Origin of the sequence: uncultured Martelella sp. (assembly GCF_963677965.2) — a bacterium.
In the GTDB taxonomy this organism is placed as follows: Bacteria; Pseudomonadota; Alphaproteobacteria; order Rhizobiales; family Rhizobiaceae; genus Martelella; species Martelella mangrovi.
In genome coordinates this window covers 1,205,143-1,261,299 of the sequence record NZ_CAXXFM010000001.1, presented here as the reverse complement: position 1 = coordinate 1,261,299, position 56,157 = coordinate 1,205,143, and the positions used below count along the sequence as shown (strand labels likewise).

Here is a 56,157-nt window from a genome sequence, read left to right as displayed (position 1 = left end):
TGCCCGCGCCGTGGCGAAGGGCATGATCGCGCCGGTGTCCTTCCGCATCAATCCGGATGTGGATGCCAAGACCCATGCGAAGATTTCGACCGGCAAGAAGGAAAACAAGTTCGGCATCGCCTTTACCCGTGCCGAGGCCGTTTATGCCCGCGCGGCAGAGCTGCCCGGCATCCGCGTGACCGGGATCGACATGCATATCGGCAGCCAGATCACCGAGCTTGTGCCCTTCCGCGATGCCTTTCGGCTGATGAAGGCGCTGGTCCTGAAACTCAGGGAACAGGGGCACGCGATCGATCATGTCGATGTCGGCGGCGGCCTCGGCATTCCCTATCATTTCGACAATGATCCGCCACCGGAACCGACGGCCTATGCCGCGATCATCCGCGAAGAACTGGCCGGTCTCGACTGCCGGATTGTCGCCGAGCCGGGCCGGATGATTGCCGGCAATGCCGGTATTTTCGTCACCGAAGTGCTTTACGTGAAGGATGCGGAAGCCAAAAGCTTCGTGATTGTCGACGGTGCGATGAACGACCTCATTCGCCCGACACTTTATGAAGCCCATCACGAAATCCGTCCTGTGGTGCCAAACCCGAAGGCTGAGCGGATGACGGCCGATGTCGTTGGCCCGGTCTGCGAGACCGGCGATTATCTGGCGCTCTCGCGTGAAATGGGCCGGCCGGAACCGGGCGATCTTCTGGCGGTTTCGACAGCCGGCGCCTATGGCGCGGTGCAGGCGGGCACATACAATACCCGCCTTCTGGTGCCGGAAGTGCTGGTCGATGGCGACCGCTATCACGTCATCCGTCCGCGCGGCAGTTATGAAGACCTGATCGGCCTGGATTCGCTGCCGGACTGGATGTGATCCCGCTCGCTAAGTTTTGAAGGCGGATTTTTACGAATTTGGCGCGGCCTCCTCGCTATCGTCATAAAGCGTGCTATGTTTTTTGAAACGTTCACGCTCACGCCGCCGCCTTCGGGCGCGACAGACAGGGCCTATGACCGCTGGTATGCACGACACCGGAACACAAGCGCCTGACCGGGGCCGGGAAGGCGAAGCACTGATGCGGCGTATCGCCCGCAAACGTGCTGTTGCCCGCTTCAATCTTGCTGTCGAACGGCTGTTGCCGGGCTTGCTCTGGCCCGCCTGCTTTGTGGCGCTTTATCTCGCGCTGTCATGGCTCGGCCTGTTTCATGCCGTGCCGTTTGCGCTCAGGATCGTTCTTCTTCTGCTGCTGGCCGGCGGTTTCGTTGCCGGTTTCTGGCCGTTGCGCCGTTTCAGAAACCCCACGCGCGCCGAGGCCGAACGGCGGCTTGAGGGCGAGAATGGGCTCGCGCATCAGGTGATTTCGGTTGCCGGCGACAGGCCCGCGCGTGAAACGCCCGAGGCGATGGCGCTCTGGCAGGCGCATCAGCGGCGCATGGCCGAAAAACTCGGCGCGATCGACAGCGGGCTTGCCCGTCCCGACCTTTCCGCCGTTGATCCGTATGGCTTGCGCGCCGTTCCCGTGCTTCTTCTGTTCGTGGCGTTCTTCTATGCAGGCGCGACGGGGTCCGGCAGGCTTGCCGATGCCTTCCTGCCGCCGGCCGAGGAGGGCGCGGCCGTGCTGGCATTGCGGTTCGATGCCTGGATTTCGCCGCCGCCCTATACCCGCAAGGCCCCGGTCTATCTTCAGTCCGAAGGGGCCGATCAGATCGACGCAATCCCCGAAGGCTCCATGCTGACGGTCCGTCTTTCGGGCGAGGGAGCCGATGCGCCGATATCCTTCACGCCGGATGAGGCGGATCAGGCGCAGGCGCCGGACGAGGCGGAAGACGGCGAACTGATGCGCAGCGCGAGTTTCACGCTTTCTGCAAGCGGCGTTCTGGACGCAGCCGGCCGGCAATGGACGATCGGCGTCGTGCCGGATGCAATGCCGGTGATCGCCTTCAAGGGAGAGCCGAAAGCAGCGGCAAACGGCGCGCTGGAGCTCGAATACACCGTTTCCGACGATTACGGGGTAACGGCCGCCCGTGCCGAAATCGCTCCGGCGGGCGATGTCGATGAGGACGCGAAACCGCTTTATCCGCAGCCGGAATTTCCGCTGAACATGCCGTCGCGTTCCAGCGAGGATCATTCCGCCTTTACCAGTCGCAACCTGACCGAACACCCGCTTTCCGGCAAGCCGGTCACGATCACGCTGATTGCGGAAGATGCGGCCGGCCATGTTGCCCGCAGCGCGCCGTTCGAAACGGTGCTGCCCGCGCGCCCGTTCTACAATCTTCTGGCCGGTTCGGTTGCCGAACAGCGGCAGATTTTCGCGCTCGACACCCGCGCCATGCCCGAGGCGCTGCAATACAGCGCGGCAATCACGCTGCGTCCGGAAGAAACCATCCCCGATCTCACGCAATATCTGCTGATCAAATCGGCGCAGACGCGCATGCTTCTGGCCCGTGATGAGGAAAGTTACCGCGATACCGCGGATTACCTCTGGGAGATTGCGACCGGCATCGAGGACGGCGAATTGTCGGAGGCCGAGCGGCGGCTGCGCGAGGCACAGGATGCGCTGAGCGAAGCCCTGCGCGACGGTGCTTCGGATGCGGAAATTGCTCAGCTGATGGAAGAACTGCGCCAGGCGATGCAGGAATACCTCTCGGAAATGGCCGAGCGGATGCAGCCGTCCGACATGCAGCAGGGCCAGCAGCAGGCATTGCGCCAGCGCGATCTCGATAACCTGCTCAACCAGCTGGAAAACCTTGCCCGGTCCGGTGACCGGGCTGCCGCCCAGCAGCTTTTGTCGGAACTGCAGCGGATGATGAACAACATCCAGCCGCCGTCTTCCATGGCACAGCAGGGCGGGCAGCAGAATTCCGAAATGCGCGAACAGGTGGACAGGCTCGGCGAGTTGATCCAGGAACAGCAGCGGCTGATGAACGAGACCTTCGAACTCGACCAGCAACTGCGCGACCGGGAGCAGTGGGGCGATCCGCCGCCTGACCAGAACGGCGAACAGCAGGGTGAGGCCGGCGGAGAGCGTTCGCCGCAGGAAATGACGGCGGAGGAACTGCGCGAGGCGCTGCGTCAGCTTCAGGAACAGCAACAGGCGCTTTCGGAACAGCTGGGCGAAATGCAGCAGAAGCTGTCCGAACTCGGCATGCCGCCGGCCGAAGGCTTCGACCGCGCCGGCGAGGCGATGGATGGTGCCGCCGAATCGCTTGGCGAGGGCGAGGGCTCGGGCGCGCTCGAGGGCCAGGGCAATGCGCTGGAAGCGCTGCGCCAGGGCGCCCAGCAGATGATGAATGCGATGATGGCGCAAGGCCAGGGGCAGGGCCAGCAGGGACCTAACGGCCAGACCGGCTGGGGCAATCAGACCGGCCGCGACCCGCTCGGCCGCAATCCCGGTGCCGACGGGTTTGATTTCGGCAATGATGTTCAGGTGCCGGATGAGTTTACCGTCGAACGCGCCCGTGAAATCCTCGATGCCATCCGCGAACGCCTCAATGAACAGGCCCCGCTGCCCTCCGAACCGCCCTATCTGGAGCGGTTGCTGGAACCTCGGTCGCAGAACTGATTTTCTGTCGATATGCCTTTAAAAAGCGGGCTTTCGTGCCCACCTCATTTGTAGGCGCCCATATGGGCGCTTCGGTATTGAGGAGTATCGTTATGTCCAGGAGATTTGAAAACAAGACCATCATCGTAACCGGGGGCGCATCCGGCATTGGCGAGGCCTGCGTACACCTTCTGGCGGGCGAGGGCGCCAATGTGGTTGTCGCGGACCTTAACGAGGACCATGCCAAGAAAACCGTCGTCGACGTCGAGAAATCCGGCGGCAAGGCCGCGGTCTTCGCCGTTGACGTGGGTGATGCCGGGGCCGTGGAAGCGATGGTGCGTTTCGCGGTGGATAGCTATGGCGGCCTTTACGGCGCGGTCAACAATGCCGGCATCGGCGGCCCTTCCGAGCCGATCGGCGATTACGATATCGAGGCATGGCACAAGGTGCTCGATGTTGACCTGCATGCGGTGTTCTACTGCATGAAGTATGAGCTTGCAGCCATCGAGGCATCCGGCGGCGGCTCGATCGTCAACATGTCATCGATTCTCGGAACCAACGGTTTTTCGACGGCCCCCGCCTATGTCGCGTCGAAACATGCGGTGATCGGGATGACGAAGTCCGCGGCGCTTGAATATTCCAAACGCGGCATCCGCATCAATGCGGTCGGCCCCGGCTTTATCCGCACCCCGCTGCTTGACGACAATCTGGAGCCTGACGAGATCGAAGGTCTGGTTGCGCTGCACCCGATCGGGAGACTTGGCACGGCGGATGAAGTCGCCAGCCTCACGGCCTTCCTGCTGTCGGAAGACGCCTCCTTCGTCACCGGCAGCTACCATCTGGTGGATGGCGGTTACGCCGCGCAGTGAAACGAGCGGATGAAACGAGAAGGTCGCAGTTCGTTTTTTTGGGGCTGCGGCTCGGATTGGCATCAAAGCCGGAGGCGGGCAGATTGAAACCCGCCACGGATCCTCCCCGACAGGTGTCATGCTCGGGCTTGACCCGAGCATCCATTTTGCTCAAGTCCTTGAGTATGAAGAGTTTTCGTGAACTCGGGTCGTGTGGCCCTGGATCCTCGGGTCAAGCCCGAGGATGACCCGGAGGCAGAAGACAGGTTCGTCGACAAACAGGCTGCGGCTCTGATGATGCTCAGGCCGCCAGCGCCCGGGCCACGGCCTTGCGGATATCCGGCAGGGCGAAAGGCTTGGGCACGACATCGACGATCTTTTCCATCAGGTCGTCGGCGCGTTCGCGCTGTTCGGCAAAACCGGTCATCAGCAGGATCTTCATCCCCGGATGGGTGCTGGCTGCCTGATGGGCCAGCGCAATGCCGTCCATGATCGGCATGCGTACATCCGAGAGCAGCAGGTCGTAGTCACTTGCAGACAGCAACTCCAGCCCTTCCGCGCCATCGCCGGCCTCGACCGTTTCATGGCCGTCGAGCCTGAGCGCACGGGCGACAAATGCCCTCAGAGATTCTTCGTCTTCCGTGATCAAAATCCTCGCCATGGCGCTGTCCAGTTCTTTCTGTCTTGTCATAACCCTGTTGGCATGCCCATTGTTCCGGGCTTTGTTGCCATAGAGATCACCAGAACTTTCCTAGCGAGAAGTAAACATCGAAAAATGGCGATTTATGTAGTTAACAAGGTATGTTACCGCGATTTAATCTTGGTTAAGCATCACCGGTAATAACGCCGACAAAGGGAAGCTCGCGGAAGGCATAGGCGACATCCATGCCATAGCCGACGACAAAGCGGTCCGGGCAGTGGAAACCGGCGTAATCGGCTTCCAGAACCTCTTCGCGTTTGTTCTGCTTGTCGAGCAGGACGGCGATCGAGACATTGGCCGCACCGCGTTCCAGCATCAGGTTGCGGGCAAATCTGAGGGTCCGGCCGGATTCGAGGATATCGTCGATCAGCAGAACGTCGCGGCCCTCCACCACGCTGTCGATATCCTTGACGAGGCGCACACCGCGGCTGACCGTGCCGGTACCGTAGCTTGAAAGCGTCATGAACTCGACTTCGGGCGCAAGGCCGATCTTGTGCAGCGCGCGGATCAGATCCGCGGCAAAGACGAAGGAGCCCTTGAGAATGGCGATGACGAGCAGGTCCTCTGCCGGTCCCTTGGCAATTTCAAGCGCCAGCTCTTCATTGCGCCTGGCGATTTCCTCGGTGGAAAACAGGACCTCGATATTCTTTCCGCGAACGACGTGCATGGGTGCTCCTCTTGTCTGCACGCCGCCGGTTCGGTCTGCCGGGGCGCCGCTGTCATTGCCTGTCGGGAGTATCCGGTTTTAGTGGGTTTGCACGCGGGCGGCAATCGCAACACCGGAAAGCGCCTGCCACAGCCTGCATTTCTCCGTGGATAATCCCCGAACCATATGCACCTTTGCGGGTCTGTTCACCTCCTGTTATTCATAATCACGTAAAAATGGCGCTGATCGAGAAGACGAGGCTGCCTGCTCACCATGGCATTGATCCAGTTTGAAAATGTTGGTCTCCGGTACGGAATGGGGCCGGAAGTCCTCAGGGACCTGACATTCGATGTCCCGAAACATTCCTTCCAGTTCCTCACCGGTCCGTCGGGCGCCGGCAAGACGACGCTGCTTAGGCTGATGCTGATGGCATTGCAGCCGACGCGCGGTCTTATCCGCCTGTTCGGCCGCGATGTCGCCGTCATTCCCCACAAGGAACTGCCGATGCTGCGTCGCCGCGTCGGCATCGTGTTTCAGGATTTTCGCCTGCTCGACCACATGACGACCTATGAAAATGTGGCCCTGCCGCTGCGGGTGCGCGGCAAGGAGGAAGTGACCTATCGCAATGACGTGATCGAGCTGTTGAAATGGGTCGGGCTCGGCGAGCGGCTGCATGTGCGCCCGCCGGTGCTGTCCGGCGGGGAAAAGCAGCGCGCGGCAATCGCGCGCGCCCTGATCGACCAGCCGGAAGTGCTTTTGGCCGACGAGCCGACCGGCAATGTCGATCCGCCGATGGCGCGGCGGATTCTCAGCCTGCTTGTCGAACTCAACCGGCTGGGCACGGCGGTGGTGATCGCGACCCACGATATCGCACTGATGGATCGTTACGCTGCACGGCGGATGATCCTGTCGGAGGGAAGGCTCGATATCTATGACTAGGCCGCCCCGCTCGATCCGCGATCCCCGTCTGGAGGAAGAGCGTCTTCAGCGCCAGCGCGAGGAAGAACGCCGCCGTGCCGAAGCACGTGCGCGCGAGGAACGCCTGCTTGAGGCGCGGATCCTCGAGGAGCGCCGCCGCGAGGAAATCCGCGTGCACGAGGCCGAAGCTGCGCGAAAACGTCAGATGCAGCAGGAAGCCGCCTCCCGCCAGAAAGAGCAGGAACAGCAAAGGGCCACAGAGGCAAAGGCTGCACGGGAAAAGGCCGAAGCAGAGCGCGCCGAAAGGCAGGCCAGGATGCAGCGGCCGCCAACGCCGCCGGCTGACGACCGACCGCCGCTGCCGCGCGCCGAAGCCCGTGAAACACCCTTAGATGACAAACCCGCGTCAACGCAACGCACGCCGCAGGCGCGCCCGGCAACAGCCAAAGCGGGCGATGCTGTGTCCGCCGCGAGACGCAACATCAAAAAGCCGCCGATCGCCGGCTCGGGAAGCCGCAAGCCGACGCCGATCGTCCCGCCCTCCAATGTTCAGTCGCGCGCGCTGATGGCGGTCATCGCGATCATGGCGTTTCTGGCATGTCTGACCCTTGGCGGCGTTTCCATGGTGCGGGCCACGGCGGCAAGCTGGCAGGGCGGTATTTCCCGCGAGGTCACCATCCAGATCAAGCCCGCCGAGGGCCGCGACATGAACCAGGCGCTTCTCAACGCCCGGGATGTGGCGCTGCAGTTCGTCGGCACGATTGACGGTCAGGTGGTGGATGAGGCGGCGACCGAAAGGCTGCTTGAACCCTGGCTTGGCACCGGGCTTGATTTCGATGAACTGCCGGTGCCGCGTCTGGTGATCGTCACCATCGATGAAAACAATCCGCCGGATTTCGCGGCGATGGCCGATGCGCTGCAAAGTGCCGTGCCCGGCGCCTATCTCGACGATCACCGTGCATGGGTGGACCGGCTCTCCGCGATGGCGGATGCGACGACCACAATCGGCGCTTCGGTCATGGCGCTGGTGTTCTCGGCCATGGTGCTGACCGTGGTGTTTGCCACCCGCGGCGCGCTTTCAGGCAGCCGCGATATTGTCGAGGTGCTGCATTTCGTCGGTGCCGAAGGCAGTTTCGTGGCGCGCCAGTTCCAGAACCATTTCCTCAATGTCGCGCTGAAGGGGGCGTTTCTCGGCGGTGCTTTGGCCTGCCTGTTCTTCGTGATTGCGCGGTTCTGGCAGGCGCGTTTCCTGGCCACCCCCGGAGCCGATCAGGCAACGGCGCTGTTCGGCTCGATCTCGATCGGCTGGGGCGCCTATGCGGGTATCTTGCTGACCATTGTCATCATCGCCGCGCTGACCACGCTGACCGCCCGGCTGACGGTGATCCGCACGATCCGGGAAATCGATCATATCCGTTCGGACCCGGAGCGCACAGACAGCCTGTAGACCGGTCCGATTTGCAACCTATCCGGTGTCGCCCTGCCGCCTGAATTTCAGCTATATCGTCTGTCATGTATAGAGAACCGGCGGCCGGTTGATTCGGACAGTCGCTGAAATGTTGTCCTGCCGGAAACAACCGGCAACTGCGGCTGGAAAACGGCTGGAATGGAAGGGATATGGCGGAGCGGGTGTGCAAGTCGCCTGGAACAAGCGGGCACGGGGACGGTGTGCGGAGCGGTGAGACTTCGCGTGGGTGTTTTCTGCTGCGCGCCTTGCTGACCGCCGTTGTTGCTGTCGTCATCGCCTTTGGCGGCGGGTTCCTGTGGTTTTCGGTCAGTGTGATGACGACCAGGCCGCCTGCGCTTTACGAGACCGATGCCATTGTCGTGCTGACCGGCGGATCGCGCCGTATCGACGAGGCGCTCTTGCTTCTGGCCGAAGGTGCGGGCGAGCGTCTGCTGATCTCGGGCGTCAATCCCGCCACCACACCGGAAAGCATCCGCGTGCTGACCGGCGGCGACAGCCAGTTGTTCGAATGCTGTGTCGATGTCGGCTACGAGGCGCTGGATACCCATGGCAATGCGGTGGAAACCCGCAAATGGATCGAGGAACACGACTATCGGCGCGTGCTGGTCGTCACCAGCGCCTACCACCTGCCGCGCAGTCTGTTCGAATTGCGGCATATCGATCCGGATACGATATTCGTCGGCTATCCTGTGCAGATGGGCGAGGGCGACGGCCCCTGGTATGGCAATCTGCGTTATGTGAAGGTATTGGCGTCGGAATATCTCAAATTCATCGGGGCGCATGTGCGCGCGGTGACCGGGCTCAGGGTGCTGAGCCCCGCAGGGCAGGAAAAATAGAGACATGGGCGTTCTTCGTTCTCTTGCGTTCAATACCGCCTTTTACGTCGGCACGGCGCTCAGGATGATCGTCCAGTCGCCCTATTATTTTTCCGCCTCGCGCAAGAATGCCTATCGTGTGGTGGTTCAGGGCTGGGGCCGTTTCGTCAATCGCCAGATGCGCTTCTGGGTCGGGACCACCTTTGAGATCGAGGGGCTGGAAAACCTGCCCGACGGTCCCTGCATCATCGCGCCGAAGCATCAGTCGGCCTGGGACACGATCATGCTTTTGCCGTGGGTGCCGGATTCGGTCTTCATGCTGAAGAGCGAATTGATCCAGATGCCGCTTTTCGGCTGGTATCTGAAAAAACAACGTCAGATTGCCGTCGACCGCGCGGCAAGCGGGCGGGCCATGGCCGATGCGATCAAACGCACCAAGGCTGAGGTCGAGACCGGGCGGCAGCTGATCATCTTTCCGGAAGGAACCCGGCGTCCGCCGGGGGCTGAACCGGATTACAAACGCGGCATTCAGCTCATCTACAGCGGACTTGCGGTTCCCGTGGTGCCGGTGGTCATGCATCCGGGGCTGTTCTGGCCGCGCGGCAATTTCCGCCGCCAGAAAGGCCATTTCAAGGTGAGGGTCCTGCCGGCCATTGCGCCGGGCAAACCGCCCAAGGCGTTTTTTGCCGAGCTTGTCGAGACCATGGAGCGGGAAAGCGACCGCCTGCTTGTCGAAACCGTTGCCGAAAACCCGCATCTCGACCTTCCTGCGGTGACGCAGGAGCGCGTTGCGGCACTGACATCCGGCGGGTCTTAGGACAGCTCCGGCGTTTCAGGGGCCGTCGCCGAATTTCGGGCGCGGCTGTTCATTGCGCAGCAGTCGGGCGATTGATTCCAGTGCCGCGTCGCCGATCTGCAACTGGCGCAGATGATCGACCGTGTTGAGAACGTAATCGCGGTTCGCGCCCGACTGGCCATGTCCGTTGCGCACCAGTTCGGCGGCGTGTTCGGGCGCCACCTTGCCCGCATACTGCGTATGGGAATGATCGACGACATAGGCAACCGCCGGGACCGTGGAGCCGTTTTCAAGCCGGACCGGCAAAACCAGTTCGCGGTAGACCCGGGTAACAAGTTCGCGGGCGCGCAGATAATCCATCACCGCCTCTTCATCGTCGCTTTTGGCGGCGAAGGCGACGCCCTCGCAAAAACCGCCGCGGTCGAGACCCAGCACAAGGCCGGGCATCTCCGCAGTGCCGCGATGAACATGGGAATAGACGCACAGGCTGCGATGATAGCCTGAAAGGCGTGCATTCACGCGCTTGTGGTTCGGGAAACCGGGGTTCCACATCAACGAGCCGTAGCCAAATACCCAGAATTCGTCCATATGCTATGCCTGACGTCGTTTGGAACGAAGGACAGAATGGGAAGCTTTCATGGCAAGTTCAACCCGCACGCGAAAATTTCTCAAGTGGTCACTCATCGTGCTGGTCATCCTCCTGGCTGTCTATGCACTGGGCTGGTTGTTCATTGCCCGCACCGTCAAGGCCCGGATGTTCGAGCTTCTGGAAGGTCAGGACGGGCGCAACACGGTCGTGAGCTGTGAGGATATCGGTTATCAGGGCTTCCCCGCAAGGTTCGGTTTCTTCTGCGATGGTCTTCATGTCCGCGATCGTAAAACCGACGCCGTGTTCGATACGCCGCAGCTTCTGGCCGAAGCGCCGGTTTATGCGCCCTGGTCCGTGATGGCAACGGTAACCGGACCCGCCACACTCGACAACGACGCCGGCATGCTGCTGCGGACGGAATGGGAACACCTTGGCGGCAAGCTGATCTACGGGCGTTCGGCGCCGCGTCTGATTTCCTACGATCTTGAGGGGCTGACGGCCCGTTTTGCCGGGCCGGCCGGTCAGCAGGGAACGCTGACGGCCGAATATGCCGAGGGGCTGGTCCGCAATGATGACGGTGATCTCGATCTTGCCCTCACGGTGACCAACGGGGTTCTGCGGCCGCAAAACGATGCCGAGGCCCTGCCGGCGGTATCGGTCAATCTGCTCGCCACGGTTGACGACGGCGGATCGCTGCTGGCCACGAAAATCCGGCCCAGCGCCCTTCGCGGCAAGAGCGGTATTTTGAACCAGGCAACGCTTGCGATTGGCGAACAGGAATCGCATTTCGCCGTCTCCGGCCGGTTTTCCTTCGATCAGGACGGCTATCTGGACGGCCGATTCAGCGTCGAGCTGACCGGTATCGACGGTATCTCGCAGGTTATTCAGCTGGCGTTCCCGCAGGCCGCCAATCCCGTTGCGACGGTGACCGGGCTGATCAAGTCGTTTACCGGCGGTCAGCGCACCATGTCGCTCGATGTCCGCGTTGACCATGGCCGGGCCCGGATCGGTTTCATTCCGCTTGGCCAGATCCCGCCGGTCTGACGGGGCGCAGAAGGGGGCTCAGTCCTTCTTGTCGAGCCCGTGGCGGCCGAAGTCGGGTGCGTCGACATCCTGGCCGGCTTCGATGATCGAGCGGCGGATATCGCGGGTGCGGGTGAAGAGTTCGAACAGCTTGTCGCCCTCGCCCCAGCGGATGGCGCGCTGCAGATAGGCAAGATCCTCGGAAAACCGCGCCAGCATTTCCAGAATGGCATCCCGGTTGTGCAGGCACACGTCCCGCCACATGGTGGGGTCGGAGGCCGCCAGTCTGGTGAAGTCGCGAAAGCCCGAGGCCGAATATTGAATGACTTCGGATTGCGTCACCGTCTCCAGATCATCGGCGGTGCCGACGATGTTGTAGGCGATGATATGCGGCAGGTGCGAGACGATGGCCAGCACCTTGTCATGGTGTGCCGGTTCCATCCGGTCGACCGTTGAACCCAGCGCCTGCCAGAATGCGGTGAGCCTGTCGATTGCGGTTTCATCCGTACCCTCAAGCGGGGTCAGGATGCACCAGCGGTCGACGAACAGCCCTTCAAAGCCCGCATCCGGTCCGGAGCGTTCCGTACCGGCAATCGGGTGACCGGGAATGAAATGCACGCCGTCGGGCACATGCGGCGTCATCTGGGCGATTACCGAGGCCTTGGTGGAACCGACATCGGTGAGGATCGCGCCGGGCTTCAGATTGGGGGCGATCCTTTCGGCAACCGCGCCCGACGCGCCGACGGGTACGGAGACGATCACCAGATCGGCGCCGCGCACGGCATCTTCGGCGGCAGCGGTGTAACGGTCGCCGAGCCCGAGTTCTTCCGCGCGCCGCAGCGTTTCCGGCGAGCGCGTCGAAACCACGATTTCGCCCGCAAGCCCCTTGGCGCGAATATCGCGGGCAAGCGAGGAACCGATCAGGCCGATGCCGATCAGGGCGACGCGTTCAAACATAAAACCGCTCATGCCGCATCCGTTTCGCTGTTTTCGGCCATGAATTCCTTCAGGGCCGCGATCACGCCGCGATTGGCCTCTTCGGTGCCGACACTCATGCGCAGCGCGTTCGGGAAGCCATAACCCGCCACGGCGCGCAGAACATAGCCGCGCGCGGAAAGGTAACGGTCAGCATCGGCTGCACGCGCACCATCGCGGTCGGGAAAGTGGATCAGCACGAAATTGGTGACCGAAGGCGTGACCTTGAGACCGATTGCAGAAAACTCCCGGGTCAGGGTCTCGATCCACTCAGCATTGAATTCGATGGCGTTCTGGGTAAAGCCATCATCCTGAATGGCCGCGGTTGCCGCTGCAATGGCCGGGGCATTTAGGTTGAACGGACCGCGCACGCGATCCAGCGCGCCGACGATTTCCAGCGGGCCGTAAAGCCAGCCGACGCGCAGTGCCGCCAGTCCGTAAACCTTCGAGAAGGTCCGGGTCATCACCACATTGGCGCTTTCGGCAACCAGTTCGAGACCGGCCTCATAGTCGTTGCGGCGGACATATTCGGCATAGGCGGCATCGAGCACCAGAATGACATTCTTCGGCAGGCCGGCATGCAGGCGGCGAACCTCGGAAAACGGGATATAGGTGCCGGTGGGGTTTGCCGGATTGGCGATGAAGACGAGCCGCGTTTTATCGGTGACGGCGGCCAGAATGGCGTCGACATCGACCGTGGCATCCTTCTCCTTCACCGTGACTGGCGTCGCACCGTTCGCCATGATCTGGATCTTGTAGACGAGGAAGCCGTGCTCGGTGATGATCGCCTCGTCGCCTTCGCCCAGATAGATGTGGGCGAGGAGACCGAGCAGTTCGTCCGAACCATTACCGCAGATGATGTTCTTGGTGTTGAGACCGTATTTGGCGGCAATCGCCTCGCGCAGTGCGGTCGCCTGACCGTCGGGATAAAGCGCAAGGGTTTCGGCGAGGTTCCGCATCGCCTCGATCGCCTTCGGGCTCGGCCCGAGCGGGGTCTCGTTCGACGAAAGCTTGTGCACCTTCGCAACACCCTCCACATGGTCCTTGCCGGGGACATAGGCGGCAATCTCCATGACACCGGGGCGGGGTGTCGGCTTCATCGACTGGTCAGGCATAGAAAACCTCGAAAACAACATGTGGCCCAGACGGCCGTTTTGAACGGGAGAAGGAATAATCAGGATTGCCGGCTTTGTCGAGGGCGCTCAGGCCCGGTGCCGCCCGGTTTGGTGGCGGCTGCGGGTTGTCGGCACGCCCTGCGGCGCAAGGGCGGGCACCAGCACCTTGCGCGATGCGCGGGCTGCCACCGGCAGGCCCTGATAAAGCCGCTTTTGCGCCTCGACGATGTTGACGCCGGAAAAGGCCGGCCAGAAGGTGCGGCCGGAACGCTCGAAGCTGGAGCGGAATTTCAGCACGGCCCGGCTTTTCGACGGCGGAAAGAACAGCGCCTCGGCAAAGGCGCCGGGGGTGAAGTTGGTTTCGCGCAGAAGCTCGGTGATCTGGCTCTTGGAATAGGGCCGGCCATTGCCGAACGGGGTATGTTCCAGCCGCGCCCAGACCCCGCGCCGGTTGGGCGCGACGATGACGAGGCGGCCGCCGGGGGCGAGGATGCGCCAGAGTTCGCGCATGGTCTCGCGCGGGCTTTCGGTGAATTCCAGCGCGTGGACCATCAGCACCCGGTCGATCGAGGCATCGGGCAGCGGCAGTTCGTCGTCCAGCACAAGCGCGGTTGCCGAAGCGCCAGAGGTCGGCCAGTTTATGGCGCCCTGTGCTGCCGGCATGAACGACATGACGCGCTCGGCATCGGCGCCGAAGCGGTCGAGATAGGGCAGGCAATAGCCAAGGCCCAAAAGCCGCTCGTCCGGCAGCTTCGGCCAGACCGGCGCCAGCGCCATGGCAATGGAATGGGCGGCAAGCCGTCCAAGCCGTGTGTGGTAAAAGGCGCGAAGGTCAACGATATCGGCGTTCATGAGCGAAGTTCAGACTGCCCCGGTTGGACTTGAGACCGCACAGTACTACATTGAAGCCGAATGGGTAAGCAATCGCGAGGCTTGAAATGGGTTCACTGGAAATCGCCGTCTTCATGTGCCGTTCCGACAATTACGGGGTGCTGGTGCACGACCCGGACACGAAAAAGACAGTCAGTATCGATGCCCCCGATGGCGAAAAGGTGATTGCGGAAGCCGAAAAACGCGGCTGGGTGATAACCGATGTCTTCACCACGCATCACCACAAGGACCATGTCGAGGGCAATCTTCTGCTGAAGGAACGTTATGATTGCCGGATTGTCGGGCCGGTGGAAGAGGCCGTGGTCATTCCGGGGCTGGACCTTGCCGTCGGCGAGGGCGACAAGCTGGATTTTGCCGGCCGCACCGTCGATGTGATCGAGACGCCCGGCCATACGGCGGGTCATGTCTGTTATCACTTCATCGATGACAACCTGCTGTTTTCCGCCGACACGCTGTTTGCCATGGGCTGTGGGCGCCTGTTCGAACGCCCCGCCTCCGACATGTGGCCGTCGCTGAAAAAGCTTCTGGCGCTGCCGGATGAGACGGAAGTCTATTTCGGTCATGAATATACGCTGACCAACGCGAAATTCGCGCTTTCGGTCGACCCGGACAATCAGGTTCTGAAAGAGCGCGCGGAAGCGGTGGCGGCGTTGCGGGACGCCGGTGATTTCACCATCCCGACCACGATCGGGCTTGAGAAGAAGACCAATCCCTTCCTCAGGGTCGCCGATCCGGCAATCCGGGCAAAGCTCGGCATGGAAGATGCGAGCGATGCCGAGGTTCTGGGTGAAATCCGCCGGTTGAAGGACAGTTTCTGATGGCGGTGCCTGCCGCAATCACCGCCGAGGCCGTGATCGATACGCTCGGGATGAAACCGCATCCCGAAGGCGGCTGGTTTGTCGAAACCTTTCGCGATATGGCGGGCGAACCGGGGCGCGGCGCCTCGACGCTGATCTATTTCCTGCTCAAGGCCGGCGAACGCTCGCACTGGCACCGGCTGCTGACCACGGTGGAGGTCTGGCACTATTATGCCGGCGCGCCGCTGAAACTGATGATCTCGGCAGATGGCAGGGCAAGCAAGACCATGACGCTCGGGCCGGATGTCATTGCCGGCGAGCGGCCGCAATGCGTCATTCCCGCCGGTCACTGGCAGGCGGCCGAAACCACCGGCGATTTCACGCTTGTGGGCTGCACGGTCGCACCCGGTTTCGTTTTCGATGATTTCGAGCTTGCTGCCCCGGACTGGACGCCCGCCGGTTAACGCGCCGTCAGCCTTTCCTGCGGGCGATCATGTCGCGGGCGGCCAGCATGGCGCCGCCGGTGATCAGCAGGCAGGCGACGATCACCCGCCAGCCGGGCTCGCCGAACCGGGCCACCAGCAGAATGATCGTCGAAAGCAGCGGTGCTGCATAGCTTGCAGCGCCCAGCACCTGGATATTGCCCTTCTTCACGCCGTAGTCCCACGCATAAAAGGCAATGCCGACCGGAAACAGGCCGAGCCCCAGCACGGCAAGCCATTGGCCGGGCGATTGCGGCCAGACCGTGGTTTCAAGCAGCAGGTGGCACAGGAGCGAGAGCACCGATGTCGCCAGGCAGAAACCGGTTACCACATCGGTCGAAACCTTGGAAAAGGACCGCGAGATCAGCGAATAGCCCGACCATGTGAAGGCGCAGAGGAAGGCGGCGATGTAGCCGAGCGTGTAGTCTCCGCTGACCGTCAGCCCGCCGCCGCGCGTGATCAGCAGCGCCGTTCCGGCAAAGCCGGCCACGGCGCCTGCGACATGATGCAGTTTCAGCTTTTCGCCCGGCAGAAGGGCCGAACCGACGACGATCAGCAACGGCCAGAGATAGGCGATCAGCCCGGCATCGACGGCCGGCGCGTTGCGCAATGCGGTAAAATACAGGAAGTGGTAGCCGAACAGCCCGGTAATGCCCGCGATCCACACCTTTGCCGGCTGGCGCAGAGCATGGCGGCGTTCCGGCCGGGCAATCAGCACGGCAATGCCGGGGAGGCTCGCAATCGCAAAGGCAATCGCCGACAGCTGGAATGGCGGCACCTGGCCGGAGGCCGCGGTGAACAGGGCCAGAAACGACCACATGATGACGGCTGAAAAGCCGATCAGTGTTGCGCGCATGATGGAAAACCCGTGTGCAGGATGTCAGACGCCGAACTTCGAGGCGTAGATCGTCAACCGGCCGATCTTCAGCGGGATCTGCGCCGTGACCGGGGCATAGACATTGAGCTCTTCGTTGAAGGCGAACCAGACCACCAGTTCCCGGGTATTGGCGAGATACTGGATATCGTCGTCCTTGCGCTCGTAACCGGCAATCGGGCGGAAGCGCATGGCGCAGCCGACGGCACGCCCGGAAAAGCCCTTGGTGGAAAACGGTTTGGTGCCTGCCGGGGCCAGTTCCAGATCAAGCCGCGTCTCCCCGTCGAAGATCGCGATCTTGCCCTGGCAGGGGTTGTTCGACGGCGGCAGCAGCAGCGCCGAGATCGGGTCGATGACGCCGCGCAGATGCTTTGCCGTCACGTCGACCCAGTCATTGCCGCGCGGGCCGGGATCGGGCTCGATTGTCGAGGAGACCACGCGTTTGCGGGAAAATTCCGCGCCGTAGTCGCGGGCGTAATCGCCGTCGCGGTAGCTCAGCTGAAACGCTTTGGTCTCCGGTCGGCCGTCCTTCCAGTCGCCCTGTGCATCGACTTTCACGGCAATGGAGGTGAAAAGATTGCCGATTCCCGCTGCCTCGATATCGGCCCGGATCCGGTAGTCGCCGTCATTCACGGTGGTGTCGAAGACAGCGTCGGCAATCTTGATCCCGGAAAAGGCGATGGTATAGACGGTCTGCTGTGTGATGTCCTCGGCCCTGGCGGCGGCCGTTCCGGCAAGAAAAACCAAAGCAATTACAGTCTGATAAATGGCGGTTTTTCTCATGTCGCTCTCTCGTACCCTTGATCCGGTCGTTCCTGCTCATCCGTTTATGTCTCAGGCAGGCACAAAAAAACAGCGGTAAATTTCCGCGTCCCCGTGAAAATACCCGAACTTGCCTTGACCTTTGGGCACCACGCGATTATAGAACCGCAACTTTCCAATTAGCCGCCAATTGGATCGCGGGACTAGGCCGTCCCGTTGTAAGCCGTTGGCTGAAGACGAGTATAGGTGAAATCATGTCCCGCACGTGTGAATTGACTGGTAAGGGCGTGCTGTCCGGCAACAATGTCAGCCACGCCAACAACAAGACCCGCCGCAAGTTCCTGCCGAACCTGTGCCGCGTGACGCTGATGTCCGAAGCCACGGGCCAGAGCTATCGCCTGCGCGTTTCCGCTGCCGCACTTCGCTCGGTCGAACATCGTGGCGGCCTCGACGCATTCCTGATCAAGTCCGGCGAAGGCGATCTTTCGCCGCGCGCCCGTCTGATCCGCAAGGAAATCATCAAGAAGACGGCCGAACAGGCTGCCGCCTGATCAACAGGCACTTTATCAAACTGGAAAGCCTTGCTGTTTCGCAGTAAGGCTTTCTTTATTCCTATCGCCAACTGGTGGCATCACCCAGGATAAAAAAATGCGACAGTCGCAATCTGTTATTCTTTACAGCCTGCTGATGGCAGGTGTCGTTCTCGCCTCCAACATTCTGGTTCAGTATCCGGTTCAGGGTACGGTCTACGGCATTTCGCTTGCCGACCTTCTGACCTGGGGGGCCTTTACCTATCCGTTCGCCTTTCTGGTCAACGACCTGACCAACCGCCAGTTCGGCCCGACGGCCGCGCGCAAGGTGGTGATTGCAGGCTTTATCGTCGGCGTTGCCTTTTCCTTCTACGCCTCGGTACCGCGGATCGCGATTGCATCGGGCACGGCGTTTCTGGTGGGCCAGCTTCTCGACACCACGCTGTTCAACCGGCTGCGCCGCCAGAGCTGGTGGAAGGCGCCGCTGGTCGGCTCGCTGTTCGGCTCGATCCTGGATACGGTGCTGTTCTTCTCGATCAGCTTTGCCGCCGTCTTCGCCTTCATCGGCGCCAATGACGAATTCGCGCTCGGTGTAGCACCGCTCTTCGGCGTGTTCCCGTTCATGGACGTGCCGCGCTGGGTGTCCTGGGCGCTTGGCGACCTCTCGGTCAAACTGGCCTTCAGCCTGATCATGCTGCTGCCTTACGGCGCGCTGATGACCTGGCTGAGGCCGATGCGTCCGGTGAATGCGTAAGGGGCCGGCGGGCCCGCGTTTGGCAGTATTGCCACATTCCCTTCAGCACATATCGTCGTCATCCCGGCCTTGAGCCGGGATCCAGGGCCATACGGCAGGCCCTTCGGTTCGATATCGTGCACCACATTCGCTTGTGAAAGTCGCCCTGAATGCCGGGGCAAGCCCGGCATGACGGAGAGAAACAGATCCACTCACCCGGAGCCAGAAAGCTTCGGCGGCAAAGCGCCCACTCTATTCCTTCAGCACAGCCCGCACCGCACCGCGCGGGCCTTTCTCCACGATATAGCGATAGGCGCCGGTGATTGCCGAGCGGAAGTCCGGTTCGCGGCGCAGTTGCTCGTCGAAGATCGCTTCGTTGGAGAGGATGCGGTCGACAAGCTGGTCGCCGTCATAGTCTTTCGCTTCCGCCAGCAGTTCTTCCGAGAGCGGATCGGTCAGCTTGCCGCCTTCATCTGCCGTGACCTTGACGAAACGGATCCAGCCGGCCACCGCCAGCGCCAGAAGCGGCCAGGGATTGCTGCTTTCGACATTTTCGGCAATGCCGTGGAGAAGGCGCTGCGGCAGTTTCTGGCTGGTGTCCCAGGCGATCTGCGACGTGCGGTGCTTCAGCTTCGGATTGGAAAAGCGCTGGATCAGCGCATCGGCATATTCTTCAAGGTCAACGCCTTCAATGGCCGGCAGTGTGGGGCGCTGCTCATTGAGCATCAGCTGGCGCGCGGCCTTGCGGAACACCTCGTCCTCCATGCAGGCTGAGACGGTTTCAAGGCCGGAGAGGCTGCCCAGCATGGCGAGGAAGGTATGCGCGCCGTTGAGCATGCGTAGCTTCATCATCTCGAAGGGGCGGACATCATCCGTCATCATCGCGCCGCCTTCTTCGAATGGCGGGTGGGCGGTGGCGAAGTCGTCCTCGATCACCCATTGGCGGAAGGGTTCGCAGACGATGCCGTTATCGTCTTCCTTACCGTCATTGAGGGAGCGCAGCACGCCGCGGCCATAATCGTCGAGCGCCGGAACCACACGGTCGACCATGGTCGAGGGGAAGGAGACGTTGGCGTCGATCCAGTCTGCAAGCTTCGTGTCGCGCTGATGGGCATAGGAGAGCACCGCCGCGCGGGCAAGCTTGCCATTGTCGGGCTGATTGTCGCACGACAGCACCGTCAGCCCGTCGCGTCCGGCCTCCCTGCGGCGGCTCAGGCCCTCGACGATCACGCCGATGGCCGTGCCGGGTTCTTCCGGATTTGCCAGGTCCGCGATGATCCCCTTGTTTTCAAGATCGAGATGACCGTTTCTGACGCAGTAGCCTTTTTCGGTGATGGTGAGGCTGATGACGGCCATTGGCTCGGAGGCGATCAGGTCGAGCAGCGTGTCGATGCCGTCGCGTTTGGGGTGACAGGTGCCGACGACCACGCCGATCTGCCGCGCGGTCACGGTTTCGGCGTCCATTTCGGCAATCAGATAGCTGTGCCCGGCCTCATCCAGCGTCGTCAGTTCTTCCATGCCGGAGTTCAGCCGCACGGCAACCACGCCGAAATCGCCGCCGGCCTTGTTCATGCCTTCCTGCAGATAAACCATCGGGTGGGCACGGGCGAAACCGCCGAAACCGATATGCAAGATGCGCGGGCGAAGGGCCGCCGTGTCGAATTCCGGATTGGCGCGGATGATTGTCTCTTGCATCGGTTGTTCCTTCTGATCGCCGGTGATCGCCGCGGGGAGGGTATCGTTGCGGCGGGTGACACCCGTCAAGTCTTGTTTGCATAAATCCGCCGCCGGCGCAAAGGCGCTTGAGTTCACAATCGCGCCGTGGGAAGGAACTTTAGGATCAGGCGGCCGTTTCCCGTCGGATCACGACAATCTGCGAGGGCGCCATGGCCGGCCGTGTACTGCTTCAGTTTTTTCACTGGTACTATCCGGCGGGCGGAACGCTCTGGGACGAGGTCGCTGGCAAGGCCGCGGAACTGGCCGATATGGGCATTACCGACCTCTGGCTGCCGCCGGCCTACAAGGGCGCTGCCGGTGGTTATTCCGTCGGCTACGACGCCTATGACCTTTTCGATCTCGGCGAGTTCGACCAGAAGGGAACCGTGCCCACCAAATACGGTGACCGTGGTGCGCTGGAAAATGCCTGCCACACCCTTGCCGGCCATGGCATCGGCGCCATCCATGATGTGGTGTTCAACCACAAGATCGGCGCCGACGAGAAGGAGCAGGTGAAAGTCCGCCGCGCCGATCCGAAGGACCGCACGAAGATCGAGGACGAGGCCTTCGGCGCGCTGGCCTATACCCGTTTCACCTTTCCGGGGCGGCAGGGACAATATTCCGAATTCATCTGGACACAGAAGTGTTTCTCCGGCGTCGATCATATCGAGGAGCCGGACGAAAAGGGCGTCTTTCGCCTCGTCAACGAATATGGCGCAGGCGAGTGGAATGATGAGGTCGATGACGAAAACGGCAATTACGACTATCTCATCGGCGCCAACGTCGAACTCCGCAACCGGGCGGTCAGCGAGGAACTGAAATACTGGGGGCGCTGGTTTTCGGAGCAGGTCCCGTTGGCCGGCTTCCGTCTGGATGCGGCCAAACACATCCCCGCCTGGTTCTTTCGCGACTGGATCGCCCATATGCGCGAAACCGTGAAGGCGGACATGTTCGTCGTTGCCGAGTACTGGCACCCCGAAATCGATGCGTTGAAGGCCTATCTGGAACTAGTGGACCGGCAGCTGATGCTGTTCGATGTCGGTCTGCATTATCGCTTCCATGATGCCGCGGCGGCGGGCAGCGCATTCGACATGCGCACGATCTTCGACGGCACGCTGGTTGCCGAGGTGCCGGACCATGCCGTCACGCTGGTGGCCAATCACGATACCCAGCCGCTGCAATCGCTGGAGGCGGTCGTCGAACCGTGGTTCAAGCCGCTGGCCTATGCGTTGATCCTGATGCGCGAGCAGGGCGTGCCCAGCGTTTTCTATGCCGACCTTTACGGCGCGCAGTATCGCGACAAGGGAAGCGACGGCGAGGAATACGATATCGACATGCCGAAGATCGAATGCCTGCCGGCCCTGATCCAGGCGCGGCAGCGCTTCGCCAATGGCGCGGAGACGATCCTTTTTGACGACCCGCACTGTCTGGCGGTCATCCGCCACGGCACGCAGGAGGCGGCAGGCTCCGTCACCGTGCTGACCAATGGCGAGGAGACGGCAAAGGCGGTCGATCTTGGCTCAGGCCATGCAAATGCGCGGTTTTGCGATTTTCTCGGTCATCGCACCGACAAGGTTACCACGGATGACGATGGTCGCGCCGTGTTTCCGGTAAACGGCGGCAGTGTCTGCGTGTGGGTGCGTGAAGACAGCCTCTGACGATTTTCGCCGGGAATTGCTCCGGCGGTGCGCATATCAGCCGCGCGGCAGTGTTCGGAAGGCCTTTTTGGGGGAGCCGGTATTCCATTCGGGATGGTCCTTTTCCGCCTCCTTCCAGGCCCGCATGGTGCGCAGATAGGCGCCGGGTGTGGTGATTTTCGGGATGTGCGCCAGCTCCCAGTGAATGCCGTTGATGGGATCGTCGAAGAAGACGCCGTAATAACCCGGCGCATAGACCGGGTATTCGGCCGGCGTCTCGGTGACGGGCACCGCGTTCCAGACCAGAAACTCGGTGTGAAACCGGTCGACCTCTTTGCGGTTTTTCGCCCATAGCGCGATATGGTGAATACCGGTTGCCCGCGCCTCGTGATCGAGCTTGCCGCCGGTTCTGGCAGGTTGAAAACCGATATAGCTGTGGGGGAAGGGGAACCGGGTCATGTAATAGGTCGAGTGATAGCCGATATCCATGGTCCAGAAGCTCTTGTAGCCGAGCCAGCCGAACATCTGGTCGTAAAACGCGATCGATTTTTCATAGTTGATCACCGAGAACTCAACATGATTGACACCCCGCCAGCGCATCGGTCATCTCCTTTTTTAGTTTCGACGGCGGCAAGTCCGTCGTTTTTCTGATTGAAAACCGGTATTAGACCAGTGGTCTAATTTCGTCAATGAAAGTGAGTCGATGGTGGCAAAAAACAATGCAAAGCCGATGGCAGAGGGCGAAACGGCGCTTGAAAGGCTGACAACGCTGCCGCCGGCGCGCCGGGCGCAATTGCTGGATGCTGCGACGGCTGCCTTTGCCGAGCGCGGATTTTCAGGCGCTTCCATGAACGCGATCCTGAAGCAGGCGGAGATGAGCAAGGGGCAGGTCTATTACTATGTGCATGACAAGGCCGATCTTTACTCCGCGGTGATCGCCCGTGCGCTGGATGGCCTGACCGGGCGCATCGATTTTGCGGCCGCGCTTGGTGCGCACGACGCTCAGGCGTTCTGGGCAGCGCTCAACGCTGCCTTCGAACAGCTGGCCGAGGTCTTGATCGCCGATCCGGTTCTGGCCGCGCTGGCCCGCACCATGTATGAGGGACCGCAGACTGAAGCAGCCCTGAAAGCGCCGCTTGAGCGCCTCAGAGCCGGGGCGGTGCTTCTGGTGGAACATGGGCAGGCTCTTGGCACCATCCGCGCTGACATGCCGCGCAGGCTGATTGTGGACATGCTGTTTTCAGCTGCCCGTGCGCTGGACCGGTGGTTTGCCGAAAACTGGGATGCTCTGGCCGCCGATGAAGCGCAGCGCATCAACGCACAAGGCCTTGCCATGCTCCGCGCCATGGGCGCGCCGGCCGAAAAACTCAGTCGATCAGCCTGAATTCCAGCATCAGCGTGTTCTGCAGCGGCGAATCATTATCATCGGAAACGAGGATGATATGAAGTGTGCCGTCATCGGACCGGACAACATCCATGCCCTCCATATTGTCGATCCGGTGCGTGCCGCCATAGGCCTGCATGATCGTCGGGCCGTCGACGGTGGAACCGGGCCGGACAGCATCGCCCGGCAGGCGGCGGATGCGCATGGCAACGCCGGAAAGCAGCGAGAACCGCCGCTCCAGCACCAGAAGGTCGCCATCCGGCAGGAAGGCGGCATCGGTGACATCATAGCCTTCCCGCTTGACCACCTTGAAGATGCCCCGGTCAGGACCGCGAATGACGGCGGCGAACAGGTTGCCTGCCGTGTCGATGCTTTTCTCCGCGATCACCACCATGCGGCCGTCGGGCGCGGTCGCCAGCGCCTCGAAACTGCCATTGCGCCTCAGTTCATAGGTCGGGATCAGAAAATCCGGTCCCGGGGAAGCATTTGCCTGATCATGGCCGGAAAGCGGGTAGCTGTCGATCCGATGGCGGCCCTCGAAGCCGACATAGAGGTGGTCGTCCTGGATGGCGAGGCTTTCGGCATCCATGCCGCTTTTGCCGGCATGCACGCCTCTGGCGTTCTTCATCGGCGTCACGGTGACATCGGCAAGGCCCGAAAGCGCGCCCGAAGCATCGCGCGTCACCGTGCCGTCGACCCATTCGCCGGTATCGGCCACGGCGATGAAATGCGTGCCGTCGGGCAGGAAACGGATTGCCGACAGCGACTGGAATTCGGGATCGGGAGAGGTCAGTTTCAGCCCGCCCAGAAACTGCAGCCGGCCGAAGCGGTCGGTGTCTTTTTCCGCGGCGAATTTTTCGATTTGGACGGCGTTGACCGTGACACTGGCGGCAGCAGCCGGTGCTGCAACAAGCGCCAGCGCCAGAAAGGCGAAGACGACCCTCATCTGGCCCGTCTTCTGCCCTGCGAAATGCCGGCGGCCTGCTCCTCGAACAGGGCGGCAAGCTGATCGGTCATGGCGCCTGCCAGTTCGTCAGCATCGACAATGGTGACAGCGCGGCGATAATAGCGGGTGACATCGTGACCGATGCCGATGGCCAGAAGCTCGACCGGCGAGCGGGTCTCGATGTGCTCGATGACTGCGCGCAGATGTTTTTCCAGAAAATTGCCCGGATTGACCGAAAGCGTGGAATCATCCACCGGCGCGCCATCGGAAATCATCATCAGGATGCGGCGCTGTTCGGGGCGGCCCATCAGCCGGTCATGGGCCCAGATCAGCGCCTCGCCGTCGATGTTTTCCTTGAGCAGCCCCTCGCGCATCATCAGTCCCAGATTGGCGCGCGAGCGCCGCCAGGGGCTGTCGGCGGACTTGTAGATGATGTGGCGCAGATCGTTGAGGCGGCCCGGTGTTGCGGGTTTTCCCTCTTCCAGCCATTTCTCGCGCGATTGACCGCCCTTCCAGGCCTTGGTGGTGAAGCCGAGGATCTCGACCTTCACGCCGCAGCGCTCCAGCGTGCGCGCCAGAATGTCGCCGCAGGTGGCGGCAACCGTGATCGGACGCCCGCGCATCGAGCCGGAATTGTCGATCAGCAGCGAAACCACGGTGTCGCGGAACTGGGTGTCGCGCTCCATCTTGAAGGAAAGCGGCTGCATCGGATCGATGACCATGCGCGGCAGGCGCGCGGTATCGAGATAGCCTTCCTCGAGGTCGAAATCCCAGGAGCGGTTCTGCTTGGCCATCAACCGGCGCTGCATGCGGTTGGCCAGCCGGCCGACGGCGCCCTGAAGATGGGCAAGCTGCTTGTCGAGATGCGCGCGCAGGCGCTGCAGCTCTTCCTGGTCGCACAGTTCCTCGGCGCGGATTTCCTCGTCGAATTCCTCGGTGAAGACCTTGTAGTCGACCTTTTCGTTCAGCTCGTCAAACGGCGTATTGGGGCGCTGGGTCTCGCCGGCGACCTCGCTATCGGGGTCGGCGTCCTCGTCGAGCTCGGTGTCGGCCACTTCCGCGCCGTCAAGCTCGCCCTGATCCATCTCCTCGTCGGAATTGTCGCTTTCGTCTGCGGGCGCTGAATCATTGCCCGCATCCTCGTCGAACTGCTCGTCGTTCTGGCGTTCGGAGCGCGGCTGTTCTTCCTCGGAAACATTGTCCAGTTCGTCTTCGCTCTCGATATCCTCGTCGGAATAATCCTCGGCAAGCTCCATCGAGGACAGCATCGAACGGATGGTGCGCGCGAAAGCGTGCTGGTCATCGATGGTTTCACTCAGCCTGTCGAGATCGACGGCGGCCTTTTCCTCGATGAAATCGCGCCAGAAATCGAGCACCTGCCCGGCCGATTCCGGCGGCTTTTCGCCGGAAAGCTTTTCGCGCACCAGCATGGCGACGGCCTCGGAGACCGGGGCGTCCTCCTTGCGGTCGATGGTGGCGAAATTGGCCTTGTCATATTTTTCCGCGTGCATGGCGGCAAGATTGCTGGCCATGCCGGGCATGCGGTTGGCGCCGATGGAATCGACCCGGGCCTGCTCCACCGCATCGAAAATCGCCTGCGCATCTGCGCCGCCGGGCGACATCTGCGCATGGGTCACCGGATTGTGGCAGGCCATCCTCAGCGCCATGGAATCGCCAAGCCCGCGCACCACGGCCAGTTCGCTTGCCGTCGGCCGCTTGGAGAATTCCGGCAGCCGGATCTGGCTGCCGGTCATGCCCGGCCGGTCGCGCGAAAACACCACCTCCGCGTCCCTGTCGCCGGAGACGGCGCGCACGCAGCCGGAAACGGCGCGGTGCAGCGGCTCGAGGTCTACAGGCGCATAAGGGTTGGACTTTCGATTGTCGCCGGGGCCGGCCATGGACTTATCCTCAGGCGCTGATGACGACGTTGGCAGCGCTTTCCGTCAGCTCCTCGCCGAAGGCGCGCTGATACTGTTCGGCCACCAGCGTGCGCTCGAGTTCGTCGCACTTGTTGAGGAAGGTGACCCGGAAAGCAAAGCTGACATCGCCGAAGATTTCGGTGTTTTCAGCCCAGTTGATCACGGTACGCGGGCTCATCACGGTCGAAAGATCGCCGTTGACGAAGGCCGAACGGGTGAGGTCGGCAACGCGCACCATGTTGGAAATCGTCTCGCGGCCTTCTTCGCTTGCGGCAAAGCTCTTCACCTTGGCGAGGATGATGGCGACTTCCTGCTCATGCGGCAGATAGTTGAGCGTGGTCACCAGCGACCAGCGGTCCATCTGTGCCTGGTTGATCTGCTGCGTGCCGTGATAGAGACCGTGGTATCGCCGAGGCCGACGGTGTTGGCGGTGGCAAACAGACGGAAGGCCGGGTGGGGGCTGATCACGCGGCTCTGGTCGAGCAGCGTCAGACGGCCGGAGCTCTCCAGCACGCGCTGGATCACGAACATCACGTCCGGGCGGCCGGCGTCATATTCATCGAAGACGAGCGCGACATTGTGCTGATAGGCCCAGGGCAAGATGCCGTCCTTGAACTCGGTGACCTGCAGGCCCTCGCGTACGACGATGGCATCCTTGCCGACAAGGTCGATACGGCTGACATGGCTGTCGAGGTTGACGCGCACGCACGGCCATTTCAGGCGGGCGGCAACCTGTTCGATATGGGTCGATTTACCGGTGCCGTGATAGCCGGAGACCATGACGCGGCGGTTATGCGCGAAACCGGCGAGAATGGCGAGCGTGGTATCGCGGTCGAACAGATAGTCGGGGTCGAGATCGGGCACATAGGGATCGTCCGTCGAATAGGCGGGCACGGTCAGGTCGACATCAATGCCGAATGTTTCGCGAACCGAAACCGTTGTGTCCGGTCCGTTGGAATAGTCCAGTTCAATCTTGCTCATCATGTCTCCAGCGCGGCCTTTCAAAAAAGCCGCTCAAACGTCTGTGCTGCTTCTCGATCAATAGCGGTCTAGCAGAAGCCGGCCTGCTTTAACAATTGGTATGCCTGCACCACGGAGCGAAAAGTTTCCTCCGAGCCGCGATCGCCGCCATTGGCATCGGGGTGGTGCTTCTTGACCAGTGCCTTGTACTGTTTCTTGATGTCGTCGGGGCTTGCTTCGCCGGTCAGCCCCAGCGTGTCGAAGGCCTTCGACTCAAGCGTCTTGAGCTTGCGCTGATGTCGCGGGCGTTTGGGTGCGCCGCCCTTGTCGTCGTCGACAAAGCCGAAGGGGTCGCGCATGTGCGAAAATGACGCGGTGCTGCCGGCTTTTTTCGAGCCGTTGATGGGCGTCTTGCGCGCATCGCCGTTGACGCCGACCGTCCAGGTCGGGCGATGGCCGGTCAGCGCTTCCTTCTGGTAGCGGGCGATTTCGCCGTCGGACAGGCCATCGAAATAATTGTAGCCCTTGTTGTAGGCCTTCACATGCTCGAAGCAGAACATGAAGAACTGCCCCTCGGCATTGCGGCCCACAGGCGCGCGGTGCTTGGCGGGCTTGTTGCAGCCGTCCCACTGGCAGATAGCGGCAGCGGATTCCGCCTCGGTCTTGGCCGATGCCGGGCGCTTGCGCTTCGTGCGGAGACGATCGAAATATTTGGAGTCAAGATTCATGGTGCTTGATTATGACCTTGTGGCCCCGTCACAACAAGAATTGACAACGGGATTTCTTACTGGCTTCCTGAACCGTTAACGCGCAAAGCGCGAAGCAGGGACAGAAATCAGGAGCAGACAGTGTCGTCAACCGCCGAAATCGAAAACAGGCTGAAAAGCCTTTTCAACCCCGAACGGCTGGTGCTGATGGACGAAAGTGCCCGGCATGCCAGCCACTATCATGAGCCGAACGCTCCCGAAGTCACCCATTTAAGGATTCGGATCGTGTCCGGCAAGTTCGAAGGGTTAAGCCGTGTTGCACGTCATCGTGCCGTCAATGAGGCACTGGCCGGTGAAATCGCCGACGGTTTGCACGCGCTGGCGATCGAAGCGGCAGCGCCGGGCGAGAAGACGCGGTGGTAAGAGGCGGGGCAGCCGGCGCCCTGTTTTTATGGACAAAGCCTGCGCCATTTTCTTCCGTCATGCTCGGGCCTGTCCCGAGCATCTAACCACGTCTCGCCGCGACAGGCGTGTCAAATGGATGGGATAGTCGGCTGCAAAGCGGCGACTCCATCCGTATGGATAGGTGGATAGATCCTCGGGACAAGCCCGAGGATGACGTCGCCCGAGGGGATAGACTTTACCAGTAGCCGGAGGCGGTCGTATCGTTTCCCGGCTCACCTCGCCGGCGACGTTGCCGTTTCTGTTGCCCCACCCACATGGATCATGCCCGGGCTTGACCCGGAGTGCGGGGAGGGGTTTGTCGACAAACTTAGGCGCCTTGCCGCACGACTTTTAACGCTCACTCCGCCGGTGATGTCTCTGCTGCCGCGCCGCCTAGCGGGCGAATCCGGAGCTTGGTGATCCGGTTCTTTTCCCGTTTCATCACAATGAAGCGCTTGCCGTAAAAGGTGAAGGACTGGCGCTCCTCGGGGATCGTCTGGCTTTCGTGGATCACCAGACCGGCAATCGTGGTCGCTTCCTCGTCCGGCAATGTCCAGTCGAGCGCGCGGTTGAGGTCGCGGATCGGCACGGTGCCGTCCACCACGATCGAGCCGTCGGCCTCCTGCTGCACGCCGGAAATTTCCAGATCGTGCTCGTCGGAGATATCGCCGACGATTTCTTCCAGAATATCCTCAAGCGTGACGATGCCCTGCACCTCGCCATATTCGTCGACGACGACGGCGATATGCACCTTGCGGCGCAGGAAGGCGTTGAGCTGATCCTTCAGATTGGTGCTGTCGGGCACAAACCACGGCTTTTGCGCCACCTTGACGATGTCGATCGTGGAAGGGGCGGCGTGCGGTTCGGCCAGCGCCCGCGACAGATCCTTGGAATGGACCACGCCGATAATATTGTCGATCGAGCCGCGCCAGACGGGAAGCCGCGTATAGGGGCTTTCCAGCACCGTCTTGATGGCCACTTCCGGCGGATCATCGGCATTGACGGCGCGCATGGCGGTGCGGTGGATCATCACGTCGGAGACTTCGAGTTCGCCGAGGTCGAGCACGCCGCCGAGCCGGTCACGGTCGGCCTTGATCACCGAGCCCTCGCGGTGCAGCAGATCGACCGCGCCGCGCAATTCCTCATGCGCCGTCAGCATGCCGCCGCCCTTGGACAGGGTGACCCCGAAAATGCCGAGAATGGCGCGGACGATCATGTTGACCAGGCTCGAAAGCGGGCCGATCACGAAAAACAGCACCCGCACCAGCGGGGCGACGGTCAGCGCAAAGCGGTCGGTGGCCGAGATTGCCCAGCTTTTCGGCAGCACTTCGGCAAAGACCACCAGAAGCGCGGTCATGATCAGCGTGGCGTAGGCAACGCCGTTTGCGCCGAAAATCTTCAAAAACAGCGTCGTCGTCAGCGACGACGCGAGAATATTGACCAGATTGTTGCCGATCAGCAGCGCGCCGATCAGTCGGTCGCGGCGGCTGATCATGACGCTGACGAAGCCCGCGCGCCGGTCGCCCTGTTGTTCGAGCGTGTGCATACGCGCCCGCGAAACCGCCGTCAGCGCGGTTTCAGAACCAGAAAAGAATGCGGATATGACGATCAGGCCAAGAATGATGGCCATCATCAACCCGTACTCGCCGAAGAAGTGCGAAATATCGCTCATCGTCATTGGGAGTGTTTTTCCGTGAGGAAAGCCAGCACCTCCGACGACGGTACGTCATCGGCGATGAAGGATTTGCCGATGCCGTGCGTCAGAATGAAGGTCAGCTTCCCGCCCTTTACCTTTTTGTCCTGCCCGATTGCATCCATCAATATATCGGGTGAGGGAAGGCTTCCGTCAATATCGCCCAGCGCGGTCGGCAGACCGGCATCACGCAGATGCGCTGCAACGCGGTGCGCATCATCCGGGCTTGCAAGGTTCATGCGCGCGGAAAATTCATGCGCCAGCACCATGCCGATGGCAACGCCTTCGCCGTGAACCAGGCGGGCGCTGTCATAGCCGGTCGCCCGCTCCAGCGCGTGGCCGAATGTGTGGCCGAGGTTCAGCAGCGCCCGTGCGCCGTTTTCATGCTCGTCGGCGGCCACAACGGCGGCCTTGGCCTCGCAGGAACGTGCAATCGCCTCCGCCCGGTCCGTGCCGCCGGAAAAGATGGACTTCCGGTTCTTCTCCAGCCAGTGGAAGAAATCGGGCTGGTCGATCAGGCCGTATTTCACCACTTCGGCATAACCGGCAGCAAATTCGCGGGGGCTGAGCGTGTCGAGCGTATCGGTATCGGCCAGCACCAGATGCGGCTGGTGGAAAGCGCCGACGAGGTTCTTGCCCTGGCGGGTGTTGATCCCGGTCTTGCCGCCGACGGAGCTGTCGACCTGGGCCAGCAGCGAGGTCGGCACCTGGACAAAGTGCACGCCCCGGCGCACGACGGACGCGGCAAACCCTGCCAGATCGCCGATCACGCCGCCGCCAAGCGCGATCACGGCGTCAGAGCGTTCGATGCGGGCATCGAGGATGAAGTCGACGGCGGTCTGGAGGTTTTCGAAGCTCTTGGTCTTCTCGCCGGCGGCAAGGGTGAGCGAAAATGTCTCGATCCCGTCGGTCTGAAGGCTTTCGGTCAGGGTGTCGAGGTAAAGCGGCGCGACATTGGTGTCGGTGATGATTGCTGCCTTGCGGCAGTCAAGCCGCGCCAGCGTTTCGCCGCCAGCACTTTGCAACAGGCCGGACCCGATCAGGATATCATAGCTACGCTCGCCGAGATCCACACGGACGATACGTTTGTCGGTAACCTGTTTACTCTTCACTCGTCTTTCCTCCGTCAAGGGCCGCCAGGGCCTTCAGCACGTCGCGCGTCACCGTTTCCTTGCGGACATTGCGCGACAATACGGTCATATCCGCTTCGGCATAAACCGGATAGCGCCTGTCCATCAGGTCTTTCAGCGTCTGTTTCGGGTTTTCGGTCTTCAGAAGCGGGCGGGTCTGGCGCCGCCGCACCCTGTCCCACAGGGTTTCGAGATCGGCCTTCAGCCACATCGACAGGCCGGATTGCGAAATCAGCGCGCGGTTGACCGGATTGACGAAGGCGCCGCCGCCGGTGGAAACGATGGCCGGCCCCTCCGTCAGGATGCGTTCGATGACCCGGGTTTCCAGAGCGCGGAATTCCGGCTCGCCATATTGCACGAACAGATCGGCGATGGTCATGCGCGCGGCGGCCTCGATCTCGTGGTCGGTATCGACATAGGGCAGGTCGAGCGCGTTTGCCACCAGCTTGCCGATCGCACTCTTGCCGGCGCCCATCAGGCCGACCAGTATCAGATTGCGGCCGGCAAGCCCGGCAAGCGCCTTTTGCCTCAGCCCGGGTTTGCCGGTATCTTGCTTTGCGTTCATAGTCCGCCCATTGTTTTCAGCCACGTATCGGCAAATGCTGGAAGGGCGTCAAGCCGGACGGTGAAGAATTCGGGCTCCAGCCCCAACAGGATAATGCCATTGGATCTTTCCGGCGCACATATCGAAGCCTTTATCGAGATGTTGAGTGCAGAGCGCGGCGCGGCCAACAACACGCTTGCCGCCTATCAGCGCGACCTCGACGACTTCCGCGACTTTCTGACCGATCGCGGCGTTGCCGCCGACGCGGCGAGCACGGTGGATATCACCGCCTATCTGGCAGAACTGGGCAAGCGCGGATTTGCCGCAAGTTCGCAGTCGCGCCGGCTTTCGGCCCTTCGCCAGTTCTACCGGTTTCTCTATGCCGAAGGGATGCGCGAGGACGACCCGACCGGCGTCATCGATGCGCCGAAAAAGGCCCATCCCCTGCCGAAGACGCTTTCCGTTGCCGATGTCGACAAGCTTCTGGATCGCGCCAGCCTTGAGGCAGGCGAGGCGGGGCCCGGACAGTTCGAGCGCAAGCGGATGTCCGCCCTGCTTGAAACGCTCTATGCCAGCGGCATGCGGGTTTCCGAACTGGTGAGCTTGCCGGCGGCGGCGCTGAAACCCAATCAGCGTTTTCTGACCATCAGGGGAAAGGGCAACAAGGAGCGGGCGGTGCCGCTGTCGCTGCGTGCCCATGAGGCGCTGATGGCCTTCAATGCGCTGCGCAAGGCGCGCTCGGAGGGAAGCGATGACGATAATCCCCATCTTTTCGCCTCCCGGGGGGCGGACGGTCATCTTTCCCGGCAGGTGTTTGCCCGTGACTTGAAGGGCCTTGCCGCGCGGGCGGGGTTGAAAACCACCGCGATTTCGCCACATGTGCTGCGACACGCCTTTGCAAGCCATCTTCTGCAAAATGGCGCAGACCTGCGCGCGGTGCAGGAAATGCTCGGTCATTCCGATATTTCAACCACGCAGATCTATACGCATGTTCTGGAAGAACGGTTGCGGGAATTGGTGGAAATGCATCACCCCCTTGCAAAAGATGCTAAAAAACGGGAATAAGCGGCACTCAATCGTCATAAACAGCCTTTGGGCGGCGGTCCCGGGCATATTCGTTAACCCACGGAAAGTTCGACAATGTACAGCTATCTCGATTTCGAAAGGCCGATTTCCGATCTGGAAGCCAAGATTATCGAGCTGAAAAAGCTAGCCTCGGACGGCGAAAGCATCGACACCTCCGAGGAGATTGCGCGCCTTGAAACCCGTGTCAGCGAGGCGATGAACGAGATTTACGCCAAGCTGACGCCGTGGCAGAAGGCGCAGGTTGCCCGCCACCCCCAGCGTCCGCATTTCGTCGATTATGCCAAGCGCCTGTTTACCGATTTCACCACGCTGGCCGGCGACCGCAATTTCGGTGAGGACGCTGCCATTCAGGCCGGTCTCGCGCGCTTTCGCGGCCGTCCCGTCGCCGTGATCGGCGAGGAAAAGGGCCACGACACCAAAAGCCGCCTGAAGCATAATTTCGGCATGCCGCGGCCGGAGGGCTACCGCAAGGCGATCCGTGTCATGGAGCTTGCCGACCGCTTCAACCTGCCGGTGATCTCCGTGGTCGATACCCAGGGCGCCTATCCCGGCGTGGGCGCCGAAGAGCGTGGCCAGGCCGAGGCGATTGCCCGTTCGACACAGATGTGTCTGAGGATCGGCGTGCCGATGATCACGCTGGTCATCGGCGAGGGCATGTCCGGCGGTGCGATTGCGATTGCGGCGGCAAACCGTGTCTACATGCTCGAACACGCGATCTATTCGGTGATTTCGCCCGAGGGGGCGGCTTCGATCCTGTGGCGCGATTCCGCCCGCGCCAAGGAAGCGGCGACCAATATGAAGATCACCGCCCGCGACCTGAAGGACTTTGGTGTGGTTGACCAGATCGTTGCCGAACCGGTCGGCGGTGCGCACCGCAATGCCGAAACGGTGATCGATGCTTCCGGCGATCAGATCGCCGACGGCCTTGCGGAATTTGACGGCATGTCGGCCGATGAGGTCCGCAATGAGCGTCGCCAGAAATTCCTCGCGATCGGACGCAATCTCTGAACTTTTGCTGTTGCCTTAAAGGTGAGAGACGTCCTGCTTGCGCCAATCGCGAGAAACGGTTAACGCTTTCTTGAAGTTTGGCTGTGCATGATGATCTTTGACGACGTGACGGCTGAGGCGTTGCGTTTTGAGGCAAAATCCGGCAGGTTCTATCCATGCGTTTGAATGTCCTGGCCCCCATGGTTTTCGCCACACTGGCGCTGACGGGCTGCAACAGCTTTTTTGACAGCACCGACTTCTCCACTGTGCAGGAGAAGATGAACTACTCGCTGCCGTCTTCCATGGTCGCCAAGATGCGCGCCCAGGACATGGACAAGCTTGCGCCGATTACCATCCGGATCTTCAAGGAAGAAGGCGTTCTCGAAATCTGGAAACAGAAGCGCGACGGCACCTATGGCGAACTCGAAAGCTACGAGATCTGCGCCTGGTCCGGCAAGCTTGGCCCGAAGAAGAAGGAAGGCGACCGTCAGGCGCCGGAAGGCTTCTATCCGCTTTCCAAGGGGCTTCTCAACCCCTATTCGCAGTACTTCCTCGCCATCAATACCGGCTATCCCAACCGTTACGACCGCGCCAACAAGCTGACCGGCTCCAACCTGATGATCCACGGCGCCTGTTCCTCGCGCGGCTGCTATTCGATGACCGACGAGCAGATCCTCGAAATATTCGCCTTTGCCCGCGACGCCTTTTCCGGCGGCCAGCAGTCGATCATGCTGCAGGCCTATCCCTTCCGGATGTCCGCGGAAAACATGGTGCGCCACCGCTACAACGAGAACTATCCCTTCTGGCAGATGCTGAAGGAAGGATACGACTATTTCGAGGTCACCAAGCAGGTCCCCGATGTCGATATCTGCAGCGGAAAATATGTCTTCAACAAGGACCCGGCCAATGGCGCCGCGCTGGCTTCCGATCAGGCCTGCCCGGTGCTCGCCTCCAATATTCCCTCGCAGCACATGATGGCGCTGGCCGAATATCGCACCGATTACCAGGACGCTTTCGACAAGGCGCTGGCGGAAAACGACGACAAGGTCTGGGTCGATCCGAGCGAAGCCGAACGCAAGGCGCTTGTCGCCGATCAGCGCAAGGACCCGACCGATCCGCTCTACCAGCCCACGGGTTCGTCGCTGGAAGCCGGACGTTATGTCTCGATCGAGAAATACCGCCTGACCAAATACGGGCCACTGGAAACGCCGGTTGAAATCGATACGGTGACCCAGACGGCAGCCATTCCCGATGTGCCGACCGATCTGCCGGCGGCGTCCAATGTGCCGATTCCGCAGCGAAGCCCGATGGCGGCTTATGCGGAGCCTGCACCGGAGCCGAAGGCGGACAAGCCGTTCTGGAAGTTCTGGTGACCCCGGCAGGGCACGCTTTCGAAACCTACGACCTTCGCGGGCTGAAATGCCCCTTGCCGGCGCTCAAGGCCGAAAAGCGCCTTGCAGCCCTCGCATCGGGCGCATTGCTTGCCGTGGAGACCAGTGATCCGCTGGCCGTCATCGACATTCCGCATCTGTGCAATGAGCGCGGCCACAGACTGATCTCCACCGAGGAGACAGACGCAGGCCATCGTTTTGTTATCGCGCGGGGCTGAAACGCTCTATGCCTTGAAGCCGAAGGCCGAAAGCGGGTTGTCATCGAGCGCGGCCCGGTCGGGCCGGTCGATGCCGGGGCGGTCGAGATAGGTTTCGAAAAGCTCCCGCACGACCGTTTCCGGAAGATCGCGCGTGATCACCACCAGCCGGGTCTGAAAGTTTTCCGCACCGCTTTGCGCTGCAAGCCGGCTTGGCGGGTAGACCATGTCCCGCACCCCGTGAACCACCAGCGGCCGGTCATCGCCGGAAAGCGCGACAACACCCTTCAGACGCAGAAGATTGTCGCCATATTCGGCGGCAAGCCGGTGCTGAAACGCCTCGATCGCCGCCGGCGACGCCACCTTGCCGGCGGTGAGCGCGAAGGCGCGGATGTGTTCGCCATGGCGATTGACGTCGTGATGGTGGTGATGGCTGTGCTGGTGGTCTTCCGCCGCAAGCCATTCGCCGACAGACGGCGCCTTGCGGGCCGGGTCGAACAGGCCCGTCACCAGAAGAGCAGGCCCGGACGCAGGCGCATCGGCAACATCGATGATCTCGGCCATCGGGTTGAGGCGTTCCAGCGTTCTGACGAGATCGTCACGATCCGCGGAGGCCGCCAGATCGGTCTTGGTGATCACCAGCCGGTCGGCAACGGCCGCCTGGCGCACGGCCTCGTCATGGCGGGCCAGCGTATCGGCGCCCGTCAGCGCATCGACCAGGGTCACCACACCATCGATGCGAAATGCCATGGCGATGGCCGGATGGGCCATGATCGCCAGCAGAACCGGAACCGGATCGGCCAGGCCGGTGGTTTCGATGATGACCCGGCTGACCGGTTTCACCTTTTCCGTCTGGATCCGGTCGAGCAGGTCGGCAAGGGTGTCGATCAGTTCACCGCGCACCGTGCAGCACAGGCATCCGTTGGACAGCTCGATGATCGAATCTGAAGAGCCTTGCACCAGAAGGTGATCGATGCCGACTTCACCGAACTCGTTGATGATGACTGCGGCATCGCTCAGCGCGGGATCTTGCAGGAGCCGGTTCAACAGCGTCGACTTGCCGGCGCCAAGGAAACCGGTGACGATCGAAACGGGAATGGGGGCAGGGGGCATGTACATGGATTGCGCTATTGGACGGGCCGGGCATAGGGCAGCGGCACGGCTTTCAGATCATCGAGCGTGCTTGCCGCCATTTCCGTATCGTTGGGCAGGCGATAGGCATCGACCGTGGCAAAGTCTTTCGAAAGCGGCTTCAGATAGGGCGAGGAAAACATCAGATTGCCGTCGTCATCCCGCAGGATGACCCGGTTCTGGACCGCTTCGGCGCTGCAAATCGCGCTGGTGACGTCGGCGACTGGCCTTTCCGGCGCCGGCGGCGGCAGATAGCTGTCCAGTCTCGGGCCGTTGCGCTCGGTTGCCGTCAGCCCGCGTTGCAGCAGTTCGGCGGCCTTTTCGGCCCGGGCGGGAACGCTCGGCGCGCCAAAGGCGACAACGACGACTTCGCGGCCTTTGCGTTTGGCAAAAGACACCTGATTATAGCCCGAGGCGCAGACGAAACCGGTCTTCATGCCGATGGCACCGTCGAAATTGCCGATCAGGAGATTGGTGTTGCGGTATTTTCCGCTATCGGTGGCAATGCCGGGAATGTCGAAATAATCGAGATATTCCGGAAAGGTCTTTTCAATCGCGATGGCCAGCACGGCCATGTCGCGGGCCGTGGTATGCTGGCCGGGTTGCGGGTCGCTCATCGAGTTCATGCCGTTGGCGTTGACGAAATGCGTATCCGTCATGCCGAGCCTCTTGGCGGTGTTGTTCATCCGGTCGATGAAGGCCTGCCGTCCGCCGACAGCGTGTTCGGCGACAGCGCGGGCGGCATCATTTGCCGAATGCACCAGCATCATCTTGAGCGCGTTGTCGACGGTCACTCTGGTGCCGGGGGCGAAGTACATTTTCGAGGCGGGTTCGTTGGCCGCCGCCGCCGAGAATGTGATCGTCGCCTCGGGGTCGAGCCGCCCGGCCTTCATGTCCTCAAACACCAGATAGGCCGTCATCAGCTTGGCGAGCGAGGCCGGATACCAGCGTTTGAACGGTTCATCGGCGGCGAGCACGCGCTCCGTCCGGGCATCGACAATGATATAGGGGTTGGCAGAGGCTGTCCCCGCAGCGCCGCACATCGCAAGCGTGGTGGTGACGATCCATAAAGCGATCAGGGCGCTCAGCCGTCCGTGCGCGGGTCTTGACGGTATCATTTGAAACACGAAGCTTCTCCACTTGCCTGATGCTTCTTATCGATATACCCCTTGAAAGGCAAAATCCTTGTGTGCGGATATGTCCGATCCCACATCTATTAGCGTCTTTTACAATGAATTTCGAAAATTTTCAGGGGTATGCTTAATGCCGGTGTTGAACAGTGCCGCAGAACTTCAGGATGAAGCCACGAAATGGCGGCGGTTTCTCCACCAGCATCCCGAACTCCTTTATGACGTTGTCGATACGGCGGCGTTCATTGCCGACAAATTGCGGTCTTTCGGTGTCGATGAGGTTGTCGAGGGCGTTGGCGGGATCGGTGTTGTCGGGGTGATCCGCGGCAATCGCGCCGGTGCGCGCACGATCGGGCTGCGTGCCGATATGGATGCCCTGCCGATTGCCGAGCAGAGCGGCAAGGAATGGGCCTCGAAAACGGACGGCAAGATGCATGCCTGTGGCCATGACGGGCATATGGCGATGCTTCTGGGGGCTGCAAACCTTCTGGCCGAAAACCGCAACTTTGCCGGCACTGTGGTGCTGATCTTCCAGCCGGCGGAGGAAGGTGGGGCCGGCGGCAAGGCGATGATCGACGACGGTCTGATGGAGCGTTTTGCGATTGCCGAGGTCTATGGCATGCACAACTTCCCCGGCCGGCCGGTCGGCACATTCGCCATCCGTCCGGGACCGATCATGGCTGCGACCGACGAATTCCGGATTGTGATCAAGGGCGATGGCGGGCATGCCGCGCAACCGCAAAAATCGGTCGATCCGATCGTGATCGGCAGCCAGATTGTCAATGCGGTTCAGACCATTGTCTCGCGCAATGCCGATCCGGTGGGCGCGCTGGTGGTCTCGATCACGGAGTTTCATGCGGGCTTTGCCCACAATATCATCCCCGGCGAGGCCGAGCTTGGCGGAACTGTGCGTTCCTTTACGCCCGAACACCGCGATCTTGCCGAGCGGCGGATCAAGGCGATTGCCGAAATGACGGCTGTTTCCCATGGCGGCGTGGCGGAAGTGAGCTATGTCCGCAACTATCCGCCGACGGTCAACCACCCGGAAGAAACGCGCCATGCCATTGCCGCCGCGCAAACCGTGGCGGGTGAAGATGCCGTCGACAAGGAATTTGCGCCATGGACCGCAGCAGAGGATTTTTCCTACATGCTGGAAGCGCGCCCGGGCGCTTTCATCCTGATGGGCAATGGCAGCACGGCCGAGCTTCACAATGCCGAATATGATTTCAACGATGCGGCTTTGCCCTACGGCATTTCCTATTGGGTCCGCCTTGTCGAAACGCGACTTGCTGAATAAGCGGCCATCGCCGCATTCGTGCAAATCAGGGCTTTTCATCAAGCCCTCGCTTTTGTATTGAGAGGCGAGTGGTCCCGTAGCTCAGCAGGATAGAGCATCAGATTCCTAATCTGAGGGTCACGCGTTCGAATCGCGTCGGGATCACCATTTTCTTGTTTATTTCAGTCTGAAACGCCCAAAGGGTGTCGGCCTCGCTCACAACCGGTCAGGGACGCCGGCATGCGCCTGGGCGTTTTGCTGGGCGCGGTTACAGCGCCCGGGCTGCCCAGAGCAGGCCACGGGTTAATATGGCGCGCACTTCGGGAAGGTCGAGCTCGTCGGCCGTGTGGCCGAGCGAGGAGTAAAACACCCTGCCTTGGCCATGTGTCGTGGTGAACACCACCGGCATGACGACATCCTTGCGCCAGGGGTGGAATTCGCCGGAAAATGTCGTGGTCGCCAGCACTTCGACGGCGGGGTCGTAATTCAGGTAATATTGCTCCGATGTGTGTTCGAAGCTCTCTATGCCCGCCATGATCGGATGGTCCGGGCGGGTGACATCGACCGTGTAAGTGATGATATTGCCGGGATGGGACACCCAGTAGCAGCTTGCGGCATAGCGGAACGGCACGCTTGAGCGGAAGCTGGTCGCAAGCCCCATGTGATAACCGGCAAGACCGGTTCCGGCCTGCACTGCCGCGATCAGATTGGCCATCCTGTCCTTTTCAAGTTCGCCATCGGTGATCACCGGCACCACGAGCGCATTGGTGCCGACATCTTCGGCGCCGAGCGCGTCATAGTCGTCGGTCACCTCAACTGCAAAATCATGTTCCTCCAGAATATGACGAACGGTTTCCGCTCCTTGTCTGGGTGTGTGAAGCTCCATGCCGCCGTAAACCACAAGCGCCTTTCGCCTGGCCATAATTGTCCTCTCCCCGTTGATTGCGGCTTAAAGTCCGAGACCGACGGCCTCGGTGCGGTGGACGCCCTTTGGCACATAGCAAAGCGCATCCTGCCGTTTCAGCAGTTTTGCTGCCAGATGAATGACCGACAGCCACATTTCCGTGCCCTGAAGCCCCGGCTCCTGTCCGTCGGCGAAGGCGAAACCCGCGCCCTCCTGCCAGCGTGACGGCGCGTGCGTGATGATCGCGCGGGCAATCGCCTCCGCCTCTGCACGGCGGTGATCCGTCTGGGCCAGGCATATGAGCAGCGGGTGGATGGTATCGAGCAGATTGCAGGCGGTGTAGGTCGCGCCTGAAAAACCGTCGTGATTGCGATAGTTGGCGAGCACGGAATTGATCGCCGCCTCGGGGTTGGGCACCGGCAGGCCGAACTGCGCATAGGTGCCCCGTGTCAGGCGGTAAAAGCCGTTGACCGGCTGCAGCAGTCCGTCCGCCGCGCGCGGCGAACCCCACAGCCCGGTTGCCCTGTCGACATGAAGCGCAAGCCAGCCGAACAGGGTTTCACGCGCCCGGCCGGTCGAGAAATAGCGCGCATTGAAATAAAGCGCGGTTCCGATCGCATCAACGGCTGCCCCTGCACCCCAGGCATTGTCTCGCCAGGGCAGGCCTTCCAGCCAGGCGCAGAGGTCCGGTGCATCAAGTTCGACAGCGCTGACGGGATGATCCGGGCGGCTGCCGAGCACTTCCAGAGCGTAACCGACCGAGAGAACATTGTATAAGGCGAGACCGTCTTCGCGTTGCGGCCGGTCCGGCTTCGGTGGCTGGCGGGGATCGGGGAAAAGACCTGTTTCGGGGTCCTGAACCGCCTTCAGCGTCTCGATAGCCGCAGCGATATCGAGCCCCTCCGGCCTTTCATCGAGACCCGCGGCAATCTCGATTGCATCGCATAAATGGCGCATGCTCGGGCGAAGGGCGCCGTCGGCTTCACGCGAAACATAAACGCCATCGCGCATGTTTTGCGCCAGGATCGCGCGCCATTCGGCCTTCACTTTGTTGCCGACGGCCTCAAGAGCAGTATCGATATCCGCAGTTGCATCCGCGCGTTTTTCGCCGCGCCTGCGGATCGGCTTGGCAGGCACGCCGGCGGCGATCATGTAAGGCGGAATATCGCGGGTGACGGTTGCGCCGGCGGCGATCACTGCGCCCCGGCCGATCCGCACACCGTCGAGCACCACCACATTCGCACCGATCCAGACATCGTCCTCGATAATGATGCCCCGGCTTTCATGCGGCTGCCGCGAGATCGGGATATCGGGGTCTTCATAGCCGTGGTTGAAGCCCATGATCTGCGCGTGCGAGGCGATCCGCACATGATCGCCACAGGAGACCGTGCCGGCCAGGCAGGCATAGGCATTGACCGTGCAGTCCGCGCCGATGGTGATGTCGCCGCGCACGACGGCATAGCCGGCAATATAGGATGTCGCCCCAAGCGAAAGCCTGTCGGTAAAGACCGCCGCCTTCTCCGCGATATAGGCCGTCGCATCGATCTCGGCGCCGGCATTTTTCGCAAGGTCGGCGCAGCGTGCGCGGTGGGCAGGCGCATCGATATCCTCCGGCGTGCGCTCCCATGTCAGAAACTGCAGCCGTGCTTCGTGCACGCGTTTCGTGTCATCATCGTCTTTGAGGGCCAGGCTCATGCCAGTCGCTCCAGTAGGTGGGGTTCGATTGCGTGTTCAAGCGGACGGCCGGAAACGAATCGCTCGATTTCCTCCACCGCCATTTCTCCCAGCCGCAGCCGTTCAAGCCCGCCGGCGCCTGCGGCATGCGGCGTGAGAAAAACATTGGGCAAGGTATAGAGCGGCGAGCCGGGGTCAAGAACTTCCGGGCTGGTGACATCGATGATCGCATTGATCCGGCCTGTCGCCAGTTCATCGATCATGGCATCGTGATCGACAAGCATGCCACGGGCGGTGTTGATGAAAGTGGCGCCGTCGCGCATCAGTGCAAACTGTTCCGCGCCGATCATGTGTCGCGTTGCCGGCAGCGCCGGTGCATGCAGCGAAATCGTATCCGATTCCCGCAGCAATGTCTGAAGATCGACCGGTCTCGCCTGCGCGGTAACGGGATCGTCGGCCGTGACATACGGATCGTAGAGCAATACCTCAACGTCCAGCACTTCAAGCAGCTCTGCCACCTTGCGGCCAATGCGCGATGCGCCGATCAACCCGACCGTACGGCGGTAATTTCCGATGGGCTCGTTCATCAGCGCCCAGGTCGCGCGCCTGTCGCAATCTTTACGGTATATATCGCGCAGTTCGAATAGCCGCTTGTTGGCGAAAATGATTGCCGCGAGCGTATATTCTGCCACCGGCACGGCATTGGCCGCCGCCGCATTGGTCACGGCGATGCCGGCTGCGTAAACCGCATCGCCGACCGTATATTTCACCGTCCCTGCCGCATGCGCAATCAGGCGCAATCGGGGTGCAAGAGGCAGCACCTCCGTGTTGACAAAAGGAGCGCCCCATCCGGTGACCAGAATATCGGTCACCGCCAGTTGCGCGCGTGCCTGAGGCGTCGTGAAATCCTCCATCGGGGTTTTTGAGAGGATCTCGCAACAGGCAGAGAGCCGGTTGTAAAGGCGCTCATCGAAGACGTGCAGCGTCTTTGCCGCTGCCATGGCGAAGCTCAGGCGCGGGCGCATCAGGTTCTCTCCGGAATATCGATGGCGCTGACCGTGACGCCGTCGCGTTGAAACAGCACCTCAAGTTCGGCGATATCCGGCACGATCGGTGCCTTGCCTGGATCAACGCCTTCGAGCGTCACCGAAACGGCGGTTGCCAGCACGGTTTTGCCAGCCGGAATTTCCCCCAGAAGTTGGGGCACGATGGTCTTTGCGACAATCAGATTGGTATTTGGCAGAGCCTTCTGTGCCCGGCCTTCGCGCCTGACTTTCGGCGAAAGGTCCCGGATCTGGCTCAGGTCCGTATCCGATTGCGCAAGCGCAAAACCGGCTTCCTCCCGGCAGAAGTCGGCGTCGAGATCGGCGCGTGCGATGGCAAAGCCGCCCTCGGTTGTGTGAAGCGTACGCGGCGTTTCGATGCGGTGTATCCGCAAATGCCAGTCTCCGGCCGGAACCAGCCAGGTCTCCACCGTTACGTCATCCCAAGGCTTCCAGCGGGCGAACAGCGTGTCGCCGGCGATCTGAGCGATTTCATTGTCCTCGCGGACACGGTAATGACGCATGTCATCGGAAAGCGCCAGCATGCCGTCAAAGGTGCCGCGCCGATAGCCGCGCTCGTCAACCTCGACCGAAAAAGCGTAGCGCGAGGAATAGACGAATTTGGCATATTTCTCCGCACCGTGCCGCATATGGTGGTTCTGTTGACCGGAAGACAGCGCGACGACATTGCCCTTCTGGTGGTTCATGACCATGCCGGGATGCTTCAGGGGGACGGGGGCACTGCCGAAATCGGGGGCCGCCTCCTCCGCCTGCCAGAAAGGATGATCCGCGCCAAGCGCCAGCGGCAGAAAGGCTTTCAGCGCCCAGTAGGGGGAGCCTGCCGAATTGTAACTCTCGCTCATGAACAGGTTGGGATAGCCGTAACCGACCGACAGCACGCCGTCGCGATCGGCAATGGGATGGCGCGACCACCATCTCAGATGCCGCATGAAATGGCCCTTGATCTCTGCCCAGGGCAGCGCCTCGACATCGGCAAAGGCAAGAGCGCCCCAGAAACCGCCGCAGGCAAAACGATAGGTGAGGCTGCGGCCGAAGGCGAGCGCCCCGCCGTCGTCATCGAACCAATGCTGAATGTCTTTCGCAAAAAGCGCCGCGCGCTCGCGATAGGCGTTTGCCCGCGCATCGCCGGGTGCGGCGAGTTTGGCATAGATCAGCCCGTAGAAATGCATCGCGAAGGGAATGTAGTGATCGATCCGGCGGACATTGCCATCGCGATACCAGCCATCGCCGAGATAAAACCCGTCGAGTTCTTCCAGATATTGCTCCGTCAGCGTCCGGTCGAAATCGACACCGACCCGTGTGAGCCCCATATCCACGAGAATGCGGAAGAATTTCCAGTTGTTGTCGGCATAGGGAAAACGACGAAGGTTCTTGAGATAAGTCGCGATATTGTCTTTCGCCCTGCCCGGAAGCGGGTCCCAGACCTTTTCGGGAACCATGCGCAGCGTGAAACCGATCGCGGCCATTTCAACCATGCGCTGGTCGGTGCGCTCGACCGTACCCCAGAATTCCGGGTGGTCGGGGTCCATGCCATTGGCAATGCCTTCACGGAAATAATCCCAGTAATCGAAGGAACCGCCACCGGCGGCATAAGGCGTCAGCCCCCAGAGCGGTCGGGCAAAGCCCTCGACATCGGCGGCGATGCGATCGAAATGGGCGGCACTGCCGCTGAGGCGGACACGCGCGCGCCCTCTGGAAAAATATGGCAGCAAAGGATTGAACAGGCCGTGAAGCGCTGTTTCGATATCGCCTCGCGTCTTGAGCGGATTGCCTGAGAGCGGGTTGGCGGTGTTGGGATCGTAGGTCATCTAGGCATAGGTTCCTGTGGCAGGGCTGCCCGCAAAGGCGCCATTGAGTTCAATCGTTTCGGCAAAATGGCAGGCAGCCTCGCTCGGGCCGCCATTGATCGGCCTGAGCGCCGGTTTTTCCTTGCGGCAACGGTCTTCGGCGAACTTGCAGCGTGTGTGGAACGGACACCCTTCCAGCCGGTCGCCCAAAAAGGGGATTTCCCCCTTGACCTTGTCATGCCGTTTGGCGCGCCGGGTCGGGTCGGCAATCGGCAGGGCATCGAGCAGCACTTCCGTGTAGGGATGACGGGGACGTTCGAACAGCGCTTCCGTCGGCGCAGTTTCCACCACATGGCCGAGATACATCACCACCACCCGGTCGGCGAGATAGTTCACCACGCCGAGATCGTGACTGATGAAGATGTAGGTCAGGCCGAAATCGGCCTTCAGGTCTTCCAGTAGGTTGAGGATCTGTGCCTGGATCGAAACATCGAGCGCGGAAACAGCCTCGTCGGCGATCACCAGTTTCGGTTCGAGCACGAGCGCGCGGGCAATGCCGATCCTCTGGCGCTGGCCCCCGGAAAAGGCATGCGGAAACCGCTGCAGCGCATCCTTCGGCAGGCCGACCTTTTCCAGCGTCGAAACGACCCGGTGTTCCAGCTCCGCGCCGCGGGCGGCTTTATGAATGCGCAACGGCTCGGCAACCAGATCGAACACGCGCATGTAAGGGTTGAGCGAGGACATCGGGTCCTGAAAGATCATCCGGATATCGCGCCGCCAGGGCTTCAACTGCCGTTTGGAAAGTCTGGAGAGCTCGACGGGGTCGCTCTCTTCGGGGCGGTAGGTCACCCGCCCGCCGGATGGATCGACGGCGCGCACGATGCAGCGTCCGAGCGTGGTCTTGCCGCAGCCGCTTTCGCCAACGATGGCCAGTGTCTCACCCTGTCCAACCGTCAGCGATACATCGGAAAGTGCAGCGAGCGAGATGGCGTCCCCGAAAAGGCCGGCCTTGAGCGTGAAGACCTTGGAGAGGTTTTCGACTTCGAGAAGCGCACTCATGCTCGTTCTCCCTGATTGGCGTGTGCGTTTTCAGCAGTTTTGCGTTGCTGTTTCAGGCCGGTGACGGAAGGCGCTTCGTCATGGGTCAGCAGATGGCAGCGCGCCCAGTGTGCCGCGCCGGTTGCCGTGCGTTCGGGGTATTCCCCGGCGCAAGGGGCAAAGGCATGGGGGCAACGCGAGGTGAAGGCGCACCCCTGCGGCCGGTTGCGCGGTGACGGCACATTGCCTTCGATCGGCGTGAGACGTTTGCGCTCGCTGCGCCTGACCATGCGCGGGATGGAGCTCATCAGCGCCCGCGTGTAGGGATGCTGCGGCGCCCGGAAGACATCGAAGACATTGCCCTGTTCGACGACGTCGCCGAGATACATTACCGCCACTTCATCGGCGATTTCGGCCACGACGCCGAGATCATGGGTGATGAACAGCATCGCCATGCCGTATTCGTCCTGCAGCGCCCTCAGCAGATCGAGGATCTGCGCCTGGGTCGTCACATCGAGCGCCGTCGTCGGTTCGTCCGCAATCAGCAGGTCCGGCTTGCAGGCAAGCGCCATGGCGATCATGGCGCGCTGGCGCAGGCCACCGGAAAGCTGGAACGGATAGGCATCCGCGCGCTGACGGGCACCCGGAATACCGACCTGCTCCAGCAGATCGACGGTGCGGGCGCGGACTGCCTTCCGGTCGATTTCTTCGTGGATCATGATCATCTCGTCGATCTGGTCTCCGATCGTATGCACCGGAGACAGGGAACTCATCGGTTCCTGAAAGATCATCGAAATGCGGTTTCCCCGGATCGCGCGCATCGCCTGGCTGTCGGAACCCAGCGACACGATATCGACCGGTTGCCCGCCTTCGGCCTGAAACAGGATGCGGCCATTGCCGATCCGCGCATTTCTGTCGAGAAGGCGCAGGATCGTGCGGGCGGTGACGGATTTGCCGCAGCCGCTTTCGCCGACGAGCGCCAGCGTCTTGCCGCGTGTGAGGGTGAAATCGACCTGGCGGACAGCTTCGATATCCGCTTCGTCGGGCGAGGAGAAGACAATGCTGACATTCTCCATTCTGAGCAGTTCTGCACTATCGTCCATAGGGGTCAGCGGCATCACGAAGGCCGTCTCCTAGAAAGTTCATGGCAAGGATTGCGACAACGACAACGACGCCCGGCGACAAAAGCCAAGGCGCGCCGGCAAGCGTGCGGATGTTCTGGGCGTCCTGCAGAAGCGTCCCCCAGCTGACGATCGGCGCCTGCAGGCCGAGGCCGAGGAAGGAGAGCGCCGTTTCCGCCAGGATCATCCCCGGAATGGCCAGCGTGGTCGCCGCGATGATGTGGCTGGTAAAGGAAGGCACCATATGCTTGACGATCACCCGGTAATCCGACGCCCCGTCAAGCTTGGCCGCAGTGACGAAATCCTCGGTGCGCAGCGCCAGAAACCGGCCCCGGACCACGCGTGCGAGTTCCGTCCAGCCCAGCATCGACAGGATGATGGTGATGGCGAAATAGGTCTGCAGCGGCCCCCAGTCCTGCGGAAAGGCCGCGGCAAGGCCGAGCCATAGCGGGATGGTCGGCAGCGAGCGGATAAACTCGATTGCCCGCTGCACCACGCTGTCGAACAGACCGCCGTAATAGCCTGAAAAGCCGCCGATGATCACGCCGAAGAACAAGCTGAGGATCACACCGACAAGGCCGATCGAAAGCGAGACCCGCGTGCCATAGACCAGCCGGCTCAACTGATCGCGTCCGAGCCTGTCGGCGCCGAGCACATAAAAGGGCGCGCGCGGCTCGACCGTGCCGAAGAGCTTGCGGTTCATGGGGATGAAGCCCATCAGCCTGTAGGGCTCCGACGGCACGAAAAAGCCGACCGGGTGGCGCACCTCGGGATCGATCGTGAACACGCGACGCAAGGCTTCCCGATCGATCTCTGTCTTGTAGCCGTTCACATAGGGGCCGAACTGCCAGCCGCCGTCCTCATCGCGGGCAATGAAATGGATGCCCTGCGGCGGCGCATAGGTGTAGCGCGGATTGTAATCACCCGGCGAGGTGGGCGCGACAAACTCGGCGAAGATCGCGACGAGATAAAATGCGATGACGATCCATAGCGAGACGAAGGCGAGCTGGTGCTGCTTGAAGCGGCGCCAGGTCATCTTCAGCTGCGTTTCCCGTCCCGTCAGCGTGCGTTTGGCGGATTTTTCGTCTGCCGCTGTGGCCGGCATGTCCGTGGTCATGGCCATTTCAGCGCCCTCCATAACGGATGCGGGGATCGATCCAGGCCAGGATCAGATCGGAAATCAGCGTGCCGATGACGGTGAGAACACCGAGAAGCATGATGATGGCGCCGGCCAGATACATGTCCTGCGTGGTCAGCGAGCGCAACAGCAGCGGGCCGGAGGTCGGCAGGTTCATCACCACGGAAACCACCACCGAACTCGAGACCAGCGTTGGCAGCAGCCAGCCGATGGTCGAGACCAGCGGGTTGAGGGCGACACGCACCGGATATTTGAGGATCGCGCGCCATTCCGGCAGGCCCTTGGAGCGGGCCGTCGTCACATATGGCTTGGTCAGTTCATCAAGCAGGTTGGCGCGCATCACGCGGATCAGCTGCGCGGTTCCGGCAGTTGAAAGGACAAGGACCGGCGCCCAGGCATGCGCCAGAAAATCGAGAATCCGTTCGAGGTCCCACGGCGTGCCCTGAAGGTCCGGCGAATAGAGACCGCCGAGCGTCTGGCCGAAATAGATGTACCAGAAATACATCAGGACCAGCGCGAACAGGAAATTGGGGATGGCGAGCCCGATGAAACCGCCGATGGTGGCGAGATAATCACCGAGCGAATATTTGCGCACCGCCGCATAGACGCCGATCGGCAGGGCGACGAGCCACATTACCAGTATGGCAAGGCCTTCGACGAGGACGGAATTGCCGAGCCGGCCCCAGATCAGGTCGGTCACCGGCGCGCTCCATTCGAAGCTGTTGCCGAAATCGCCGTGAAGCACGCCGCCGATCCACTTGAAATACTGGATGATGAAGGGATCATCGAGACCATATTGCCGGCGCAGCGCCTCGATGGTCGCCGGGTCGATCCGGTCACCGGCGGCACTCAGTTCCGCCATATAACTTGTGAGATAGTCGCCGGGAGGCAGCTGGATAATGGCGAAGGAGACGAACGAGACCGCCCAGATCGTCAACGCCATCGCGATCAGCCGACGAACAATGAAACCGAGCATGAAACTTGCCCTTTCTGCACGCTCCCGACGGCTCCTCCACAGCCCGAAGGCTGCGAAGGATACGCCCGGGAGGAGGTGTCGTTGTCCCTAGTCGAAATACCACTGCTGCGGGTCGTAGGGTGCCGGCGTTGGAAACAGCCAGGCATGTTTCATCGGTTCGGAGACATTGCGCAGGTTGTTCTTGGCAATGTAGTAGCCGTCCGGGGAAAGGCTGACGCCGATGACGGGGAAGTTTTCCTTGGCGATTTCAAGGATCTGGCGCATCAGCGCGTCGCGTTCATCGGGATCGGGCGAGGCCCCCAACTGGTCATAGAGATCCATCTGCTTCCTGGCCCAGTCGGCCGGTTCGGACGCAATCTCGGGGTCGGTGCCGTTAAACCAGGCCTGCCACTGGAACGCCCAGGCGGATTCCGCATTGGCCGGGAAATAATAGCGCGGCTCCTGAACGACATCGAGGCCGCCATCGCCCTGCCAGACCTGGGCGTCGAAGTCTCCGCTCGGCCGCTTGTCGTAGAACAGCGTGCGGTCGATATTGTTGATCTCGAGATCGATGCCGACTTCGCGCAATTGCAGCGACATCAGTTCCAGCATATCGATCCATTCCGGGCGGAAAGCGGAGATTACATCGACGGTGATGATTGCCGGCTTACCGTTGCTCATCAGCCGGATGCCCTGACCATTGGTTTCCCTCAGACCGGCCGCTTCCAGATGCCCGATCGCGGATTCCGGATCGTATTCGGTATACTGCTTGGCCATTTCCTCGTCGTAGAACGGCGATTCCGGGCGCGGCGCCACCTGATAGGGTTCGCCCTGACCGGTGAAAACGGCGTCGATGATTTCCTGCCGGTTGATGGCCTCGGAAAGGCCGATACGGAACTCCTTGTTGTTGTATAGTTCGGCCTTGACCGGATCGGAGTGGTTCAGGTTGAGCTGCAGGACCAGCGTCGAGGATTGCGACGGCACGTTTGCGCCGAGCCGGTAATCGCCTTCCTTCTGACCGTCATAAAAGAGCGGCCGGTTTGCGACCGTGGTGATATGGCGGTCGGTGAAATCCATCTCGCCATTGAGCGCCATCAGCGTCAGTTCCTCGGCGCTTTCGCTGACCCGCATTTCCAGCCGGTCGATATAAGGCAGCTGATTGCCCTCCGGGTCGACCTTCCAGTAGTAGGGATTGCGTTCGAAGGCCACGCGGCTGGTGTTGGCCGTCCAGGGTTCGGTAACGACCCAGGCGTTCATGAACGGCAGATCGGGGTTGCCCCAGCGCTGCGGCTCCTGCCCGAAAGCGCATTTGTCTTCCATCATGAAGGCCCAGTTCTCGTAACCTTCATCCCTGGCCAGCTGTTCGGCATTGTCGCTGAGGGCTGGATAAAACTGTCCGCAATAGGCCTTCTGCAACGAGACAAGCGTGATCCCGTTGACCCCGGCAAGCTCGTCGAGCAGCAGGCCATTCGGCTTCTCGAATGTGAATGTGAAGGTCGTATCATCTGCGACTTCGATGGTGACCGGGTTGCCGGGATCGGTCAAAAACAGGCCGCCGACGGGATAATCGGGATCCTGGATGAGTTCGGTGGCGAAGGCGATATCGGCACTGGTGAACGGCGTGCCGTCCGACCACTTCAGTCCTTCGCGCAGATGAAACGTGTATTGCCGCGCATCCTCGCTGACGTCCCAGCTCTCCGCGAGATTGGGAATGATCTCGTCCCATTCGCGATTGTAGCGCACCAGCCCGTCATAGTTCAGCGTGCGTGAAATCCAGGCCGTGTCGCCACGCCCGCGCAGGCCGGAATGCCAGGTGCCACCATATTTGCCGATGCTGTCCACCGGCTCCACCACCAGCGGGTCCTGCGGCAGGCGCTCGTCCACCGGCGGCAGGGAGCCGTCCTCGACCAGCGGGTCGAGCATCGGCGCCTGCTGCTGCGAGAGGGCGGAGCCTGCCAGAAGCAGCAAGGCCGAAGAAGCCAGCACGACGCCCTTCACTGACAATCGTGTCAGGGAAACATAAGTCATTGATTTTCCTCCCTCGAAGCCCCTCCCGGGCCTCGTGTTACTCAGAACGGAGGAAAGCGTAGGTGCAAATTCGCAATTTATCAATAGTTATGCATAAATTTGCGTAATTTGCATTATATTTGAAATAATTGCGAATTCCATTTCGTATGTTGTTGTTTTAAATAACTAAAATAGAACACAATAAACCGCGCGGCGCAGCAGGCGATGCGCTTTCGTTACGCCGATGTGTCTGAGGGCAATTTTTTACTGACGGTATAGGCTGCCATTCAGGCTCGTGCGTGAACCGTGCCGCCGGGGACCAGTGACACGCCGATTTCCAGCTGCCGAACCGCCGTTTCGCCTTCGATCTGATCGGAGAGCAGCCTGATGGCGCCGCGCCCGATCGCATCCCGATCCACATGGATCGTGCTGAGACGCGGCGCTGTCATCGCTGCAAGCGGCAGATCATCAAAGCCCATGATCGAGAAGTCGCGCGCTACCTGACCGACGCCACCCTGGATGCCTTCGATGATCTCCACCGCCGCGATATCATTCCAGCAGAACAGGGCCGTGACGTCTTGTTTCCCTTCGGAGATATCTTGCAGAAGCTCCATCGGCTTGCGGTCGTCGCTCATGACCAGCGCTGCCTCTTCCCCGGTGACCTCGGCCATGGCTGTGACGAAGCCGCGGCGGCGCTCGAGGATTGTCGGTCGGTGGCCATGGGTATAATGCAGGATCTTCCGGTGACCTGCCGAAAGCAGATGCCTGGTGGCCATATAGGCACCGTAAAAATTGGACGGCGCCACCGAACTGATGCGCATCAACGGGTCGCAGCCGTTGACAAGCACGGCATGGATTTCATTTTCCCGGCACCATGACGCAAGCTCGTCGCTGGCATCGATCCCGGCGAGGAGAACGGCGCTGGCCCCGGCCGCTTGCACATGCCGCGCCACGAGTTCGAGCGTCACCTTGCGTTCGCTGATCAGGCGGATGTCGAGATCCAGTCCGCAGACCGAGGCCTCGCTGCGGATGGCGTTGAGAATGTCGACATAAAAACCCGACAGACCGCCAGTCGCATTGGCAAAGGGGACGAGCGCAACAACGCGGCGGTCGGTCGCCCGCAGACCGGGCATGCGCTTGGAGCGGTATCCAAGCGACCGCGCCATCCTCTGAACATCGCGCCGTACGACCTCCGAGATGCCGTCCTCATTGGCAAGCGCCCGCGATACCGTGCTTACGGAAACGCCGAGTCTGGATGCGATATCGGCCTGGTTCGGTCTGCGGGCGGTTGTGCTCATCGGGACTCGCTCGATCAAATGTTTCAGCTTTTGATTACGCAATTTTTGCGTTTTTTGAAAGAGCCGATATCACATGCTGGCGTTTTTTGCGCCATCGCGCATATCTTGTCCGGAGAGGGGCTTTATCCCGACAGACCGGCATTATCTGCCGAGGCGATCGCCCATCGGGTGGCGTCGATCGTGCTTTGCGAGACTGTTCCTCTGTCGAGGAAAGCCAGAGAGGGCGCGAGGTTGACGACGACGCAGGCGTGGTTGGGGTAGATCAGCAGGCGTTCGCCGACGGCAAGATCGGTGCCTGCCCGTGCGACCATGCCGTGTTCTTCGGACAGCTTTACGACGGTCAGGGGCGCGTCGAGGGTTGTGCTCCATGCCTCGCCGAAGCCGGAGCCCGTGCCGGTGCTGTGGGCGCCGAGGTCGGAGCTGAGTGTCTTCGATCCGGCGTCGATGATGTAGAAATCCCGGTTCTTCGAGATGATCGTTGCCGATATGGCCAGCGCGATCTGGCTGCGATCGATGATGCCGAGGCGCACGGCGGTCATGTCGTAAAACACGTAATTGCCCGGCCGGATTTCATCGATGCCGTCGAAACCGTCATTGGCCAGCAGGGACGGGGTGCTGCCGATGGAGATCAGCGGCACGGTGATGCCGTGCTTTGCGAGCGTTTCCCGAAACGAGAGCAATGTGTGTCGTTCATCAGCGGCAACCGTGCGCACGGCATCGGCTGAGCCTGCGCCGTAGGCATGTCCGGCGTGGGAGAGGAGGCCGGCGAAGGTCAGGTGCGACGATGCGAGCTTCCGGATGAGGGCGATGCTTTCCTTGGTCGCCGGATCGACGCCGCAGCGGTGCAGGCCGACATCGACCTTGATGAATACGTCCGCCGTCGTTCCGGCCTGCCGTGCGCCGGTTTCCAGCGCCTCAATGCCTGTCGCGCTGTCGGCGATGAAACGGACTTTTGTCCCGTTGTCGCGTGCGAGCGCCAGCAGCGCCGTCACCGGTTCCGGGCGCACCAGCGGATAGGCGAGCGTCACCGGGGAAAAGCCGGCGCGGATGAAAACGGCGGCTTCGCCGGGGTGGGAGGCCGTGACGCCCGTGGCCCCGGCCTTGCGCTGCATGCCGGCAATGGTGAGCGATTTATGCGTCTTGATATGCGGATGAAGCGCAACTTTGCCGGCTGTGGCAATGGCCTGCATGTTTGCGATATTGGCCTCAAGGCGGGCCGCATCGACAACGACACATGGGGTTTCCAGCTGCTTGACGCCATCGAATGCCGGATGCGGGGTGGTTTCCGTGTTGTTGTGCATCACCTACCAGACCACCTTGTGTGTTGCGCCGGTCGCGACATTGACGAGGCCCTCGGGCGCATAGTCCGACGGCGCCACTAGAACCCAGCGCCAGGGCGCGCAGGTGAGCGTTGCGAAGGCGAGGCGTTCCGGGAAGCCCGGCCACCAGCGCGGCGAGGATGACGGTTCGAACATCCATTCGATCTTCTCACCCTCGGCATAAAGCTGCTGCATTTCGGCATCGAGATCTTCGGCGGAGCGCTGCGACATCAGCCCGGCAATCTCGTAGCGCACGGTGGCAACCACCGTGTTGTCGCGCACCAGCGCCCAGCCGCCGCCGATTTCGCCAAGTGCGTTGACGGCTGCCGCCATCGCCGCATCCGATGAGCCGACGCACCAGATATTGTGCTTGTCATGGGCGAGCGAGCTTGCCAGCGCGCAATCCGGCGTTTTCGGTCCCGTGCCGGCCCAGAACATTTTCGAGACGGACTTTTTGCCGGAAAACCGGTCGACAATGGCGAATTTGGTGATGTTGCGGGCCGTATCGCGCTGCACGAGGCCGTCTTCCACCGGCAGTTCAAAGGTCAGGAAATCGTCTTCCCAGTGGAACGGGCGCAGCACCGCCGCCGTCATCGTTTCGCGGCCCGGTTCGGCTGCAATCGCGAAATCGTCAGCGCTGAAGGGGCCGCCGGCCTGTACCGTGTTCTTCGCCCAGTCCGGCCAGTCGATCTCGGGAACCGGGAGAACATAGTCCTTGCCCTTCGAGACCTGTTTTCCATCGGCCCAGACCTCGGCGATTTCAAAACTTTCGAGGTCGGACAGGAGAACGATATCGGCAAACCGGCCCGGCGCGATCGTACCGACCCATGGCGTCAGCCGCATGTGTCGGGCTGGGTTGATGGTGACGCACTGAATGGCGATTTCGGGGGCGAGGCCGGACTGGATGGCGAGGCGGACGTTGTAGTCGGTCGCGCCCTTCTTGAGGGTTTCCGAGGCGGAACGGTCATCCGTCGCAAAGGCGATCTGCGACCAGTCGGCAAGGCCGCGATCCAGAAGCCCCTTGATGACATCGGGCATGGAATGCGGTCTCAGTTCCGCAAACAGGCCGTGGGTGAGCTTGTCCCAGAATTCCTCTGCCGTCCACGCTTCGTGGTCGGAGGCAAGGCCGGCGGCGGCAAAGGCGTTGATGGTCGGCAGGTCCCTGATTCCGGCGGCATGGCCCTCGACCACGCCGCGCGCGGCGAAGGTGGCCTCGATCATACCCCAGAGCCGGTCATGGGAGGCGTTTTCCGGGTTCCAGACGGCCGGCCAGTCCATCACCTCGTCAAGGCCTGCCACCATCAGGCTGCCCGCCAGAAAATCGCGCTGCTCGTCATGGCCAAGCCAACCGCCGCCATGCTCATAGGCCGTCGGCGGCACGGCGGAACCCGGCAGCGGAAAGATCTTCAGCGGTGAGCCGTTGGCCCGCGCCGTCATCCAGAAATCGAGCGTCTTGGAGCCGCGCACATTGGAAAATTCGTGACTCGCCTCGCAGGTCCAGGTATTGCCGCGCGGCATCACCAGCGCCGCCTCCCATTCCGGCGTCAGATGCGAACTTTCGATATGCTTGTGCACCTCGCCAAGGCCGGGGATCGCCATCAGGTCGGGGCGCTCGTCAATGACATCGCAATGGCCGGGCCATGAGCCGGCGGGGCCGACATAGGCGATCCGGTCGCCGGAGATGACGATTTCCTGATTGTCGCTCCATGTCCGCGTCGCCGTGTCGAGCAGCCTGCCGACCCTCAGGATACGGTCGGCAGGGGCTTTAGCGAGCGCGACAAGGGTCAGCTGCTGGCGCAGCCGGACTTCGGAACTTGCATCGATCATGAGGACACCGTGAACTGGTCCGGCGCATCGCCCGAACCGGAATAGCAGATGGAAAGAATGCGGGCATTGCCGGGGCCTACGGCATAAAACCCGTGCTCGGAGGCGGCGTCGAAATAGACGGTATCGCCTTCCGCCAGCAAGACCGGCGCATAGGGCGACATTTCGAAAATCACATCGCCGGTAAGCACATAGACGAATTCCTCGCCGCTGTGGGTGCTGCGGGCAGGCGTCGTGTTGTCGTCACGCGGCGGGATATCGATCACCATCGGCGTCAGCGCCTTATCCGCAAGCTCGGTGGAGAGCATCCGGTAGGCGCCCATGTCGTTTTCCAGATGCCGGCCTTCGCCCTTTCGGGTAATGGCGCGGGCGGCGCGGGCAAAGCTCGGGCGCGCGGCCTTTCCCTCCAGAAGATCGGCAAAATCGAGGCCGAGGCCGCCCGAAAGCCGGGTCAGCACGGAATAGGCGGGCTGGCTCTGGCCGTTTTCGATCTTGGAAAGCGCTGAAATCGAAACGCCGGTCCGTTTCGACACTTCGGCAAGCGTCCAGCCGTTTTCACGGCGCAGGTCGGACAGGATGCGGGAGACCGAACTGGCTTCGGTCTGTTCGCTGGCAGATGCCGGTTCCGGCTGGCTCATTGTCGTTCCTCCCCATGCTTCGGATCTTGCATTCAATCAGTCCGTGACCGGTCCCTTTGTCTCGACAATCAGCCGGTACTGTTCCGGCTCGCGGTGACGGGCAAAGTCGAAAATGGTCTTGCGGTAGAGCTTCGCCATGTCGAGATCGCATTTCGCCACCACCACTTCGTCGGCGGTCGACACCGCCATGGCGACGATCTGGCCGGAGGGGGCGACAATCATCGACTGGCCGATCAGGTTCGAGCCCTCCTCATGGCCCGCCTTGGCCGTCGCGATGACCCAGTTGGAATTCTGGTAGGCGCCCGCCTGGATCGACAGCTGATTGTGAAACTGCGTCAGGCTGTCGAAGTCGAAATTGCCGGTATGGTCGTCCGGCGTGTTGTAGCCGACGAGGATCATTTCCGACCCCTTCAGCGCCATCACCCGATAGGTTTCCGGCCAGCGGCGGTCATTGCAGATCGCCATGCCGATGCGCGTTCCCATCGTCTCGAACACGTTGAAGCCGAGATTGCCGGGTTCGAAATAGTATTTTTCCAGATGCTGGGACGCCATGTCCGGCTGCGGTGTATCCCAGCCCGGCAGATGGATCTTGCGGTATTTGCCGACGATCTTGCCGTCGCGGT

The 56,157-nt window shown here is 61.5% G+C and carries 52 protein-coding genes, 1 tRNA gene and 1 pseudogene (2 of these 54 cut by a window edge); 21 read left to right on the top strand and 33 right to left on the bottom strand.

Annotated features, from left to right (window positions below; translation table 11 throughout):
* From lysA to ACHZCU_RS06030, 3 genes are all read left to right on the top strand, one after another.
* Positions 1–862, top strand: partial view of a diaminopimelate decarboxylase gene (gene lysA / locus ACHZCU_RS06040; protein WP_319518056.1) — the 3' portion only. Its footprint begins 401 nt before the window's first position; the window shows 862 of its 1,263 coding nt (coding positions 402–1,263); its start codon lies off the left edge, out of view; it ends in the stop codon at positions 860–862.
* A 133-nt stretch (positions 863–995) separates the two neighbouring features.
* A complete protein-coding gene (locus tag ACHZCU_RS06035; protein WP_319518055.1) occupies positions 996–3,548 on the top strand; it encodes a TIGR02302 family protein in 2,553 nt (850 codons plus the stop codon).
* Between the two features lie 92 nt (positions 3,549–3,640).
* A complete protein-coding gene (locus tag ACHZCU_RS06030) occupies positions 3,641–4,396 on the top strand; it encodes an SDR family oxidoreductase (RefSeq protein WP_319518054.1) in 756 nt (251 codons plus the stop codon).
* Between the two features lie 280 nt (positions 4,397–4,676).
* Here the strand turns inward: ACHZCU_RS06030 and ACHZCU_RS06025 are convergent, their stop codons facing one another.
* Both ACHZCU_RS06025 and hpt read right to left on the bottom strand, forming a co-directional pair.
* Positions 4,677–5,036, bottom strand: coding sequence for a response regulator (locus ACHZCU_RS06025; protein ID WP_106307964.1), 360 nt, complete (start codon positions 5,034–5,036; stop codon positions 4,677–4,679).
* A 163-nt stretch (positions 5,037–5,199) separates the two neighbouring features.
* A complete protein-coding gene (hpt, locus tag ACHZCU_RS06020) occupies positions 5,200–5,742 on the bottom strand; it encodes a hypoxanthine phosphoribosyltransferase (protein ID WP_106307590.1) in 543 nt (180 codons plus the stop codon).
* 258 nt (positions 5,743–6,000) lie between these two features.
* Here hpt and ftsE point away from each other — a divergent pair, with 258 nt between their 5' ends.
* The 4 genes from ftsE (at position 6,001) to ACHZCU_RS06000 (ending at position 9,739) form a co-directional block, all read left to right on the top strand.
* The gene (ftsE, locus tag ACHZCU_RS06015) at positions 6,001–6,660 is read left to right on the top strand and encodes a cell division ATP-binding protein FtsE (protein ID WP_106307961.1); all 660 of its coding nucleotides are present in this window, start codon (positions 6,001–6,003) and stop codon (positions 6,658–6,660) included.
* A 544-nt stretch (positions 6,661–7,204) separates the two neighbouring features.
* A complete protein-coding gene (locus tag ACHZCU_RS06010) occupies positions 7,205–8,086 on the top strand; it encodes an ABC transporter permease (RefSeq protein WP_106307959.1) in 882 nt (293 codons plus the stop codon).
* 221 nt (positions 8,087–8,307) lie between these two features.
* Positions 8,308–8,943 (top strand): YdcF family protein, encoded by a 636-nt coding sequence (locus ACHZCU_RS06005; RefSeq protein WP_319518053.1) that lies wholly within the window; start codon positions 8,308–8,310, stop codon positions 8,941–8,943.
* 4 nt (positions 8,944–8,947) lie between these two features.
* Positions 8,948–9,739: a 1-acyl-sn-glycerol-3-phosphate acyltransferase gene (locus ACHZCU_RS06000; protein ID WP_319518052.1), complete on the top strand. Its 792-nt coding sequence runs from the start codon at positions 8,948–8,950 to the stop codon at positions 9,737–9,739.
* Positions 9,740–9,754: 15 nt separating this feature from the next.
* Here the strand turns inward: ACHZCU_RS06000 and ACHZCU_RS05995 are convergent, their stop codons facing one another.
* Positions 9,755–10,306, bottom strand: a complete 552-nt coding sequence (locus tag ACHZCU_RS05995) for a gamma-glutamylcyclotransferase (RefSeq protein WP_106307581.1) — start codon at positions 10,304–10,306, stop codon at positions 9,755–9,757.
* Positions 10,307–10,355: 49 nt separating this feature from the next.
* On the opposite strand from ACHZCU_RS05995, the gene ACHZCU_RS05990 reads away from it, so the two are divergent.
* Positions 10,356–11,351 (top strand): DUF2125 domain-containing protein, encoded by a 996-nt coding sequence (locus ACHZCU_RS05990; protein WP_319518051.1) that lies wholly within the window; start codon positions 10,356–10,358, stop codon positions 11,349–11,351.
* Between the two features lie 18 nt (positions 11,352–11,369).
* On the opposite strand, the gene ACHZCU_RS05985 is transcribed toward ACHZCU_RS05990, so the two are convergent.
* The 3 genes from ACHZCU_RS05985 to ACHZCU_RS05975 all read right to left on the bottom strand — a co-directional run bounded on the left by ACHZCU_RS05985 (position 11,370) and on the right by ACHZCU_RS05975 (position 14,272).
* Complete coding sequence (locus tag ACHZCU_RS05985) at positions 11,370–12,299, bottom strand: prephenate/arogenate dehydrogenase family protein (protein WP_319518050.1); 930 nt, start codon at positions 12,297–12,299, stop codon at positions 11,370–11,372.
* Entirely contained in the window at positions 12,296–13,420 is a 1,125-nt protein-coding gene (hisC, locus tag ACHZCU_RS05980; protein ID WP_319518049.1) for a histidinol-phosphate transaminase, read from the bottom strand. The genes ACHZCU_RS05985 and hisC overlap by 4 nt, the downstream gene beginning before the upstream one ends.
* Positions 13,421–13,507: 87 nt before the next feature.
* On the bottom strand, positions 13,508–14,272 hold the full coding sequence (locus ACHZCU_RS05975; protein ID WP_319518048.1) for a methyltransferase domain-containing protein: 765 nt from the start codon (positions 14,270–14,272) through the stop codon (positions 13,508–13,510).
* A gap of 86 nt (positions 14,273–14,358) precedes the next feature.
* Between ACHZCU_RS05975 and gloB the strand changes: the two genes are divergently transcribed.
* On the top strand, positions 14,359–15,129 hold the full coding sequence (gene gloB / locus ACHZCU_RS05970) for a hydroxyacylglutathione hydrolase (RefSeq protein WP_319518047.1): 771 nt from the start codon (positions 14,359–14,361) through the stop codon (positions 15,127–15,129).
* On the top strand, positions 15,129–15,572 hold the full coding sequence (locus ACHZCU_RS05965; protein WP_394706031.1) for a cupin domain-containing protein: 444 nt from the start codon (positions 15,129–15,131) through the stop codon (positions 15,570–15,572). The genes gloB and ACHZCU_RS05965 overlap by 1 nt, the downstream gene beginning before the upstream one ends.
* A 7-nt stretch (positions 15,573–15,579) precedes the next feature.
* Here the strand turns inward: ACHZCU_RS05965 and ACHZCU_RS05960 are convergent, their stop codons facing one another.
* Both ACHZCU_RS05960 and ACHZCU_RS05955 read right to left on the bottom strand, forming a co-directional pair.
* On the bottom strand, positions 15,580–16,446 hold the full coding sequence (locus ACHZCU_RS05960) for an EamA family transporter (RefSeq protein ID WP_319518046.1): 867 nt from the start codon (positions 16,444–16,446) through the stop codon (positions 15,580–15,582).
* A gap of 24 nt (positions 16,447–16,470) precedes the next feature.
* Positions 16,471–17,247: a DUF3108 domain-containing protein gene (locus tag ACHZCU_RS05955; RefSeq protein WP_319518045.1), complete on the bottom strand. Its 777-nt coding sequence runs from the start codon at positions 17,245–17,247 to the stop codon at positions 16,471–16,473.
* Between the two features lie 233 nt (positions 17,248–17,480).
* Here ACHZCU_RS05955 and rpmB point away from each other — a divergent pair, with 233 nt between their 5' ends.
* Together rpmB and ACHZCU_RS05945 are read left to right on the top strand one after the other, a co-directional pair.
* Entirely contained in the window at positions 17,481–17,777 is a 297-nt protein-coding gene (rpmB, locus tag ACHZCU_RS05950; RefSeq protein ID WP_106307561.1) for a 50S ribosomal protein L28, read from the top strand.
* 97 nt (positions 17,778–17,874) lie between these two features.
* Positions 17,875–18,510, top strand: coding sequence for a VUT family protein (locus ACHZCU_RS05945; protein WP_106307558.1), 636 nt, complete (start codon positions 17,875–17,877; stop codon positions 18,508–18,510).
* 231 nt (positions 18,511–18,741) lie between these two features.
* Here ACHZCU_RS05945 and ACHZCU_RS05940 read toward each other — a convergent pair whose 3' ends face one another.
* Positions 18,742–20,184: a mannitol dehydrogenase family protein gene (locus ACHZCU_RS05940; protein WP_319518044.1), complete on the bottom strand. Its 1,443-nt coding sequence runs from the start codon at positions 20,182–20,184 to the stop codon at positions 18,742–18,744.
* Positions 20,185–20,375: 191 nt separating this feature from the next.
* Between ACHZCU_RS05940 and amyA the strand changes: the two genes are divergently transcribed.
* Positions 20,376–21,863: an alpha-amylase gene (amyA, locus tag ACHZCU_RS05935; RefSeq protein WP_319518043.1), complete on the top strand. Its 1,488-nt coding sequence runs from the start codon at positions 20,376–20,378 to the stop codon at positions 21,861–21,863.
* 36 nt (positions 21,864–21,899) lie between these two features.
* Here the strand turns inward: amyA and ACHZCU_RS05930 are convergent, their stop codons facing one another.
* Positions 21,900–22,442 (bottom strand): VOC family protein, encoded by a 543-nt coding sequence (locus ACHZCU_RS05930; RefSeq protein ID WP_319518042.1) that lies wholly within the window; start codon positions 22,440–22,442, stop codon positions 21,900–21,902.
* Positions 22,443–22,548: 106 nt separating this feature from the next.
* On the opposite strand from ACHZCU_RS05930, the gene ACHZCU_RS05925 reads away from it, so the two are divergent.
* Positions 22,549–23,226, top strand: a complete 678-nt coding sequence (locus ACHZCU_RS05925; protein ID WP_394706030.1) for a TetR/AcrR family transcriptional regulator — start codon at positions 22,549–22,551, stop codon at positions 23,224–23,226.
* On the opposite strand, the gene ACHZCU_RS05920 is transcribed toward ACHZCU_RS05925, so the two are convergent.
* The 4 genes and pseudogenes from ACHZCU_RS05920 to ACHZCU_RS05905 all read right to left on the bottom strand — a co-directional run bounded on the left by ACHZCU_RS05920 (position 23,210) and on the right by ACHZCU_RS05905 (position 27,779).
* Positions 23,210–24,172 (bottom strand): esterase-like activity of phytase family protein, encoded by a 963-nt coding sequence (locus tag ACHZCU_RS05920; protein WP_319518040.1) that lies wholly within the window; start codon positions 24,170–24,172, stop codon positions 23,210–23,212. The genes ACHZCU_RS05925 and ACHZCU_RS05920 overlap by 17 nt on opposite strands.
* Positions 24,169–26,070 (bottom strand): cobaltochelatase subunit CobT, encoded by a 1,902-nt coding sequence (gene cobT / locus ACHZCU_RS05915; protein ID WP_319518039.1) that lies wholly within the window; start codon positions 26,068–26,070, stop codon positions 24,169–24,171. Before cobT ends, ACHZCU_RS05920 begins: the two co-directional genes overlap by 4 nt.
* Positions 26,071–26,080: 10 nt before the next feature.
* Positions 26,081–27,072, bottom strand: a pseudogene (cobS, locus tag ACHZCU_RS05910) (cobaltochelatase subunit CobS).
* Positions 27,073–27,140: 68 nt separating this feature from the next.
* A complete protein-coding gene (locus tag ACHZCU_RS05905) occupies positions 27,141–27,779 on the bottom strand; it encodes a J domain-containing protein (protein ID WP_319518038.1) in 639 nt (212 codons plus the stop codon).
* 120 nt (positions 27,780–27,899) lie between these two features.
* On the opposite strand from ACHZCU_RS05905, the gene ACHZCU_RS05900 reads away from it, so the two are divergent.
* Positions 27,900–28,181 (top strand): BolA family transcriptional regulator, encoded by a 282-nt coding sequence (locus ACHZCU_RS05900; RefSeq protein WP_106307537.1) that lies wholly within the window; start codon positions 27,900–27,902, stop codon positions 28,179–28,181.
* Positions 28,182–28,560: 379 nt separating this feature from the next.
* Here ACHZCU_RS05900 and ACHZCU_RS05895 read toward each other — a convergent pair whose 3' ends face one another.
* The 3 genes from ACHZCU_RS05895 to ACHZCU_RS05885 are packed head-to-tail and all read right to left on the bottom strand — an operon-like array spanning position 28,561 to position 31,590.
* On the bottom strand, positions 28,561–29,835 hold the full coding sequence (locus ACHZCU_RS05895; protein WP_394706101.1) for an HlyC/CorC family transporter: 1,275 nt from the start codon (positions 29,833–29,835) through the stop codon (positions 28,561–28,563).
* 41 nt (positions 29,836–29,876) lie between these two features.
* Positions 29,877–31,007, bottom strand: a complete 1,131-nt coding sequence (aroB, locus tag ACHZCU_RS05890) for a 3-dehydroquinate synthase (protein WP_319518037.1) — start codon at positions 31,005–31,007, stop codon at positions 29,877–29,879.
* Positions 30,997–31,590, bottom strand: coding sequence for a shikimate kinase (locus tag ACHZCU_RS05885; protein ID WP_106307531.1), 594 nt, complete (start codon positions 31,588–31,590; stop codon positions 30,997–30,999). The genes aroB and ACHZCU_RS05885 overlap by 11 nt, the downstream gene beginning before the upstream one ends.
* Before the next feature lie 93 nt (positions 31,591–31,683).
* Here ACHZCU_RS05885 and xerD point away from each other — a divergent pair, with 93 nt between their 5' ends.
* The 4 genes from xerD (at position 31,684) to ACHZCU_RS05865 (ending at position 35,251) form a co-directional block, all read left to right on the top strand.
* Positions 31,684–32,634: a site-specific tyrosine recombinase XerD gene (gene xerD / locus ACHZCU_RS05880; protein ID WP_394706029.1), complete on the top strand. Its 951-nt coding sequence runs from the start codon at positions 31,684–31,686 to the stop codon at positions 32,632–32,634.
* A gap of 75 nt (positions 32,635–32,709) precedes the next feature.
* Positions 32,710–33,663 (top strand): acetyl-CoA carboxylase carboxyltransferase subunit alpha, encoded by a 954-nt coding sequence (locus tag ACHZCU_RS05875; RefSeq protein WP_106307525.1) that lies wholly within the window; start codon positions 32,710–32,712, stop codon positions 33,661–33,663.
* Positions 33,664–33,818: 155 nt separating this feature from the next.
* Entirely contained in the window at positions 33,819–35,015 is a 1,197-nt protein-coding gene (locus ACHZCU_RS05870; RefSeq protein ID WP_319518035.1) for a murein L,D-transpeptidase family protein, read from the top strand.
* Positions 35,012–35,251 carry a sulfurtransferase TusA family protein gene (locus tag ACHZCU_RS05865; protein ID WP_319518034.1) on the top strand — a complete coding sequence of 80 codons (240 nt, stop codon included), beginning with the start codon at positions 35,012–35,014 and terminating at the stop codon, positions 35,249–35,251. The genes ACHZCU_RS05870 and ACHZCU_RS05865 overlap by 4 nt, the downstream gene beginning before the upstream one ends.
* Positions 35,252–35,257: 6 nt before the next feature.
* On the opposite strand, the gene ACHZCU_RS05860 is transcribed toward ACHZCU_RS05865, so the two are convergent.
* On the bottom strand, positions 35,258–36,349 hold the full coding sequence (locus ACHZCU_RS05860; protein ID WP_319518033.1) for a GTP-binding protein: 1,092 nt from the start codon (positions 36,347–36,349) through the stop codon (positions 35,258–35,260).
* Positions 36,350–36,357: 8 nt separating this feature from the next.
* On the bottom strand, positions 36,358–37,479 hold the full coding sequence (locus tag ACHZCU_RS05855) for a D-alanyl-D-alanine carboxypeptidase family protein (RefSeq protein ID WP_319519751.1): 1,122 nt from the start codon (positions 37,477–37,479) through the stop codon (positions 36,358–36,360).
* Between the two features lie 145 nt (positions 37,480–37,624).
* On the opposite strand from ACHZCU_RS05855, the gene ACHZCU_RS05850 reads away from it, so the two are divergent.
* Complete coding sequence (locus ACHZCU_RS05850) at positions 37,625–38,788, top strand: M20 aminoacylase family protein (RefSeq protein WP_319518032.1); 1,164 nt, start codon at positions 37,625–37,627, stop codon at positions 38,786–38,788.
* Between the two features lie 70 nt (positions 38,789–38,858).
* Positions 38,859–38,935: transfer RNA gene (locus ACHZCU_RS05845), tRNA-Arg, on the top strand.
* A gap of 100 nt (positions 38,936–39,035) precedes the next feature.
* On the opposite strand, the gene ACHZCU_RS05840 is transcribed toward ACHZCU_RS05845, so the two are convergent.
* The 14 genes from ACHZCU_RS05840 to ACHZCU_RS05775 form a co-directional block, all read right to left on the bottom strand.
* The gene (locus ACHZCU_RS05840; RefSeq protein ID WP_319518031.1) at positions 39,036–39,689 is read right to left on the bottom strand and encodes a ThuA domain-containing protein; all 654 of its coding nucleotides are present in this window, start codon (positions 39,687–39,689) and stop codon (positions 39,036–39,038) included.
* 27 nt (positions 39,690–39,716) lie between these two features.
* Positions 39,717–41,366: an acyltransferase gene (locus tag ACHZCU_RS05835; protein WP_319518030.1), complete on the bottom strand. Its 1,650-nt coding sequence runs from the start codon at positions 41,364–41,366 to the stop codon at positions 39,717–39,719.
* Positions 41,363–42,373, bottom strand: a complete 1,011-nt coding sequence (locus ACHZCU_RS05830) for a hydroxyacid dehydrogenase (RefSeq protein ID WP_319519750.1) — start codon at positions 42,371–42,373, stop codon at positions 41,363–41,365. The genes ACHZCU_RS05835 and ACHZCU_RS05830 overlap by 4 nt, the downstream gene beginning before the upstream one ends.
* Positions 42,370–44,217: a DUF2264 domain-containing protein gene (locus ACHZCU_RS05825; protein ID WP_319518029.1), complete on the bottom strand. Its 1,848-nt coding sequence runs from the start codon at positions 44,215–44,217 to the stop codon at positions 42,370–42,372. The genes ACHZCU_RS05830 and ACHZCU_RS05825 overlap by 4 nt, the downstream gene beginning before the upstream one ends.
* Complete coding sequence (locus ACHZCU_RS05820; RefSeq protein ID WP_106307498.1) at positions 44,218–45,255, bottom strand: oligopeptide/dipeptide ABC transporter ATP-binding protein; 1,038 nt, start codon at positions 45,253–45,255, stop codon at positions 44,218–44,220.
* Positions 45,252–46,337, bottom strand: a complete 1,086-nt coding sequence (locus tag ACHZCU_RS05815; RefSeq protein ID WP_394706100.1) for an ABC transporter ATP-binding protein — start codon at positions 46,335–46,337, stop codon at positions 45,252–45,254. The genes ACHZCU_RS05820 and ACHZCU_RS05815 overlap by 4 nt, the downstream gene beginning before the upstream one ends.
* Complete coding sequence (locus ACHZCU_RS05810) at positions 46,327–47,460, bottom strand: ABC transporter permease (protein WP_319519749.1); 1,134 nt, start codon at positions 47,458–47,460, stop codon at positions 46,327–46,329. The genes ACHZCU_RS05815 and ACHZCU_RS05810 overlap by 11 nt, the downstream gene beginning before the upstream one ends.
* 19 nt (positions 47,461–47,479) lie before the next feature.
* Positions 47,480–48,469 carry an ABC transporter permease gene (locus tag ACHZCU_RS05805; RefSeq protein WP_319518027.1) on the bottom strand — a complete coding sequence of 330 codons (990 nt, stop codon included), beginning with the start codon at positions 48,467–48,469 and terminating at the stop codon, positions 47,480–47,482.
* Between the two features lie 87 nt (positions 48,470–48,556).
* A complete protein-coding gene (locus tag ACHZCU_RS05800) occupies positions 48,557–50,476 on the bottom strand; it encodes an ABC transporter substrate-binding protein (protein ID WP_319518026.1) in 1,920 nt (639 codons plus the stop codon).
* A 266-nt stretch (positions 50,477–50,742) separates the two neighbouring features.
* Positions 50,743–51,753: a LacI family DNA-binding transcriptional regulator gene (locus ACHZCU_RS05795; protein WP_319518025.1), complete on the bottom strand. Its 1,011-nt coding sequence runs from the start codon at positions 51,751–51,753 to the stop codon at positions 50,743–50,745.
* Positions 51,754–51,875: 122 nt separating this feature from the next.
* A complete protein-coding gene (locus tag ACHZCU_RS05790) occupies positions 51,876–53,054 on the bottom strand; it encodes an alanine racemase (protein ID WP_319519748.1) in 1,179 nt (392 codons plus the stop codon).
* 3 nt (positions 53,055–53,057) lie between these two features.
* The gene (locus ACHZCU_RS05785; RefSeq protein ID WP_319518024.1) at positions 53,058–54,899 is read right to left on the bottom strand and encodes an adenine deaminase C-terminal domain-containing protein; all 1,842 of its coding nucleotides are present in this window, start codon (positions 54,897–54,899) and stop codon (positions 53,058–53,060) included.
* Positions 54,896–55,534, bottom strand: coding sequence for an XRE family transcriptional regulator (locus ACHZCU_RS05780; RefSeq protein WP_319518023.1), 639 nt, complete (start codon positions 55,532–55,534; stop codon positions 54,896–54,898). The genes ACHZCU_RS05785 and ACHZCU_RS05780 overlap by 4 nt, the downstream gene beginning before the upstream one ends.
* A gap of 36 nt (positions 55,535–55,570) precedes the next feature.
* Positions 55,571–56,157, bottom strand: partial view of an N-carbamoyl-D-amino-acid hydrolase gene (locus ACHZCU_RS05775; protein ID WP_319518022.1) — the 3' portion only. It continues 346 nt past the right edge of the window; the window shows 587 of its 933 coding nt (coding positions 347–933); the start codon falls outside the window, past its right edge; it ends in the stop codon at positions 55,571–55,573.

What these genes read in the sequence shown, in the direction of transcription:
- ACHZCU_RS06035 (WP_319518055.1), top strand. Translation starts at nt 996, where the DNA reads ATGACCGCTGGTATGCACGACACCGGAACACAAGCGCCTGACCGGGGC.
- ACHZCU_RS06030 (WP_319518054.1), top strand. Translation starts at nt 3,641, where the DNA reads ATGTCCAGGAGATTTGAAAACAAGACCATCATCGTAACCGGGGGCGCA.
- ACHZCU_RS06025 (WP_106307964.1), bottom strand. Translation starts at nt 5,036, where the DNA reads ATGGCGAGGATTTTGATCACGGAAGACGAAGAATCTCTGAGGGCATTT.
- hpt (WP_106307590.1), bottom strand. Translation starts at nt 5,742, where the DNA reads ATGCACGTCGTTCGCGGAAAGAATATCGAGGTCCTGTTTTCCACCGAG.
- ACHZCU_RS06010 (WP_106307959.1), top strand. Translation starts at nt 7,205, where the DNA reads ATGGCGGTCATCGCGATCATGGCGTTTCTGGCATGTCTGACCCTTGGC.
- ACHZCU_RS06000 (WP_319518052.1), top strand. Translation starts at nt 8,948, where the DNA reads ATGGGCGTTCTTCGTTCTCTTGCGTTCAATACCGCCTTTTACGTCGGC.
- ACHZCU_RS05995 (WP_106307581.1), bottom strand. Translation starts at nt 10,306, where the DNA reads ATGGACGAATTCTGGGTATTTGGCTACGGCTCGTTGATGTGGAACCCC.
- ACHZCU_RS05990 (WP_319518051.1), top strand. Translation starts at nt 10,356, where the DNA reads ATGGCAAGTTCAACCCGCACGCGAAAATTTCTCAAGTGGTCACTCATC.
- ACHZCU_RS05985 (WP_319518050.1), bottom strand. Translation starts at nt 12,299, where the DNA reads ATGAGCGGTTTTATGTTTGAACGCGTCGCCCTGATCGGCATCGGCCTG.
- hisC (WP_319518049.1), bottom strand. Translation starts at nt 13,420, where the DNA reads ATGCCTGACCAGTCGATGAAGCCGACACCCCGCCCCGGTGTCATGGAG.
- ACHZCU_RS05975 (WP_319518048.1), bottom strand. Translation starts at nt 14,272, where the DNA reads ATGAACGCCGATATCGTTGACCTTCGCGCCTTTTACCACACACGGCTT.
- gloB (WP_319518047.1), top strand. Translation starts at nt 14,359, where the DNA reads ATGGGTTCACTGGAAATCGCCGTCTTCATGTGCCGTTCCGACAATTAC.
- ACHZCU_RS05965 (WP_394706031.1), top strand. Translation starts at nt 15,129, where the DNA reads ATGGCGGTGCCTGCCGCAATCACCGCCGAGGCCGTGATCGATACGCTC.
- ACHZCU_RS05960 (WP_319518046.1), bottom strand. Translation starts at nt 16,446, where the DNA reads ATGCGCGCAACACTGATCGGCTTTTCAGCCGTCATCATGTGGTCGTTT.
- ACHZCU_RS05955 (WP_319518045.1), bottom strand. Translation starts at nt 17,247, where the DNA reads ATGAGAAAAACCGCCATTTATCAGACTGTAATTGCTTTGGTTTTTCTT.
- rpmB (WP_106307561.1), top strand. Translation starts at nt 17,481, where the DNA reads ATGTCCCGCACGTGTGAATTGACTGGTAAGGGCGTGCTGTCCGGCAAC.
- ACHZCU_RS05945 (WP_106307558.1), top strand. Translation starts at nt 17,875, where the DNA reads ATGCGACAGTCGCAATCTGTTATTCTTTACAGCCTGCTGATGGCAGGT.
- ACHZCU_RS05940 (WP_319518044.1), bottom strand. Translation starts at nt 20,184, where the DNA reads ATGCAAGAGACAATCATCCGCGCCAATCCGGAATTCGACACGGCGGCC.
- amyA (WP_319518043.1), top strand. Translation starts at nt 20,376, where the DNA reads ATGGCCGGCCGTGTACTGCTTCAGTTTTTTCACTGGTACTATCCGGCG.
- ACHZCU_RS05930 (WP_319518042.1), bottom strand. Translation starts at nt 22,442, where the DNA reads ATGCGCTGGCGGGGTGTCAATCATGTTGAGTTCTCGGTGATCAACTAT.
- ACHZCU_RS05920 (WP_319518040.1), bottom strand. Translation starts at nt 24,172, where the DNA reads ATGAGGGTCGTCTTCGCCTTTCTGGCGCTGGCGCTTGTTGCAGCACCG.
- cobT (WP_319518039.1), bottom strand. Translation starts at nt 26,070, where the DNA reads ATGGCCGGCCCCGGCGACAATCGAAAGTCCAACCCTTATGCGCCTGTA.
- ACHZCU_RS05905 (WP_319518038.1), bottom strand. Translation starts at nt 27,779, where the DNA reads ATGAATCTTGACTCCAAATATTTCGATCGTCTCCGCACGAAGCGCAAG.
- ACHZCU_RS05895 (WP_394706101.1), bottom strand. Translation starts at nt 29,835, where the DNA reads ATGATGGCCATCATTCTTGGCCTGATCGTCATATCCGCATTCTTTTCT.
- ACHZCU_RS05885 (WP_106307531.1), bottom strand. Translation starts at nt 31,590, where the DNA reads ATGAACGCAAAGCAAGATACCGGCAAACCCGGGCTGAGGCAAAAGGCG.
- xerD (WP_394706029.1), top strand. Translation starts at nt 31,684, where the DNA reads ATGCCATTGGATCTTTCCGGCGCACATATCGAAGCCTTTATCGAGATG.
- ACHZCU_RS05875 (WP_106307525.1), top strand. Translation starts at nt 32,710, where the DNA reads ATGTACAGCTATCTCGATTTCGAAAGGCCGATTTCCGATCTGGAAGCC.
- ACHZCU_RS05870 (WP_319518035.1), top strand. Translation starts at nt 33,819, where the DNA reads ATGCGTTTGAATGTCCTGGCCCCCATGGTTTTCGCCACACTGGCGCTG.
- ACHZCU_RS05860 (WP_319518033.1), bottom strand. Translation starts at nt 36,349, where the DNA reads ATGTACATGCCCCCTGCCCCCATTCCCGTTTCGATCGTCACCGGTTTC.
- ACHZCU_RS05855 (WP_319519751.1), bottom strand. Translation starts at nt 37,479, where the DNA reads ATGATACCGTCAAGACCCGCGCACGGACGGCTGAGCGCCCTGATCGCT.
- ACHZCU_RS05850 (WP_319518032.1), top strand. Translation starts at nt 37,625, where the DNA reads ATGCCGGTGTTGAACAGTGCCGCAGAACTTCAGGATGAAGCCACGAAA.
- ACHZCU_RS05840 (WP_319518031.1), bottom strand. Translation starts at nt 39,689, where the DNA reads ATGGCCAGGCGAAAGGCGCTTGTGGTTTACGGCGGCATGGAGCTTCAC.
- ACHZCU_RS05835 (WP_319518030.1), bottom strand. Translation starts at nt 41,366, where the DNA reads ATGAGCCTGGCCCTCAAAGACGATGATGACACGAAACGCGTGCACGAA.
- ACHZCU_RS05825 (WP_319518029.1), bottom strand. Translation starts at nt 44,217, where the DNA reads ATGACCTACGATCCCAACACCGCCAACCCGCTCTCAGGCAATCCGCTC.
- ACHZCU_RS05820 (WP_106307498.1), bottom strand. Translation starts at nt 45,255, where the DNA reads ATGAGTGCGCTTCTCGAAGTCGAAAACCTCTCCAAGGTCTTCACGCTC.
- ACHZCU_RS05815 (WP_394706100.1), bottom strand. Translation starts at nt 46,337, where the DNA reads ATGGACGATAGTGCAGAACTGCTCAGAATGGAGAATGTCAGCATTGTC.
- ACHZCU_RS05810 (WP_319519749.1), bottom strand. Translation starts at nt 47,460, where the DNA reads ATGCCGGCCACAGCGGCAGACGAAAAATCCGCCAAACGCACGCTGACG.
- ACHZCU_RS05805 (WP_319518027.1), bottom strand. Translation starts at nt 48,469, where the DNA reads ATGCTCGGTTTCATTGTTCGTCGGCTGATCGCGATGGCGTTGACGATC.
- ACHZCU_RS05800 (WP_319518026.1), bottom strand. Translation starts at nt 50,476, where the DNA reads ATGACTTATGTTTCCCTGACACGATTGTCAGTGAAGGGCGTCGTGCTG.
- ACHZCU_RS05795 (WP_319518025.1), bottom strand. Translation starts at nt 51,753, where the DNA reads ATGAGCACAACCGCCCGCAGACCGAACCAGGCCGATATCGCATCCAGA.
- ACHZCU_RS05790 (WP_319519748.1), bottom strand. Translation starts at nt 53,054, where the DNA reads ATGCACAACAACACGGAAACCACCCCGCATCCGGCATTCGATGGCGTC.
- ACHZCU_RS05785 (WP_319518024.1), bottom strand. Translation starts at nt 54,899, where the DNA reads ATGATCGATGCAAGTTCCGAAGTCCGGCTGCGCCAGCAGCTGACCCTT.
- ACHZCU_RS05780 (WP_319518023.1), bottom strand. Translation starts at nt 55,534, where the DNA reads ATGAGCCAGCCGGAACCGGCATCTGCCAGCGAACAGACCGAAGCCAGT.